Below are 56,796 nucleotides of genomic sequence, written 5' to 3'. Positions count from 1 at the left end.
TTCCCGCGCTGGAAGGTGGGGTCGGTCGACATGCGGTGCATCTCGAGCAGGTCGGTGCCGGCGCTGAAGGCGCGCCCGGCACCGGTGAGCAGGACGACGGCGACGTCGGGGTCGTCCGCCGCCGCCCGCAGCGCCTCGGTCGTGGCGTCGTAGAGCGCCTCGTCGAAGGCGTTGAGCGCCTCGGGTCGGTCGAGCACCAGGGTGCGCACGCGGGCGTGGTCGCTGATCGTCACGGTCACCGGGGGAGCGTAGGCCAGCCGCCGGCAGAATGAGAACACGTTCTAGGTGGCCGTGGGGTCGCGGCGGTGCCACGCTGGGCACATGGAGAGCAACCGACCGCACCCGCTCGTCGTCGTCCTCGCCCTGGCGGTGGCCGCCGTCGGCGGCGTCGGTGTGCTGATCGCCGGCGTCGGACTGTTCTTCGCCGGCCTGCTCGCGATCGGCCTGCTGGTCACGGTCGTCCTCACCGCACTCGTCGCCGTCCCGCTGGTGCACGCCTACCGCAAGGACCGCGCAGCCGCGTGAGCGAGCGGCGGCCCTCTCGGGGCGTCCTGGCCGTCGCCGCTCTCCTGCTGCTGCTCCTTGTCGCGACCTCGGGCCGCTACGGCTATCACCGCGACGAGCTCTACTTCCTCGCCGCGGGGCACCACCTCGCCTGGGGGTACCCCGACCTGCCGCCGCTCGTGCCGCTTCTGGCGCGCCTCGCCGACGAGATCGCACCGGGTTCCCTGGTCGTGCTGCGCCTGCCGTCGGCCCTCGCGATGACGGCGCTCGTGCTCGTGACCGACCAGACGGCGCGGGTGCTCGGCGCCGACCGTCGAGGCCGGCTGCTGGCGTCCGCCTTCATCGCTGTCGCCGGCTTCCCGTTGGCTCTCGGGCACCTGCTCTCGACCGCGACCTTCGGGCTGCTGGGGTGGGCGGTGGCCCTGTTGCTCATGGCCTCCCTGCTGATGGACGGCGGCGTCGGACGGCGTCGCTGGATCGCGCTCGGCCTCGTCGTAGGGCTGACGGCACAGGCGAACGTGCTGGTCGGCGTCCTGCCGTTGGTGGTCGCGGCGGGCGTGCTCGCGGTCGGACCACGTCGCCTGCTGCTGCGGTGGGAGGCCGCAGGGGCGGCCGCGATCGCGGTGGCCTGCGTGGCGCCGTACCTCGTCTGGCAGGCGCATCACGGGTGGCCGCAACTGGAGGTGGCACGCGGTATCTCAGCCGGGTCGTCGGGCACCAGCGAGCCGCGATGGCTCGTGCTCCCGTTGTTCGTCCTCCAGTCGGGCCCGTGGCTCCTGCCCGTCGTCCTCGCCGGATGTCGGGTGCTCGCCCGACGGCCGGAGATCCGCGCGCTGGCGGCCGGAGCTGCGCTCCTCGTCGCGCTCGTCCTGGTCGGCGGCGGGAAGCCCTACTACCTGGCCGGATTCCTGCCGCTCCTGCTCGCCGCCGGAGCCACGGTCGCCTGGAAGCCATGGGCAGGTCGCGCGATGGTGGCGCTCAGCCTGCCCGCCCTCCTGTTCGTCCTGCCGGTACTGCCGGTCGAGGACGCCGGCACGGCGATCGCCGTGAATGCCGACGCCGGCGAGACCATCGGCTGGCCCGCCTACGTCGACCAGATCGCGGCCGCCTACCAGGTCGCGTCGCCGGGCACGCAGATCCTCACCGGGAACTACGGGGAGGCGGGTGCGATCGACCGGTTCGGCCCCTCCCGCGGGCTTCCGCGCGCGTTCAGCGGTCACCTCGGCTACGCGGCGTGGGGGCATCCCTCCTCCTCGACCGTGCTGACCGTGGGTCTCACCCGCGCCGACCTCCTCGAGTCCTTCGCCCGGGTCGAGTCGCTGGGATCGCTGGCCACACCGCACGGCATCGACAACGACGAGGACGGCGCGCCGCTGTTCCTCTGCTCCGAGCCCCTGGCCCCCTGGCCGGTGCTCTGGCCGCGGTTCGAACGCGACCGCTGATCTGTCGGCGGCGCCGCGTAGCGTCGTCCCTGTGACGACGCAGGCGCGGGGCGGGCAGCAGCGGGTGTGGCGACCCGCGTGGCCGTGTCCCACGCGCGGGGTGCTCGGCATCCATCGCGTCGGCACCGGAGACCCCACCTACAAGGTCGACGACGCCGGTCGGGTCTGGCGCGGCATCCGCACGCCCGAGGGCCCGACGACGCTGGTCGTCGAGGCGCGCACCGATCTCGGCGAGATCACCGGCCACGCGTGGGGCCCGGGGGCGGAGTGGGTGCTCGACGGCCTCCCCGCCCTGCTCGGCGCCGACGACGACGTCTCCGACTTCGAGCCGCGCCACCCGGTGCTCACCGAGCTGTGGCGGCGCTACCAGCACCTCCGCGTCGGGCGCAGCGCCCGGGTGTGGGAGGCGCTCGTGCCGGCGGTGCTCGGCCAACTGGTCACCGGCCAGGAGGCCCATGCCGGCTTCCGCATGCTCGTGTTCCGCTACGGCGAGCGGGCGCCGGGTCCGGGTGAGTCGCGCAAGCTCTGGATCCAGCCCGACGCACGCGCGGTGGCCGGCGTCCCGTCGTGGGAGTGGCTGCGCATGCACGTCGACCCGGCGCGTTCGCGCACGCTGGTCGCCGCGGCCCGGGTCGCCGACGCCCTCGAGCGCACCGTCGGGCTCGAGCATGCCGAGGCCGAGCGGCGGCTGCGCACCCTGCCCGGCATCGGGGAGTGGACCGCCGCCGAGATCCGGCAGCGGGCGCATGGCGACCCCGACGCCGTCTCCTTCGGCGACTACCACGTCGCCAAGGACGTCGGGTGGGCGCTGACGGGCACCCCGTTCGACGACGAGCAGATGCGCGCCTACCTCGAGCCGTGGCGGCCGCACCGCGGCCGCATCCCGACGATGATCGCGCTCGGCGGGCTGCAGCGCCCCCGACGTGGTGCCCGGATGGCGCCACGCACGCATCTTCCGGCGAAAGTCACGCGGTATCCGTAACCCGCGTTTTACAGTGACACTGTGACGCAGATAACCCTCGAGCCGCTCCGCACCGCCGACGCACGGGAGACCCGGGCCTTCCTGGCCGACCTGCCCGCGGAGCTGCTGGTCGAGGCGGTCCGCGCGACGAGCGACGCCGACCTGCGCGCGATCATCGACCGCGACGAGATCCGCGGCACCGCCGTCGAGGGCGTGCTCTCGCGGCTGCACGAGTACGCGCTGCTGGAGAAGCTCACCGAGCTCGTCGGCACCGTCCGCTTCGACCTCGTCAGCGGCGGACGCGTGGGGGAGCGGCACGGCCTCGTGCTCGACCACGGAGCCCTCAAGGTGCTGCCCGACCTACCGGCGTCCGAGCCGGTCGACGTCGTCCTGCGCACCACGATCCTCGGCTTCGTGCGGCTGATCAGCGGTGAGGCCAACGCCGGTCTCGACTACCTCGCCGGCCGTCTGGAGATCGAGGGTGACGCGATGCTCGCGCTCGCGCTCGGCGGCATCTTCAAGGTGCCCGGCACCGATCTCGTCGCCGTCGACCCCACCGCGCTCGACCCCGTCGACGTCGCCACCTGCCTCAAGGGGGTGCCGATCGAGCACCTGCGCGGCGTCATGGCCGGCGGCTTCCGCCCGGTCGTGCTCGACGAGATCTTCCGGCGCCTGCCGGACTTCGTGAGCTACCGCCGCGCGTCCCGGGTCGACCTGACCATCGGGTTCCGGTTGCTCGGCGCCGGCAGCGGCGAGATCGAGCGGTTCGTCGTCCGCGTGTGGCGCGGCGAGTGCGTCGTCCTGGCCGGAGCCGAGGCCGAGGCCGTCGAGCGGCGCGACGCCACCATCACCTGCGAGGGCTACGAGTTCCTGCGGCTGGCCACCGGCCACCTCAGCGCCATCACCGGCGTGCTGCGAGGCCAGCTGAAGGTCAAGGGCGACCGGGCCAAGGCGCTGCAGTTCGCCTCGGTGCTCGACATCCCCTCGGCTCGTTGAGCGCTCCCGGCCGGCGCATGGGAGACGGACGGGACGTCCGATATCCGGAGTCACTTCTCAGGGGAAACTGTCACCTATCGGCCGAAATTTCCCCTGAGAAGTGACAAATTCACCGGTGCACCGGTGAATTTGTCACGCCGCGGTCGCCCTCACAGCAACGGCCGCAACGGCGCGAGCACGAACTCGGTGAACTTCCGGTGCAGGTCGCGGGCCTCCCACTCGCCGCTGGTGAGCTCGAGGCAGTGGCCCTCGTCGACGGCGAAGATCTCCTCGAGGGCGGCGGCGAAGGTCGGGTCGATGGCCTCGAGGTTGATCTCGTAGTTGCCCGAGAGGCTGAGGCGGTCGATGTTGGCGGTGCCGACCGTGGCCCAGGTGCCGTCGACGGTCGCGGTCTTGGCGTGCACCATCGCGTCGCGGTAGCGCAGGATCCGCACGCCGGCGTCGAGCAGCTGGGAGAAGTACCCGCGCGAGATCCAGTCGGCCACGATGTGGTTCGACTTCAGCGGCACGAGGATGCGGACGTCGACGCCGCGCATCGCCGCGAGCTTGAGGGCGTCTACGAAGTCCTGGTCGGGCAGGAAGTAGGCGGTGGTGATCCAGATGTTGCGGCTCGCCCGGTTGATCGCCTCGAGGTACATCGAGCGGATGGGGAACATCCACAACCGCGGGATGTTGCGCTGCAGGCGGATGCGCGGCTCCCAGGTCGAGGCGGTCTCGACCAGGATCGGGCGGAGGTCGGCGCCGAACCGCTTGCGGCGGTGCAGGTTCCAGAAGTCCGCGAACGCCCGCTGGAGGTCGTGGGCCGCCGGGCCGGTGACGCGCACGTGGGTGTCGCGCCACTCGGTGGCGTAGGCGTCGCCGATGTTGTAGCCGCCGACGAAGCCGACGGTGCCGTCGACCACGAGGATCTTGCGGTGGTCGCGCCCGTAGAGGCGCAGGTCGAAGAAGCGCAGGCCCGCGCTGTTGACCGGGAAGCGCAGCACCTTGATGGTGCGCGGGAAGCGCAGGAACCGGGGCGGGACGACGAGGTTGGCGAACCCGTCGTAGATGACGTGCACCTCGACGCCGCGCGCCGCCGCGTCGGCCAGCGCCTGCTTGAACCGCTCGCCGGTGGTGTCGCCCTTCCAGATGTAGGTCTCGAAGAGGATCTGGCGCTGGGCCCCCTCGATGGCGGCCAGCATGTCGTCGTACAGGTCGCTGCCGTAGGTGTAGGTGGTGATGGTGCCGTCGCCGAGGGCGACCTCGCGGGGGGAGACGGTCGGGAACGGCTTGGGCTTCTTCCCGCGGCGCCGGTAGGAGTCGACGACCGACATGCTCACCGCGAGCGTCACCTGGAGGCCGAGGAAGGAGAGCAGCAGCCGCCGCAGCAGGCGCACCACGCGGGCGCCGGTGCTGGCGGGTCGCTGGGGGTCGGGCACGACGACAACCTAGCCGTCGTACCGGCGCGGGTCCGGCACGTCCCCCGCGTCGGGGCGCGGGTCGCCGTCCGGGTCGTGGTCACCCGGTGTCAGCAGATGGGCGGAGTGTGACCCCAGCCACATCCGTGTGGTATCTGTTACGCCGTGACACGGACACCGTCCGACGCGCCGGGCAGGCAGGCGGACGGCGTCCGGACGACGTACCGTCTCCCCGGCGTCCACGACGCCCGCCACCCCGTCCGTCCAGTACCGGGAGTCCATCGTGACCGGAACCCGCGCATGAGCACCCGCGCGAACCTCGCATGAGCGCGATCGCCGTCGCGGCCCGTAGCGGCGTCGACAACCTCTCGGGACGCTTCCGGGCCGGCGTGGTCACGACCGGCAAGCTCGTCATGCTCGCGGTCGAGGCCTCCACGACCGCGGCGTCCGACATCGTGCGCCGCCGGTTCTCGTGGTCGGAGTTCCTGCTCCAGGCCTGGTTCATGACGCGGGTCTCGCTGCTGCCCACGATCCTGGTCGCCATCCCGTTCGGCGTCATCATCTCGGTGCAGATCGGCGCCGTCGCGGCCCAGGTCGGCGCCACCAGCTTCAGCGGCGCGGTCAACGGCATCGGCATCCTGCGGCAGGGCGCACCGCTGGTCACCTCGCTCATGATCGCCGGCGCCGTCGGGTCGGCCATCTGCTCCGACCTCGGCGCCCGCACGGTGCGTGAGGAGATCGACGCCCTGAAGGTCATGGGCATCTCCCCGGTGCAGCGCCTCGTCGCCCCCCGGGTCGTCGCGGCGCTGGTGGTGGCCCTGCTGCTCACCGTCATCGTGGCGATGACCGCGATGATCACCGCCTACGTGCTCAACGTCGGCCGCGGCACGATCTCGCAGGGCGCCTACATCGACTCCTTCGTCTCCTTCAGCCAGCCCACCGACTTCCTGCTCGCGGAGTTCAAGGCCCTGGTCTTCGGCTTCATCGCCACCATCGTCGCCGCCCACAAGGGCCTGAGCGCCTCGGGCGGCCCCAAGGGCGTCGCGGACGCCGTCAACCAGTCCGTCGTGCTGAGCGTGATCCTGCTGGCGGTGGTCAACGTCGGCATCACCCAGGCCTACGTGATGCTCGTGCCGCAGGGGATCGCCTGATGGCCGCCGGCACCGGCACCCGCGTGCGCGCGGGCATCGGCACGCGGATGTGGAACGCGTTCGTCGAGGCGTTCGTCGGCCTCGTCGAGGGCCTGCTCGAGGCCCTGGCCAAGCTCGGCGACTTCTCCACCTTCGGCGTCCGCACGCTCGCGGCCGCCCCCGTCACGCTGCGGCTCTACCTCAAGGAGACCCTGCGCCAGCTCAAGGACATCGCCTGGGGAAGCGGCGCGCTCATCGTCGGCGGCGGCACGATCGGCGTCATGGTGCTGCTCTCGATCGCGGCCGGCACCTCGCTGGGCATCGAGGGCTTCAACGGCCTGGAGATCGTGGGCCTCGCGCCGCTCACCGGCTTCATCAGCGCGAGCGCCAACACCCGCGAGCTCGCGCCGCTCATCGCCGCCCTCGCGCTCGCGGCGCAGGTCGGCTGCCGCTTCACCGCCCAACTCGGCTCGATGCGCATCCACGAGGAGGTCGACGCCCTGGAGGTGATGGCCGTCAGCCCGATGCGCTACCTCGTCACCACCCGGGTCATCGCCTGCATGACCGCGATCCTGCCGCTCTACCTCATCGGCCTGATCGGCTCCTACCTCGCCTCCGCGGCGTCGGTGACCTTCCTCTTCGGCCAGTCGCCGGGCCAGTACGACCACTACTTCTCGACCTTCATCAACGGCCGCGACATCGCGCTGTCGATCGTGAAGATCCTCGTCTTCGCCCTCGTCGTCACCCTCATCCACTGCTGGTACGGCATGCGGGTCTCGGGCGGTCCGCAGGCGGTCGGCGAGGCCACCGGCGCCGCGATCCGCGCCAGCATCGTCGTGGTCGTCGTCCTCGACATGGTCATGACGCTCCTCTTCTACGGCGGCGACGCCGGCTTCCGGATCTCGGGCTGACGGCGATGGCACGCAGACGACGCATCGACGACGCCGGCCGCGGCGCGCTCACCCTCCTCGTGGTGGCCCTCCTGCTCGGGGCCGCCTACCTGCGCTCCAGCGGGGCGATCGGCGGCGACCCGGAGGTCTCCGCGCTCGTGCGCAACGCCGGCGGCGCGTTGGGGCCCGGCTCGGATGTGAAGCTGCGCGGGGTCATCATCGGCCGGGTCACCTCGGTCGAGCGCGCCTCCGGCAGCGCCGCCGAGGTCGATCCCGACGCCCAGGTGCAGGTGCGCATGACCATCGACCCCGCCGACCTCGGCGGCGTGCCCTCCGACGTCGTCGCCCGGGTGCTGCCGGCGAGCGTCTTCGGCACCACCTACGTCGACCTCGTCACCCACGGGACGCCGTCCGGCACCGCCCTGCGCTCCGGTGCGGTCATCCCGCCCGACAGCACCCAGGGCACCCTCGAGCTCCAGCAGGCCCTCGACGACATCGACCGTCTCGTCAAGGCGCTCGGCCCGGCCCAGCTCGCCTCCGCGATCGGTGCGGCGGCCACGGCGCTCGACGGACGCGGCGCGGAGCTCGGGCGCACGATCGACCAGCTCGACTCCTACCTCGGCAAGCTCGAGCCGCGGCTGCCCACCCTGCGCGACGACGTCCGCGAACTCGCCGACAGCCTCGACATCGTCCGGCGCATCGCCCCCGACGTCCTCGACGCCACCGACGACTCCCTCGTCGCGCTGCGCACGATCGCCACCCACGAGGCCGAACTCGTCGCCGTCATCACTCGCGGCACGAAGCTCAGCGTCGACACCGGCGACCTGCTCCAGGCCAACGGCGCCCAGCTCGCGCGCTTCTTCGACGACGTCGCGCGCATCCTCGACGCCGTCGACGACAACCGCGAGAGCGCGATCACCGGCGCCATCGCGACCAACATCTCGCTGGGCAGCCTGCTGCCGCCGATCGTGCGCGACGGGTTCGCCGACGTCGACGCCGTGCTGCGCTTCTCGGCCCCGCCGTACTACACGGCGGCCGACCGCCCGACCTACGGAGGTGGCCGATGACCGGGCTGCGCGGCATCGCCGTGCGGTTCACCGTGTTCGCGCTCGTGGCGGTGCTCCTCGGCGTCGTCCTCATCAACACGATGGTCGACGGACTCGGCGGCTCGCACCGCTCCTACAGCGCGATCTTCACCGACGTCAGCGGCCTGCGGGTCGGGGACGACGTCCGGGTGGCCGGTGTCCGCGTCGGGCGCGTGCAGTCGATCGCGGTCGACGGCCGCGACGGTGCGAAGGTCGACTTCGACCTCGACGCCGACCAGCGGATCCTCACCACCACCGACGTGGTGATGCGCTACCAGAACCTCGTCGGCCAGCGGTACCTCGCTCTCGTGCAGGGCCCGAAGCGCGGTGCGGAACTGCCCGACGGGGCGACGATCACGACCGACCGCACCAGCCCGGGCTTCGACCTCACCGAGCTGCTCAACGGGTTCCGCCCGCTGTTCGAGGTGCTCCAGCCCGGCGACGTCAACGCGCTCGCCACCTCGATCGTGAAGGTGCTGCAGGGGGAGGGCGGCACCGTGGAGTCGCTGCTCCAGCAGACCACCCAGCTCACGAACTTCGTGGCCGACCGCGACGCCGTCATCGGCGCCGTCCTCACCCATCTCACCCCGGTGCTGATGAACCTCGACGACAAGGGCGACGAGCTGACCGCCACCATCGCCGAGCTGCGCGACCTGATGACCGGTCTGGCGCGCGATCGGCGCTCGATCGGCGATTCGATCGAGGGGGTCAGCACCCTCGTCGGCGCGACCTCCGACCTCCTCGAGCAGGCGCGTCAGCCCACCGTCGGCGTCGCTCGGGAGCTGCGTGCGGCAGCGCGGCTGCTGGCCGACAACCGCCCGCAGCTGGCGGCGGCCATCAAGAGCTTCGCCGTCACGATGAGCGGGCTGGGGCGCCCCACCTCCTACGAGAACGCCCTCAACGTCTACGTCTGCACCCTCGGCATCGGGCTCGGCTCCCTCGTGCTCAACCCGGCCGGTGGCAACGGCCCGTTCTCGGAGGCGTGCCGATGAAGCCCCTGATGAAGCCCCTGAACACCCGCGACCCGTTCCGCGTCGGCCTCGTCGCGCTGCTCGCGCTGGTGCTGCTCGGCGTCGGCGTCGTGGTGCTGAGCCGGGTCCAGTTCGGCGCCACGACCTACACCGCGATCCTCCAGCACACGGCCGGTCTGCGGGTGGGGGAGTCGGTGGAGGTGGCCGGCGTCCCGGTCGGCAAGGTCACCGGCATCGAGCTGCGCGAGGACGACGTCGAGGTCACCTTCACCCTCGACGACGCGATCGACCTCGGCACCACCACCACCGCGGCGGTCAAGGTCGCGACCCTGCTCGGCACGCACTACCTCGAGGTGCACCCGCGCGGCAGCGGTTCGCTCGCCGACGATCAGATCCCGCTGGCCCAGACCTCGGTGCCCTACAACCTCCAGGACGTGCTCGATCAGGGCACGCAGACGTTGGAGGACCTCGACCCGGTCAAGCTCGCCGATGCGCTCACGGCGGTCAGCAACACCCTCGAGCGCTCCGGCGACGACGTCGGCCCGGCCCTGGAGGGCATCGGCCGCCTCTCCCAGGTCGTCGCCAAGCGCTCCGACCAGACCGCCCAGCTGCTCCAGGCCGCGGAGGGCGTCTCGAAGCTGCTGGCCGACGACTCCGACGACATCGTCGAGCTGATGAAGCAGACCACGCTGGTGCTCTCCGAGATCACCCAGCGGCGCGAGGCGATCCACAACCTCCTGGTGCGCACCCGCACGCTCAGCGAGGCGCTGAGCGGCATCGTCACCGACGCCGAGGGCGACCTCAAGCCGGCGCTGGCCGACCTCGACACCTCCCTCGTCTCGCTGCGCCGGGAGGACGACGAGCTGAAGAACCTGCTCACGGTGATGGCGCCCGCCGTGCGCTACCTGACCAACGCCTCGGGCAACGGGCCCTTCCTCGACCTCTACGTCCAGGGCCCGGTGCTGCCGACGGACGACCAGAAGTGCCGATTGGGGAACTGCTGATGAGCCGCGGCCCGAACCGTCGTCCCCGCCCCCTGCGCCTCTCGGCGCTGGTGGCGCTGCTGTGCGGCGTCCTCGGTCTCACCTCCGCCTGCATCCCCGGCGTCGGCGGCTCGACGATGCACGTCAGCGCCGACCTCACCAGCTCGGCGGGCCTCTTCGTGGGCAACGACGTCGGCATCCTCGGCGTCCCGGTCGGCCGGATCACCGCCATCACGCCCGAGGGCGACCACGTGCGGGTCGACATGGAGATCGACACCGACCACAAGATCCCGAAGGACGTCGGCGCCGTCGTCGTCGCCCGATCGGTGGCCACCGACCGCTACGTCGAGCTCACGCCCGTCTACACCAGCGGCCCGACGCTCGCCGACGGCGCCGTCATCGCCAACGACCGCACCCGCACGCCCGTCGAGTTCGACGAGGTGCTGGCCGCGATCGAGAAGTTCGCCACCGGCATCTCCGGCAGCAAACGCACCACCCGGGCGGTGCAGCGCTTCATCGAGGTCGGGCAGAAGGCGTTCGACGGCCAGGGGTCGGTGCTGAACTCGACGATCGGCTCGCTGGCCGACGCGACCAACAGCGTCTCCTCCCAGCGCAAGGAGATCGTCGCCCTCATCTCCGCGCTCGACGACCTGGTCGCCACCGTCGCCGACAACCGCCGCACGGTCGACCGGTTCATCGGCCAGGTCTCCTCGGCCACCGGCCAGCTCGCCGACGAGCGCGACAACCTGCGCACCGCGCTGACCTCGCTCGACCGTGCCGTCACCCTGGTGGCCCGGTTCGCCGTCGACAACCGCGCGACCCTCACCCGGTCGATGCGCAACGCCACCGGCGTCATCGACAGCGTGCTCTCCCGGCGCGAGCAGCTCGAGGAGATCCTCGACGTCATGCCCGCCGGGCTCCAGAACCTCCAACGGCTGCCGAGCGACGGCCGGCTGCCGGTGCGCATCAGCCCCATCTACCTGCTCCCGCTCAGCGACGAGCTGACCCAGCTGTGCGAGGCGATCTCCAAGCCGCTGTGCGACACGCTCGGCAGCGTCGGCGACGTGCTCGGCGACATCCTCTCCGGCGTCGGCGGTCTGCTCGGCGGCATCGGCGGGCTCTTCGGCAAGGAGGACGACCAGTGAGGCGTCTGCGCGAGAGCGCCCGCGCGATCGGCGTCGTCCTCGCGGCGGTGCTGGCGCTCCTGCTCACCGGGTGCGGCCCCACCTTCACCGATCTGCCGCTGCCCTCGGGCGGTGTCTCGGGGGAGACCATCACGGTCACGGCCGACTTCGACGAAGCGCTCAACCTGGCCCAAGGGGCACTGGTGAAGGTCAACGGCGTCGACAGCGGACGCGTCACGTCGGTCACCGCGAAGGACTTCCGCGCGCGGGTGGTGTTCGTCGTCCAGAAGGCCGCCGGGCTGCGGGAGGGGGCGACCGCCCGGCTGCGCTACACCACCCCGCTCGGCGAGCTGTTCATCGACGTCACCAACCCGACCTCCGGTGCCGCCCTGGCCGACGGCGCCACCCTCACGCGGGACGACACCTCCACCGCGCCCTCGGTCGAGGACGCCCTCGCGCAGGCTTCCCTGCTCGTCAACGGAGGCGGGCTCGCCCAGCTCCAGACCATCACCGACGAGCTCGACAAGGCCATCGGCGGGCGTGAGGGGCGCATCCGCGAACTGCTGGGCCGCACCGACACCTTCCTGACCCAGGCCAACGCCACCACCGCGGAGTTCGACCGGGCCCTGACCTCGCTGGCGGCGACGTCCCAGCTGCTCCAGGAACGCCAGACCACCATCGATGCCGCGTTGCGCGACGTGCGGCCCGCGGCCCGCGTGCTGCGCCGGCTCACCCCCGACCTCACCGAGCTGCTGCGCCAGCTCGACCGGTTCGCGGGCCTCGCCAACCAGACGGTGCTCGCCACCCGCGACAACATCCTCGCCACCCTGCGCTCCGCCGAACCGGTGCTGCGCGAGGCCGCCGCCACCGGCCCGCGCTGGCGCCAGTCGTTGGAGTCCCTGGTCTCGCTGAGCAAGGTGCTCCAGGAGGTCGTGCCGGGCGACTACCTCAACCTCGGCGTCCTGCTGCACGTCGACAAGCTCGCCGACCTCGGCCTCGGCCGGATCTCCGGCGCCGCGACCGGAAGGAGCGCCCCATGAGCCGCCTCTCCGCCGGGCTGCGCACCGCGGTCACCGACCGGCTCTACCTCAGCGCGATCGGCATCCTCGTCGTGCTCGCCCTGACGGTCGCCTACCTCTTCTCCTCGGTGCTCGACCGCCCGCTCACCTCCAGCCCCACCGAGGTCACGGTGACGATGGCCTCGACCGGCGGTCTGTTCGAGGGCTCCTCGGTGACCTACCGGGGCGTCAAGATCGGCCGCGTCACCACCATCCGGCCGACGGCCGACGGCGTCGTCGCCACCGCCGTGATCGACGGCGCGCAGGTGCCCGCCGACTCCCGGGTCGTCGTGCGCTCGCTCTCCCCGGTCGGCGAGCAGTACCTCGACTTCCAGCCCTCCGGCGAAGGCGGCCCGTACCTGCAGGACGGCGCCACGCTCACCGCCCGCACCACCGACCTGCCCACCACCCTCGGCTCGACCGTGGTGGCCGTCAGCAAGCTCCTCGGCCAGATCGACGACGTGAAGCTGAAGTCGCTGCTCGGCGAGCTCTCCACCGGGTTGCGCGGCACCGGCCAGGAGATCGGCCGCCTGCTCGACCAGGCCTCGCTCCTGCTCGGCGACCTCGACAAGGCCTACCCCCAGACCGACCGGCTGCTGCGCAACGCCGGCCCGGCCCTGCGCACCATCACCGACAACCGTGCCGACCTGGAGAGCTTCGGCTCCTCGGCGGTCCGGCTCGCCGCGTTCCTCAAGAGCTACGACCCGCAGTTCCGGCGCCTGCTCGACCGCGCTCCCGGGCAGCTCCAGCAGCTCGACCAGCTCGTCGCCGACGCCGACGCCGTCCTGCCGGACTTCCTGCGGGTCAGCGTGACCCTCGGCGACATCGTCGAGCGGCGCGATCCGGCCTTCCGGGAGCTGCTGCGCCAGTACGCCCCGGGCCTGCGCACGCTCAGCGACGTCGTCCGCGACAAGAAGCTGTTCATCCAGCTCATCGCCTCCAAGGACGACCGCTGCTCCTACGGCACGCCGCGGCGCGGACCGCGCGACCTCGGTGCGCGCAGCTTCGCGACCGACGGCTCGTGCCCCGCCTCCTTCCCGCACCTCCAACGCGGCGCCGCCCACGCTCCGCGCCCCTGAGGACGCCGTCCGCTTCCGGAGGCGGAACGCCCACCCGTTCAGCCAGAGTTCCGCGCACCGCCATCGACGCCGCCCGTCGGGGCGGGCCAGGATGACCGGCGGCCGGGCCACCACTCGGGGTGGCCCACCGACGATCGGAGTACCGACGTGCGTCATCCCTTCCGTCGCCCCGCCCTCGCCCTCACCGCCGGCGTCCTCGCCGCCGGTGGACTCGGCACGGCAGTGCTCGCCCCGGCCCCGGCGCCGGCCGCGACCTCGGCGACCCAGATCAAGGTCCTCTTCGACAACGCCCATGCGGAGACCGCGGGCAACGCCGACTGGATCATCTCGACCTCCCAGCCCAACCCCTTCGCCCAGAACTCCGCGCCGACCAAGGAGACCGACTGGACCGGGGCGATCTCCGCGTGGGGGGTGGCGCTCGCGCAGCACCGCAGCTCCTACTACCTCGACACGAACCCCAGCGGTCGCGCCTTCACCTACGGCAGCACCTCGAACGCCCAGGACCTCGCCAACTACGACGTGCTGGTGATCCCCGAGCCCAACACCGCCTTCACCGCGGCCGAGCGGACGGCGATCATGACCTTCGTCAAGAACGGCGGCGGCCTGTTCCTGGTCATCGACCACGACCAGTCCGATCGCAACAACGACGGCGTCGACTCCGTCGACATCGCCAACCAGCTGTTCTCCAGCAACGGGGTCGACAACACCGACCCGTTCGGCGTCACCGCGGCCTACCAGAACATCAGCAACGAGAACACCTCGAACCTCGGCTCCGGCGCCTCGACCCACCCGGTCGTGAAGGGCGCGTACGGGACGGCGTCGTCCTCGATCCTGCGGGGCGCGACGACGTTCAACCTGAGCACGTCGGCCAACCCGGCCGCGAAGTGCCTGCTCTACCGGGCCGGGGTCTCGAACACCGGCACCTCGGGGTGCTTCATCGCCGTCTCCACCTTCGGCAGCGGCCGCGTGATCCTCTGGGGCGACTCCTCGCCGATCGACGACGGCACCGGACAGTCCGGCAACACCCTCTACGACGGCTGGAACGACCCGGCGGGCACGGACGCCGCCTGGGCGCTCAACGGCACCGATTGGCTCGGCGGCCTCAGCTGATCGGAGGCTGATCGACGCGACGTGACCGGTCCTACACCGACACGGTGTGGGACCGGTGTCGTCACCACCCTCGTCATCCTCTAAAGTGCAGCAACTCGATGGACTTAAAGCACAATGAGGTGACGATGTCTGCTGGATGGTTCCGCTGGGCCCTCGATTCCCCGAGGGTACGTCGCACGCTCGCCGGTGGCCTGGCCGCCGTGGGCGTCGCGTCCGTGACGACCGGACTCGCCGCGAGCGGCACCTCCGCGGGGCTCGCCCCCGCCGGGGTGTCGGACGCCGTGTCGGCGGCATCGCCGTTCGGGTCGGGCAGTCGACCGAACGTCGTGGTGGTGATGGTCGACGACATGCGCGCCGACGACCTGCGCTTCGCGCCGACCATCCGCCACCTCGCCGACACCGAGGGCGTCACGTTCCAGAACTCCTTCAGCCCCTATCCGCTCTGCGCGCCCTCGCGTGCCTCGTTCCTCACCGGCGAGTACGCCCACAACCACGGCGTCCTGTGGCATCACCGGCCCTACGGCTACGCGGCCTTCGACGACTCGCGCACGCTCGCGACGTCCCTGCGCGACGCCGGCTACCACACCGGCCTGGTCGGCAAGTACGAGAACGGCTACGGCGGCATGCCGTCCAAGGTCACCGGCCGGTCGTCGCTGCACTACGTGCCGAACGGCTGGGACGAGTGGCGGGCCTCCCTGACGGCTCCGCCCGGCGCCGGTGTCGACGGCGACACCTACAACTTCATGGACATCGCCCTGAGCCACAACGGACGCATCCAGGACGACCGCGACGGGCAGTACAGCACCGATGTCATCGGCGCGCAGGCGCGCGACGTGGTGGGTGAGTTCTCCCGCTCGCGCAAGCCGTTCTTCCTCGACGTCGCGTTCGTGGCCCCGCATGCGGGAGGACCCCGCGACCCGGAGGACCCCGGCATCACCGCCGACCCCTCGCGCGGGCGCTACCGCATGCCCACGACCTATGTCGCGAAGAAGTACCGCGGACGCTTCGACGCGGAGATCGAGCGGGGCGCCGGCCTCCCCGCCGACGGAGGCCCCGCCGAGGCCGACGTCTCGGACAAGCCCTACTTCTTCCGCGAGCAGGACGAACCCACCACGGCCCAGCGGGCGGCGCTGCGCACCGCCACGGTGCAGCGCGCCAACGCCATCGGCGCGGTCGACCAGCAGGTCGGCCGGCTCGTGAAGCGGCTGCGCGATCTGGGGGAGTGGAAGAACACGGTGCTCGTGTTCACCAGCGACAACGGCTACTTCCTCGGCGAGCACCGCCAGCTCGACGGCAAGGTGCACGGTCACGAGCCGGCGCTGCGGGTGCCGATGGTCATCACCGGCCCGGGGTTCCGGGACGGCGCGCACGGGCGGGAGCGGTTCGACCCGATCAGCACGGTCGACCTCTCGGCCACGGTCCTCGACCTCGCGGGCGCACAGCCGCCGCGCAGGGCCGACGGCACCTCGAAGGTGACCACGCTGCTCGAGGGCGACCAGGGGTGGTCGACCGGCATCGTCACCGAGTCGCTGGTCCACCGGAAGGGGCGCCGGGCGGGCTTCGACAACGCACGGGGCGCCATCGGCGTGCGCACCGCGCGGTACTCGATGATGCTCTACCGCACGGGCGCCTCCGAGCTCTACGACCTCGCGAAGGACCCTCGCGAGCAGACCAACCTCTGGAAGGACCCCGCGTACCGCTCGGTCCGTCGTGATCTCGAGCAGGTCTGGTGGCAGCTCCACGACTGCCGGGGAGCCGAGTGCCGCACGCCGCTGCCGGCGTCCCTCGCCGCCTCGCCGGAGGAGGAGGCCGACCTCGGGCACACCTACTGGCGGCGCATCGAGTCCGACTACTCCTACCGGAACCTGCCGCGCTGATCCCAGGCTGAGCCGCGATCCGGTTCAGCCGGGGTCAGCCGGTCGCGACGGCGGCGTGGATCGCGGCGATCTGCGCCGCGAGGTCGGGGATCTGCTGGAGGAGACCGAGCTGACCGCTCAGCTCCTCCAGCAGGCCCTGGACCTGGCCGAGCAGGTCGCGGGTCTCGGCGAGGGTCGCGTCGACCACCGTCATCCGGTCGTCGACGCCGGCCAGGGTGCGGTCGACGTTGGCGAGCTTCACGTCGACGTCCTCGAGGGCCGTGCCGGCTCCGGCGAGGACCTTGTCGGCCTTCTTCAGGACGTCGCCGACGGGGTTGAGGCCGAGCGCCACGATGGTCTCCTGGGGGGTCGGGGTGCCGGCCGTCGGCCGGGGGAGCGGAACTGTCGGTGGCCCACCGTAGTCTCGCCGTATGCGTCCCGTCACCGATCTCGAACGCCGGGTGGCCCCGTTCCGGGTCATCTCCGACTACTCGCCCTCGGGCGATCAGCCGGCCGCGATCAAGGAGATCACCCGGCGCATCCAGGCGGGCGAGCAGGACGTCGTCCTGCTGGGCGCCACCGGCACCGGCAAGACCGCCACCGTCGCCTGGGTGACCGAGCAGCTCCAGCGTCCGGTGCTGGTCCTCCAGCCGAACAAGACCCTCGCGGCCCAGTTCGCCAACGAGCTGCGCCAACTGTTCCCCGAGAACGCGGTCGAGTACTTCGTCTCCTACTACGACTACTACCAACCCGAGGCCTACGTCCCGCAGACCGACACCTACATCGAGAAGGACTCCTCGATCAACGAGGAGGTCGAGCGGCTGCGGCACTCGGCCACCAACTCGCTGCTCACCCGGCGCGACGTCATCGTGGTCTCCACCGTCTCCTGCATCTACGGCCTCGGCACGCCCCAGGAGTATGTCGACCGGATGATCCGGTTGCGGGTCGGCGAGGAGCACGACCGCGACTCGATCCTGCGGCGGCTGGTCGAGATCCAGTACACGCGCAACGACCTCACCTTCACCCGCGGCACCTTCCGGGTGCGCGGCGACACCCTCGAGATCTTCCCGGTCTACGAGGAGCACGCGGTGCGCATCGAGTTCTTCGGCGACGAGATCGAGCGCCTGATGACCCTGCACGCCGTCACCGGCGAGGTGCTGACCGAGGACGAGGAGCTCTACGTCTTCCCGGCCACCCACTATGTCGCCGGGCCCGAGCGCATGGAGCGCGCGATCGCCGGCATCGAGAAGGAGCTCGAGGAGCAGCTCGCCGTCTTCGAGCGCGAGGGCAAGCTGCTGGAGGCCCAACGGCTGCGCATGCGCACGACCTACGACATCGAGATGATGCGTCAGGTCGGCTCCTGCTCGGGCATCGAGAACTACTCGATGCACATCGACGGTCGCGCGCGCGGCTCGGCCCCGAACTGCCTGCTCGACTACTTCCCCGAGGACTTCGTGCTCGTGGTCGACGAGTCCCATGTGACGGTGCCCCAGATCGGCGGCATGTACGAGGGCGACATGTCGCGCAAGCGCAACCTCGTGGAGTTCGGGTTCCGCCTGCCGAGCGCGATGGACAACCGGCCGCTGCGCTGGGAGGAGTTCCTCGACCGCATCGGCCAGACGATCTACCTCTCGGCCACCCCGGGCGACTACGAGCTCGACAAGGCCGGCGGCAACACGCCCCCGCATGTCGTCGAGCAGATCATCCGGCCCACCGGCCTGGTCGACCCCGAGATCGTGGTCAAGCAGACCAAGGGCCAGATCGACGACCTCATCCACGAGATCCGGCTGCGCACCGAGCGCAACGAGCGCGTCCTGGTCACCACGCTGACCAAGAAGATGTCCGAGGACCTCACCGACTACCTCCTCGACGCCGGCATCCGCACCCGCTACCTGCACTCCGAGGTCGACACCCTCAAGCGCGTCGAGCTGCTGCGCGACCTGCGTCTGGGCGAGTACGACGTCCTGGTGGGCATCAACCTCCTGCGCGAGGGGCTCGACCTGCCCGAGGTGTCGCTCGTCTCCATCCTCGATGCCGACAAGGAGGGCTTCCTGCGCTCGGACAAGTCGCTCATCCAGACGATCGGGCGCGCGGCCCGCAACGTGTCGGGTCAGGTGCACATGTACGCCGACACGATCACGCCCTCGATGGCGGCCGCGATCGAGGAGACCAACCGTCGCCGCGCCAAGCAGATCGCTTACAACACCGAGCGCGGCATCGACCCGCAGCCGCTGCGCAAGAAGATCGCCGACATCACCGAGATGCTCGCCCGCGAGGACGAGTCGACCCAGGCGCTGCTGGAGACCTGGGCCGGCACCGAGGCCAAGGGCAGGGCGGGAAAGGCCGGCAAGGGGAAGTCCCCGACGCCGATGCTGGGCGAGCGCCACGCCGCCGGCGCCGCCGACCTGACCGGTATCCCCAGCAGCGACCTCGCCCAGCTCATCCAGCAGCTGACCGACCAGATGAAGCAGGCCGCCGCCGACCTCCAGTTCGAGGTCGCCGCCCGGCTGCGCGACGAGATCTCCGAGCTCAAGAAGGAGCTCCGTCAGATGATGGAAGCTACGCGATGACCATGGTTCGCGACCTCCAGATCACCGTCGACTGCGCCGCCCCGGCCGCCCAGGCGGCCTTCTGGGCCGAGGTGCTGGGCTACGTCGTCCAGCCGCCGCCCGACGGGTTCGAGACCTGGGACGCCTTCCTCGATCAGTTCGGCGTGCCGGCGGAGCAGCGCAACGACCGCTCGGCGGCCGTCGACCCGACCGGCGCCGGCCCGCGGCTCTTCTTCCAGAAGGTGCCCGAGGGCAAGGTGGCCAAGAACCGACTCCACCTCGACGTCCGCGCCGCGCCCGGGTTGACCGGTGAGGCGCGCATGGCGGCGTTGGAGGAGGTCGCCGACCGCCTCGAGACGCTCGGTGGCCGTCGACTCCGCAGACTCGAGCCGAACGGCATGGACGAGGGGATCATCGTGATGGCCGATCCCGAGGGCAACGAGTTCTGCCTCGACTGATCCGGGTGCAGCCGCCCCGATTCCCGTCCGCGCGCCCCGGCATCGGATGATCGGAGGGTGAGTGCCTCCACCGCCCCCGACCCGGTCGTGACCCGGGCATCGTGGACGGCGTGGGGCCTCGCGCTGAGCCTCTACACCCTGGCGGTCTTCCACCGCTCCGCGCTGGCGGTCGCGGGCCTGGCAGCCGTCGACCGCTTCGACATCTCCGCCTCCCAGCTGGCCACCTTCACCATGCTCCAGCTGGCCGTCTACGCGGGCATGCAGATCCCGGTGGGATTGGCCGTCGACCGGTTCGGGCCGCGCAGCGTCGCCCTGACCGGTGCGGTGGTGCTGGCGATCGGCGAGGGTACCTTCGCGCTGGCGACGTCCTACCCGGCCGCGCTGGCGGCCCGCTTCCTCGTCGGGCTCGGCGATGCGATGACCTTCATCTGCGTGATCCGCCTGCTCGCCTCGTGGTTCCCTCGGCGCCGCATCCCGCTGCTCACCCAGTTCACCGGCACGACCGGTCAGCTGGGGTCCATCGCCGCGGCCGTGCCGATGACTTGGGCGCTCGGCAGCGTCGGGTGGACGCGCGCGTACCTCAGCACCGCGATCCTCAGCGGTGTCGTCGCGCTGATCTCCTTCGCCCTGCTGCACGACGGCCCGGCCGGGCGCACGCTGCGCGGGCCGGCGTTCTCCCTCGACGCCGTCCGGGCGAGCCTGCGCAGCTCCTGGGGCCACCCCGGCACCCGGCTCGCCTTCTGGGTGCACTTCTCGACGCCGTTCAGCTCCGGCGTCCTCGCCCTGCTGTGGGGCTACCCGTTCTTCGTCAAGGGCGAGGGGCGCTCCTCCCACGAGGCCGGGCTGCTGCTGACGGTGATGGTGGTGACGGTGGTGCTGGCGGGTCCGCTGCTCGGCACGCTGATCTCCCGCTTCCCCTGGCACCGCTCGACCATGGTGCTCGGCATCGTGGGCGCGATGGCGCTGATGTGGGGGGTCGTGCTGGCCTGGCCGGGGCAGGCGCCGCTGGGGGTGCTGGTGCTCCTCGTCATCGTCGCGGCCGTCGGCGGTCCGGCCTCGGTGGTCGGCTTCGACATCGCCCGCACTAGCAATCCGGGGTCCCGTCTGGCGAGCGCCACGGGCATCGTCAACGTCGCCGGCTTCGTGGCCACCCTGGTGCTGGTGGTGGTGATCGGCGTGGTGCTCGACGCCCTGACGCCGGGCAGCGGCAACGACTACACGCCGTCCGCGTTCCGCTGGGCGATGGCCACCCAGTACGTGCTGTGGGCGCTCGGCGTCGTCCAGATCCTGCGCTACCGCGTGGCGGCCCGGGCGGTCACCGATCGGGACGCGCTGACAGCAGGCGTGCCAGTAGCGGAGTGAGGGCCAGCACCACCAGCAGCCGGAACAGCTGCACGGCGAGCACGTAGGTGACATCCGACCCGGAGTCGGCGGCGGTGGCCAGGACGGCGAACAGCCCGCCGGGCGTGGTCGCGAGGTAGGCGGTCAACCCGTCGACGGGCGTGAAGGCGGCCAGCGCCGCGGCCATCGCGCCCGAGGCGACCACCATGCCGACGATGATCGCCAGGACAGCGGGCAGCATCCGCACGATCGAGCGCAGGCTGGCCCGGGTGAAGCGCAGGCCGACCTGGGCCCCGACGAGCGCCAGGGCCGGAGCCTGGATCAGGTCGGGCACGGCCAGCGGCCCGAACCAGCCGCCCGCGGCCGCGATAGCGGCGAGCACCAACGGGGCGAGCAGGGTGGCCGTGGGGATCGGGATGCGGCTGGCGATCGCGAGCCCGACGACGACGGCGACCACCGTCACCACCACCGACCCGACCGGATCGGCTGCGACCTCGAGGCGCCCCACGCCGTCCGGCGGATGGAAGATGGTCGAGGTGACGAGCGGCAGGCTCACCAGCACGATCAACACCCGCAGGTACTGCACGACGGTAACCACGCGGTCGTCGGCGCCGAGTTCGCGGGCCACCGTCACGACCCCCGAGGCGCCGCCGGCGATGAGGGCGAAGGCCCCGGTGATGGGGGAGACGTCGTCGCGCAGCGCGAGCAGGCGACCCGCCGCGACACTGACCACGACCGTGCCGAGGGTGACGAGCCCGATGGCGACGGCGTCCTGCCCCATCGCCCGCAGGGCCGGCACGCTCACCACGCAGCCGATGGTGACCCCGATGACGCCCTGTGCGATCCGGTAGACCGGCCGCGGCACCCCCAATTCGGTGGGCGAGGTCAGGGCGTGGGCCATGCCGCCGATGAGTCCCCCGAAGAGCACCGCGGAGGGGAGCCCGGCGATGCTCAGGACGACGCTGCTCACCGCCGTCACCGCGACGACGAGGAGCGCGGCGGCCCGAGCCGACCGGACGTGCGAGCCCTCCTCGGAGGCCCCGCTCACGCGACGCGCAGGCGTTCGTCGAAGAAGGCGAGGACCCGGTCGACGGCCCCCTGGTCACGCTGCTCGGTGACCACGCTGTGTCCCTTGCCGGGCAGGTCGATGCGGATGAACCCCTCGCCGAGCTCGCGGTCGAGGGTGTCGAAACGGGTGCCGGTGAGCGGGTCGGAGGCGTACTGGATGCCGAGCACCGCGCACCCGCCCGCGACGCGGCGCTTGACGGCGTCGAGGTCGGCGGGGGAGAGGTTGACGTCGGCCTTGCGGCGCGCCCCGATCGTGAACGGCACGGACGGCTGGCACAGCACGGGCGCGGCGACGGCTTCATCGACCATCATCGCCAGCGCGAACCCGCCGGTGAAGCACATGCCGAGCGCACCGACGCCCGGGCCGCCGAGCTCGGCGTGCAGGGAGCGCGCGAGGCTGCGCAGCCAGCCGGCCATCGGGGTGGTCTCGCCGGTGGCGAGCTTGGTGAACTCCTTGCTCACGCACACCTGCTTCATGGCGCGCAGCACGTTCGGGCCCGACATCGGCGCCTCGGGGCGGCCGAAGAGGCTCGGCATCACGACGGTGTACCCGGCGGCCACGAGCTCCTCGCCGAAGCCGATCACCGTCGGGGTCAGCCCGGGGATCTCGTGGATGACGATGACGCCGGGGCCCTCGCCCTTGCGGTAGGTTGGGTGGGTCGTGCCCGCCTCGTCGGTGTGATCGCCAGCGGTCCACGACTCCAGGAGTGCCATGGCGGGGAGCCTAGTGGCGTCAGGTGGCGTCGCCACCGGTTCCCAACCGCTCCCTACGCTGATGGCATGGCATCGACGGCGTCCTCGGGGTCTGTGGAGGTGCGTCTCGTCCTGCCGCACCAGTTGTTCGAGCAGCACCTCGACGCGGGCCCGGTCGGGTCGGGCGTCTTCGTGCTGATCGAGCACGACCTGCTCTACCGCCAGTACCGGTTCCACCGTCAGAAGCTGGTGCTCCACCGCGCCTCGATGGAGGCGTTCGCCGCCCGACTCGCCGACATCGGCGCCCGGGTGGAGTGGGTGCGCAGCGACGCCGCCCGCACCAGTGCCGAGCAGCTGGACGCCGTCCTGACCCGCCTGCGCGAAGAGCGGCCCGGCGACGAGCTGCGGGTCAGCTGCTTCGACGTCGTCGATGACTGGCTCGAGCGCGACCTCGCCGGTGCCGTCGACGAGTGGCTGGAGTCGCCGAACTTCCTCACCACCCGCGACGACCTGGCGCGGTACCGCGCGAGCACGAGCGCGAAGTTCGCGCGCATGCAGCACTTCTACACCTGGCAGCGCCGACGCCTCGGCGTCCTGCTCGAGGACGACGGCTCGCCCGTCGGCGGGAAGTGGAGCTTCGACGAGGACAACCGCAAGAAGCTGCCGAAGGGCCATGTCGTGCCCGCGGTGGCGCCCTCGTCGTCCCCGGCCACCGACGCCCTCGTGGCAGCGGCGATCGAGTGGGTGGCAGCGGAGTTCCCCGACAACCCCGGCCGCCTCGACGCCTTCCGCTGGCCGCTCACCCACGAGCAGGCCGAGCAGGCCTTCGTCGCGTTCCTCGACGAGCGGCTCGACCAGTTCGGCCCCTACGAGGACGCGATCTCCCGCGAGCACGCCCACGTCTTCCATGCGCTGCTCACCCCCGCGCTCAACATCGGACTCATCTCGCCGGCCCGCGTGCTGGAGCTGACCCTCGAGCGCGCCGACGACGTGCCGCTGGCCTCGCTGGAGGGTTTCGTGCGCCAGCTCATCGGCTGGCGCGAGTACATGCGCGCCACCTACGTGTGGTTCGGACGCCGGCTGCGTAGCGGCAACCACCTCGAGCACGGCCGCAAGCTCGCCGACGGCTGGTGGACGGCGTCCACAGGCCTCGACCCCGTCGACCTGTGCCTCGACCGCGTGCTCGACACCGGATACGCCCACCACATCGAACGGCTCATGGTCTTCGGCAACGCCCTCTGCCTGCTGCGGGCCGATCCGGACGCCGCCTACGAGTGGTTCATGGAGATGTTCATCGACGCCTACGACTGGGTGATGGTCACCAACGTCTACGCGATGAGCCAGTTCGCCGCCGGCCCGGCGATCACCACCAAGCCCTACGTCTCGGGCAGCAACTACCTGCGCAAGATGAGCGACCTGCCGCGCGGCGACTGGGAGGCCGACTGGGACGCGCTCTACTGGACCTTCGTGCGCGACCACCACGACGTCTTCGCCGGCAATCCGCGCTCGCAGATGATCGCCACCCTCTACGACCGGCTCGACCCGGCGAAGAAGGCGGCGCACACGCGTCGCGCCCAGCCCTGGCTCGAAGGCTGATCGTGCACGCCGACGACCACCCGGTCACCGCCGACCAGGTGGCGCGCCTGCTCGCCCAGCAGTTCCCCGAGCACACCGGCGCACCGGTGAGACCGGTCGAGGAGTTCGGCACCGACCACTGCCTGTTCCGGGTCGGCGAGCATCTGGTCGCCCGGATGCCGCGGGTCTCGTGGGCCGCCGAGCAGGCGCAGCGGGACGCCACCTGGTTGCCGCTGATCGCGCGCCACCTCGACGTCGCGGTGCCGGTGCCGCTCGCCCTCGGAGAGCCCGACGCCGAGTACCCGTTCGCGTGGTCGCTCGTGCCGTGGATGCCTGGCAGCACGCCCGACCGGGTCTCCGATCTCGACGCCGTCCGGTTCGCCCAGGACCTGGGGCGGACCGTGGTCGCGCTGCGCGACGTCCCGACCGACGGCGGGCCCGCGAAGCAGCCGGGGGAGCGTGGCTCCTCCCTGGCCCACTGGGACGACGACGTCGAGGCCGCGATCACGGCCGCCGGCGACCGCATCGACGGCGCTCGCGCGCGGCGTGCGTGGGCGCACTGCCGCGAGGCCGACGAGCACACCGGGCCGCCGTCCTGGCTGCACGCCGATCTCATGCTCGGCAACCTCCTCGTCGACGACGGTCGGCTCTCGGCCGTCATCGACTGGGGTGGGCTCGGTGTCGGCGAGCTGGCGCCCGACCTGCTGCCCTACTGGACCAGCCTGCCGTGGGAAGAGCCGCGCGCCCGCGCGGCGTTCCGCGAGGTCGTCGGCGGCGACGAGGCGATGTGGCGTCGCGGGCGCGGCTGGGCGCTCGGACCGGCACTGACCGGCATCCCGTACTACTGGGAGAGCGTCCCGGCCTTCGCCGAGCGGGGTCGGCGGACGCTGGCCCGGGTGCTCGAGGATCTGGGGCTGTAGGCGGTCGCTACTGTCGGGCTCGTGATCGAACTCGACCCGGTGGAGCAGCGGATCCTCGGCAGTCTTCTCGAGAAGCAGGTGACGGTGCCGGCCACCTACCCGCTCACCCTCAACGCGTTGCGCTCGGCCTGCAACCAGACCAGCAGCCGCGAGCCGGTGATGGATCTCGACGAGCGCACGCTGGAGGAGACCGCGAAGCGGCTCAAGGACCGCGAGCTGCTGCGCATCGTCTGGTCGGACTCGGGGCGCCGCACGCTGAAGTACCACCAGACCCTCGAGGAACGGCTCGGTATCGACGAGGCCGAGCGCGCCGTCCTGACGGTACTGCTGCTGCGCGGCGCGCAGTCGCCCGGCGAGCTGCGCACGCGCACCGAGCGGCTGCACCCCTTCGCCGACCGGGACGCCGTCGAGGCCACGCTGCAGGAGCTGGCGGCGCGTCCGGAGCCGCTCGTGCGGCGCCTCGACCGGCGTCCGCGCGAGCAGGACCACCGCTGGGTGCACCTGCTCGGCGAGACGGCAGGCGCCGACGCCGTCGCCGTCGTCCCCGCCGCGGCCGCCGGCACCGAGGAGGTGCTGCGCGAGGGCGCTGCCGCGCGCGACGCCCGGGTGGTGGCCACCTACGACGCGATCGCCGAGCCGTACGCCGCCACGCTGGTGCCGGAACTGGAGCAGCTGCCGTTCGAGCGCTGGCTGCTGGGCCGCATCGCCGAGGAGGCGCTCGCGCATGGCGGGCCGGTGGTCGAGGTGGGCTCCGGGCCCGGGCACATCACCGCCCATCTGGCCGGGCTGGGGCTGGAGGCCCGCGGCGTCGATCTCTCACCGGGCATGGTGGCCGAGGCGCGCCGCCGGTTCCCCGACGGCGACTACCGGGTCGGCGACCTGCGCCAGCTCATGCGGCCCGAGCGGGCGGCTGGCTGGTCGGCGGTGCTCGCCTGGTACTCCCTCATCCACCTCGCCGGCAGCGAACTCCCCGACGCGGTTGCCGCGCTCGCGCGACCGCTCGCGCCCGGCGGGGTGCTGGTGCTCGCGCTGCACGCCGGCGCCGGTGTGAAGCATCAGCCGGTGTGGTTCGAGCACCAGGTCGACGTCGACATCGCCTTGCACGACCAGGCCGAGGTCGCCGCCGTCCTGACCGCGGCCGGACTGGTCGATCTCGAGTGGTACCGGCGCGGACCGATCGCGGCGCGCAACGAGGCCACGGAGCGGTTGTACGTGCTGGCCCGGCGGGCTGCCGGCTGAGGCGGCGACGCAAGTTTCTTCGGTCGACCGAAGAAACTTGCACTGGGACGGCGAAGTTTCGTCGTCCCAGTGAACGGTTCGTCGGCTGACCGAAGAAACTTCTCGAGGCCTCGAGGCCTCAGCCCACCCCCACCACCACATCGGCGAGCACGGGGGAGCCGTCGCGCTCCCCGCCGGCGATGGACGCCGAGCCGATGATGCGCTCGCCCTCGCGCCAGCCCTGGATCCGGATCGTCTCCCCGGGGAAGACGACGCCGGCGAAGCGGGCGGTGAAGCTGCGCACCGCGGCGGCGTCGGAGCCGAGGAGCTCGTCGGTGAGCGTGCGCAGCACGATGCCGTAGGAGCACAGCCCGTGCAGGATCGGCGCCGGGAAGCCGGCGGCCTTGGCGAAGTCGGGGTCGGCGTGCAGCGGGTTGCGGTCGCCGCAGAGCCGGTAGAGCAGCGCCTGCTGCGGCGTCACGGCGTAGGTGGCCTCGGCGTCGGGCGCTCGCTCGGGCAGCGCGACGGCGTCGTTGGTGCCGCGGTCGCCGCCCCAGCCGCCCTCGCCGCGCACGAAGATCGACGAGCGCACCCGCCACAGCTCCTCGCCGGACGGCGCCACCGCGGTGCCCTCCTGCCAGATGACGGCGGCCTTGCCCTTGTCCCAGATGTCGGTGATGCGGGTGGTGAGCGTGGCCGAGCCGGACGTCGGCACCGCACCGCCGCTCAGCGTGATGCTCTGCGCGCCGTGGACGACCTGGGCGAGGTTGATGTCGCAGCCGGGCAGGTCGAGCGGCGGCGGGTCGGTGGCGTGGAAGGTCGGCGCGACGACCGCGAACGACGGCAGCACCTGCAGCGCGGCGTCGTCGAGGGTGTAGCGCAGCGCGGCGGGGGAGACGAAGTCGCCCGGCTTGGCACCCGCCCCGATGGCCAGGTGGTAGAGCAGGACGTCGCTCTCGGCCCACGAGAAGGTGGTGGTGCCGGTGGTCGCGCCGATCGCGACCGCGGGGTCGATGGGCATCAGGCGTTCTCCTCGACAGGCGCGGTGGCGTCGGCGGCAGAGCCGGAGGCGGGGGCAGCGACATCGGCCGGACGCGCGGCGATGTCGTCGGCGGCCAGGTAGCCGAAGACCAGCGCAGGGCCGATGGTGCCGCCGGGGCCGGGGTAGGTGTTGCCCATGACGGCGGCCGACACGTTGCCGGCGGCGTAGAGCCCGGCGATGGCGGTGCCGTCGGCGCGCAGCACCCGTGCGTGCTCGTCGGTCACCAGACCGCCCTTGGTGCCGAGGTCCCCCGGCACGATCTTGACGGCGTAGAACGGCGCCTCGTCGATCACGTGCAGCGACGGGTTCGGCTTCACGGTGTGGTCGGAGTAGTACTTGTCGTAGGCCGATTCGCCGCGGTGGAAGTCCTCGTCGATGCCGCTACGGGCGAAGCCGTTGAACCGCTCGAGGGTGGCCTCCAGGTTCGCTGCCGGGACGCCGATCTCCTCGGCCAGCGCGGCGATCGTCGAGGCCTTCTTGATCGTGCCGTACTTGTACCAACGCCCCGGGAAGGGCTGGCGCGGGAAGAGCCCGGCGAAGAGGTAGCGGTTGCGGTAGCGCTGGTCGATGATCATCCAGGCCGGCACGTGCGGGACGCCGGTGGCCTCGCCCTCGTAGATCGCGTGCGTGGCCTCCACGTAGGGCAGCGCCTCGTTCATGAAGCGCCGACCCTCGCCGTTGACGATGATCGAGCCGGGCAGGTTGCGCTCGGCCAGACAGAACCACGGACCGCTCGGCAGCGGGATCGTCGGCCCCCACCACGCGTCGTCCATGAGGGCGACGTCGGCACCGATCGCCAGGCCGGCGAGCTGACCGGCGCCGTCGTTGAACTGCGAGCCGGTGGTCCACTCGGTCGAGGTGGGCTTGGGCTGGTACTTCTCGCGCATCTCCAGGTTGCGCTCGAACCCGCCACTGCCCAGGACGACGCCGCGGCGCGCGCGCACCTCGTGCCGCACGCCGTCCCGCTCGACGACGACGCCGACCACGCGGCCGCCTTCGAGCAGCAGTTCGCTGAGCGGGGCGTTGTAGTGCACCGGCACGCCGGCGTCCATGAGGCCCTTGCGCAGGCCGATCGCGATGGCGTTGCCCATGGCGTACATGCGGCGGCGCAGGGCGAGGCTGACGATGCGGCGCAGCAGCACCATCACCATCGTGATCGGGCCGCGGATCGTGCGCAGGCCGAGGCTGATCTTCCGGAAGTCGGCCTGGGTGACGATCATGTTCGCCGGTGCCTTCGTGTACTGCGGGTGCAGGCGCTCGAGCTCGTCGCCGAGGAAGCGCGCGTCCATCGGCACCGGCTCGGCCGAGCGGCCGGCAGCTCGGCCACCGGGCGCCTCGGGGTGGTAGTCGGCGTACTGCGGCACCCAGCGGAAGCGCAGCGGGGTGCGGGCCTTGATGAAGTCCATGACCTCCGGGCCGCGGTGCAGGTAGGTCTCGCGGCGCTCGGCCGGGACGACGTCGCCGACGATCGACTCCAGGTAGAGGGAGGACTGCTCCATGTCGTCGGGGGCGACCTGGCCGGCGGCCTTCAGCGCGTAGTTGCCGGGGATCCACACCCCGCCGCCGCTGCGCGCGGTCGAGCCGCCGAAGTACTCGCTCTTCTCCAGCAGCACCGTCTCCAGGCCATGGTCGGCGGCCCGCAGCGCGGCGGACATCCCGGCCGCTCCCGCCCCGACCACGACGACATCGACCTCGGTGGGCAGCGCGCCCGTCGTACGACCCGTCATAGCGCGAAACTGTAACAGGTTCTAGTATGAGGACGTGACCTCCGACGACGCCGTGCGCGCCGCCGTCGCCCGCCTCGCCGAGGCCCAGGCGACCCGTGTCCCGTGCGCCCCTGTCCGCGACCTCATCGGCACCGACGACCTCCCCGCCGCCTACGCCGTCCAACAGGGACTCGTGCAGGGACGCATCGCCGCCGGCGCCGCCGTCGTCGGCCGCAAGATCGGCGCGACGTCCCAGGCCGTGCAGCAGCAGCTCGGGGTCGACCAGCCCGACTTCGGCTACCTGCTCGACGAGATGGACGTCAGCGCCCACGACGGCGCACCCATCTCGATGCAGACCCTCCTCCAGCCCCGCGTCGAGGCCGAGGTCGCATTCCTGCTGGCGCGCGACGTCGCACCGCAGACCGAGGAGGAGATCACGCTGGCCTACGTCCGCGACGCCGTCGAGGTGGCGCTGCCGGCGCTGGAGATCGTCGACTCCCGCATCGAGGGCTGGAACATCGGCTTCACCGACACCGTCGCCGACAACGCCTCCAGCGGCCTCTACGTGGTCGCCGACCGTGCCGCCGGCCGACCGCTCACCGAGGTCGAGCCGGTCGAGGTGGAGATGTCGCTGTCGATCAACGGCGAGGTGCGCTCCACCGGCACCGGCGCCGCCTGCCTCGGCGACCCGCTGGAGGCGCTGCGCTGGCTCGCCGTCCAGGCCTATCGCTTCGGCGACCCGCTGCGGGCCGGCCACCTGATCCTCTCCGGCGCCCTCGGCCCGTTCGTGCCGTTCGCGCCCGGCGACCGGGTCGTCGCCTCCATCAGCGGATTCGCGCCGCTGGTCGCCGACTTCACCGACTGACCCCACGACCCCCACGACGCCCCACGACCCCCGACGACCCGTCACGACCCGCTCGACCGCCACCCACAGAAGAGAGAAGAGACGTGGCCCAGAAGCTCACCGCCGCCATCGTCGGCCCCGGCAACATCGGCACGGACCTGCTGTTCAAGCTGCTGCGCTCCGACGTCATCGAGCCGCGCTGGATGATCGGCGTCGACCCGTCGTCCGAGGGTCTCAAGATCGCCGCGTCGAAGGGCCTCGAGGCCAGCCACGAGGGCGTCGACTGGCTGCTCAAGCAGGACCAGCTGCCCGACCTGCTCTTCGAGGCCACCTCGGCCTACGTGCACCGCGAGTACGCGCCGCGCTACCAGGAGGCCGGCATCCGCGCCATCGACCTGACGCCGGCCGCGGTCGGTCCGGCGGTCATCCCGCCGGTCAACGGCGAGGAGCACGTGGGTGCGTGGAACGTCAACATGATCACCTGCGGCGGGCAGGCCACGATTCCCATGGTGGCCGCGGTCTCGCGGGCGACGCCGGTGTCGTACGCCGAGATCGTCGCCTCGGTCTCCAGCGTCTCGGCCGGCCCCGGCACCCGGGCGAACATCGACGAGTTCACGCGGACGACGAGCCGCGGCGTCACCGAGATCGGGGGAGCCGCCGAGGGCAAGGCGATCATCATCCTCAACCCGGCCGAGCCGCCGATGATCATGCGCGACACGATCTTCTGCGCGATCTCCCCGGACGCCGACCGCGACGCCGTCGTCGCCTCGATCGTGGCGATGGAGAAGGCCGTGCAGGAGTACGTGCCCGGCTACCGGCTGCTCCAGGAGCCGCAGATCGACGAGCCGTCGGCCGCCACCCGCGGCCAGGTGAAGGTCTCGATCTTCGTCGAGGTCGAGGGCGCGGGCGACTTCCTGCCCCCGTACGCCGGCAACCTCGACATCATGACCGCCGCGGCCACCCAGGTCGGTCAGAACATCGCCCGCTCGATCCTCGCAGGAGCCTGACATGACCGACCTCAACACCCTGTCCCGCACCTGGTCGGCCACGCACGGCACCGAGCCGTGGGGCGAGCTCGACCTGCGGCTCACCGACACCTGCCTGCGCGACGGATCGCACCACAAGCGCCACCAGTTCACCGGCCAGGAGGTCGAGGACATCGTCCGCGCCCTCGACGAGTCGGGCATCCCGGTCATCGAGGTCACCCACGGCGACGGCCTGGGCGGCTCGTCGTTCAACTACGGCTTCTCGCGCACCCCCGAGCAGGAGCTCATCAAGATCGCGGCCGAGACCGCGAAGAGGGCGAAGATCGCCTTCCTCATGCTGCCCGGCGTCGGCACCAAGGACGACATCCGCGCCGCCCAGGACAACGGCGGCCAGATCTGCCGCATCGCCACGCACTGCACCGAGGCCGACGTCTCGATCCAGCACTTCGGGCTGGCCCGCGAGCTGGGCCTGGAGACCGTCGGCTTCCTGATGATGAGTCACACCCAGAGCCCCGAGGTGCTGGCCAAGCAGGCACGCATCATGGTCGACGCCGGGTGCCAGTGCGTCTACGTCGTCGACTCCGCCGGCGCGCTGGTGATGGAGCAGACCGCCGACCGCGTCTCGGCCGTCGTCGCCGAGATCGGCCACCAGGCCGACGTCGGCTTCCACGGCCACGAGAACCTCGGCCTGGGCGTGGCCAACACCGTCATCGCCGCCCGCGCGGGCGCGACCCAGATCGACGGTTCGGTGCGTCGCTTCGGCGCCGGCGCGGGCAACACCCCGCTCGAGGCGTTCATCGGCGTCTGCGACAAGCTCGGCTGGCGCACCGGCGTCGACTTCCTCCAGATCGTCGACGCCGCCGAGGACGTCATCGCCCCCGCGATGCCCGAGGAGTGCCGCCTGGACCGGATGACCCTGATGATGGGCTACGCCGGCGTCTACTCCTCCTTCCTCAAGCACGCCGGCAACGCCGCCGAGCGCTACGGCGTCTCGGGCGCGAAGATCCTCCTCGAGGCCGGTCGCCGCAAGCTCATCGGCGGCCAGGAGGACCAACTCATCGACATCGCGTTGATGCTGAAGGCCGAGGCGGAGAAGGAAGCCGCGAACGCCTGAGGGATGTGAAAGTTTCAGCGGGTGACCACTGAAGATTCGGCGGGTACCCGCTGAATCTTTCGGTCCGTTGCCGAAGCTTCAGCCGCGAGCCGAAAGTTCTGGCGGGTACCCGCTGATTCTTTCGGTCCGTTGCCGAAGCTTCAGCCGCGAGCCGAAAGTTTTGGCGGGTACCCGCTGAAACTTTCGGGCCGCCAGCCGCGCCGGACGCCGCACCCACCCGAAATCCGGTGGTGAACAGGGCGCCGTACCGGCACGCTGCGCCCCATGGCCTCCCGACTCGCGAACGTCTGCCTCGACGCCCACGACACCTTCGCCCAGGCGAAGTGGTGGAGCGAGGTACTCGACGACTTCACCTTCGACCCCGCCGACACCGAGCCGGGGTGGAACCATCCCGGCGCTGAGGAGTCCGGGCTGGTCAGTGCCGAGGGACGCCACCTGCTCTTCCTGAAGGTGCCCGAGGACAAGCAGGTCAAGAACCGCGTCCACCCCTGCCTGCGCCCCACCGACCGCACCCGCGACGAGGAGGTCGAGCGGCTGCTGGCCCACGGCGCCACCCTCGTCCACGATCTCCGGGACGGCGAGAAGGGCTGGGCTGTGCTGGCCGACCCCGAGGGCAACGAGTTCTGCGTCCTCACCCGCCGCGACTGACGGTCCCCCCACCCCCCGACCCACCCTCCGACCCACCCGAAGAGGACCAAAGACCCCGATCGACACACCCCGTCCCACGAGACTGGACCCAAAACGAGAACGTGTTCTAGTCTGGGGCCAGGTCAAGAGATCAGGAGTGTGCCGATGTCCCAGGCGGTTCTGGACGGCGTCCGCGACCTGCTCCCCGGAATCCGGGAGCGGGCCGACGAGGCGGAACGTCTGCGCGTCGTGCCCGAGGCCAGCATGAAGGAGTTGGAGGAGACCGGGTTCTTCCGCCTGCTCCAGCCCACGCGCTACGGCGGCCTGGAGTCCGACCCGGTCGACTTCTACACCGCGGTCCGCGACATCGCCTCCGCCTGCGGCTCCACCGGATGGGTCGCCAGCGTCGTCGGCGTCCACCCCTGGCAGGTCGCCCTCTTCGACGACGCGGCCCAGCAGGCCGTGTGGGGTGAGGACCCGAACACCCGGCTCAGCTCCTCCTACGCGCCCACCGGCCGGGCCACCGTCGCCGACGGCGGCTTCGTGCTCTCGGGCAAGTGGAGCTTCAGCTCGGGCTCCGACCACTGCCAGTGGGTGCTGCTCGGCGGCCTGGTGCACAACGTGGACGGCGCGATCGTCGACTTCCGCACCTTCCTGGTGCCGCGCGAGAAGTACACGATCGTCGACGTCTGGCACACCATGGGCCTGCGCGGCACGGGCTCGAACGACATCGTCGTCGACGACGTCTTCGTGCCGGAGGCCTTCACGCTCTCGATGAGCGAGACCGGCCAGTGCAAGGGTCCGGGCCAGGCCGTCAACACCTCCGACCTCTACAAGCTGCCCTTCCACTCCATCTTCACCGGCACCATCACCACCCCGATGATCGGCATGGCCCGCGGGGCCTACGCCGAGCACGTGCAGATGCAGAAGGAGCGCGTGCGCGCGGCGTACCTGGGGGAGCGGGCGAGCCTCGACCCCTTCGCCGCCGTCCGCATCGCGAAGGCCTCCAGCGACATCGACGCCGCCTGGGCGCTGCTGGTCAACAACATCCGCGAGGAGCAGGCGTACGTCGCCCGGGGCGAGCAGATCCCGCTCGGCACCCGGCTGAAGGTGCGCCGCGACCAGGTGCTCGGCAGCCAGCGCGCCCTCGACGCCATCGACACCCTCTTCGAGGCCTCGGGTGGCCGCGCCCTCGGCGAGGGCACCTACCTCCAGCGCGCCTGGCGTGACGCCCACGCCGGGCGGGTCCATGCCGCCAACGACCAGGAACGCGCGCTCCAGATGTACGGGGCGCACGAGTTCGGCCACAAGATCGATCCGGGGATGTACTGAGTGACGCTCACACGAGATGACCTGCGCCGCACCGCCGCCGTCACCACCGAGGCCGCGGGCGATCTCACCCTCACCTACTACGAGCTCGGCGACCCCACCGAGCTCGGGGCCGGTCTGCCGCTGCTCATGCTGCACGGCGGCGGCCCGGGCGCTTCGGCGTGGAGCAACTTTGGGACGGCGCTGCCGCTGTTCGCGCAGTCGTTCCGCACGATCCTGGTCGACCAGCCCGGCTTCGGCGGCTCCGACAAGCCGCCCGTCGTGGGCAACTACTACCGCTTCTCCGCCGACGCCGTCGTCGCGCTGCTCGACCGCTTGGGCATCGAGAAGGTGCACCTGCTGGGCAACAGCCTCGGCGGCGGGACGGCGATGCGCCTGGCCCTCACCTACCCCGAACGCGTCGGCCGGTTGATCCTCATGGGCCCCGGCGGCCTGAGCCTCAACCTCTTCCACGCCGACCCCACCGAGGGCGTCCAGCGCCTCATGGCGTTCGGCAAGGAGCCGACGCGCGAGAACCTGCGCGCCTTCATCTCCTGCATGGTCGTCGACCAGTCGCTGGTCACCGACGAGCTGGTCGAGGAGCGTTTCGCCGACGCGACGGCACCCGGCGCGCAGGCCGCGATGGCGAGCATGGGCTGGTCGTTCTACAACCCCGAGACCGCAGAGGACGGCATGCTCTGGCGCGAGGCCCACCGGCTGCGCAAGCACACGCTGCTCACCTGGGGCCGCGAAGACCGGGTCAACCCGCTCGACGGCGCGATGGTCGCTCTCAAGCTCATCCCCAAGGCCAGCCTCCACGTCTTCCCGAACTGCGGCCACTGGGCGCAGATCGAGGCCGCCGAGGAGTTCCGCGAGGTCGCGACCGCGTTCCTCGCCCGTCACGTCGAGCGTCCGGCTCGCGTCGCCGAGCAGGCGGGAGCCACCGCATGACCATCGACATCCGCTCCCTGGGCTACGTCCGGGTCGCCAGCACCGACCTGGAGCAGTGGCGCACGTTCGCCGGCAAGGTCCTCGGGCTGGCGGAGGTGCGCGGTCCGAACCCCGAGCACCTCTACTACCGCATCGACGAGGTCAGCCACCGGCTCGTCGTCGAGCCCTCGGACGTCGACCAGCTGATCTGCGCCGGATGGGAGCTCGCCGACCACCGCGCCCTGCAGGAGGCCCGCGAGCACCTGCAGAAGGCCGGGGTGGAGTTCGAGGAGGGCACCGTTGCGGAGATCGACGATCGCCGCGTGCAGGAGCTCATCCGCTTCCGCGACCCCTTCGACAACGTCTTCGAGCTCTACCACGGCATCACCTACGAGGCTCGCCCGCTCGTCACGCCCTACGCCGCCACCTTCGTCACCGGCGACCAGGGCATGGGCCACATCGTCGTCCCGGTCAGCGACGACGTGGAGGCGCTGCGCTTCTACGCCGACGTGCTCGGCTTCCGGTTGCGCGACTCGATGAGCATGCCGGGCGAGTTCGTCGGCAAGGAGCCCGGCAGCAAGGTCTGGCTGCGGTTCCTCGGCGTCAACCCGCGCCACCACTCCCTGGCGTTCCTGCCGATGCCCAACCCGAGCAAGTGCGTGCACATCATGCTCGAGGTCGACGAGCTCGACCACGTGGGCCGTGCGCTGGAGCGGGTCCGCAAGCACCAGGCGCCGCTCTCGGCCACCCTGGGCCGGCACATGAACGACGAGATGATCTCGTTCTACGTGAAGTCGCCGGCCGGCTTCGACGTCGAGTTCGGCACCGACGGCCTCACCGTCGACGACTCCCGCTGGGTCGCGCGCGAGTCGACCGCCGTCTCCTACTGGGGACACGACTTCGGCGGCGGGCGCTGAGCGCGCCCGATAGCCTGACCCGCATGTCCGCGCTCCCCGGCCCCGAACCGACGCCGTCCATCCCCGAGGGGATGCGGGCCGACGCCAAGGAGACCTGGCCGAGCCCCGAGCTGATCGAGTCCTGGCTCGGCGACGGCCTCTACGACTTCCAGTGGCGTCCGGGCGAGGCGATGGACGTCGGCGACGACGCCGCCTCGGTCGCCGCCGCGCGCCGGTTCCGCGACGTGCTCAGCCGCTTCGCCTCCGGCGTCACGGTCGTGACGGCGGTGAGCAACGGCGAGCCGGTGGGCCTGACCTGCCAGTCGTTCTCCAGCGTCTCCCTCGAACCGCCGCTGGTGCTGTTCATCCCCGCGAAGTCCTCCCGCGCCTGGCCCGCGATCCAGCGCTCGGGCAAGTTCTGCGTGAACTTCCTGGCCGCCGACCAGGCCGACGTCTCCAACCAGATGGCCAGCCGCGGAGCCGACAAGTACGCCGGCATCGAGTGGACGCCGGCACCGGTCACCGGCTCCCCGGTGCTGCCCGGCACGGTCGGCTTCGTCGACTGCACGATCCACGCCGTCCACGAGGCGGGCGACCACTACCTCGTCATCGGCCGGGCCCAGCACCTCGAGGTGGGCGAGGCCGAGGAGCCGCTGCTGTTCTACCGCGGGAAGTACGGCACCGTCGGCTGAACCCGGCACGCGGATGGACGCCGCGCATGTGATGTGCTGGCCCGATGATCGGGCAGGAGATCCGCTACCCCGCACCACTGCGTCCCGGTGACCGCATCGGCGTCACGTCCCCCTCGGCCGGCGCCTCGGGCGCGGCGCGCGAGCGCATCGACTTCTGCATCGAGCAGCTGCGCGCCGACGGGTACGACGTCGTCGTCGGCGAGCTGATGGACGCCGTCGGCATCACCTCCGGCCCGGCGCAGGCGCGGGCCGACGAGCTGACGGAGATGCTCTGCGACCCGACCATCGCCTGCGTCGTGCCGCCCTGGGGCGGGGAGACCGCGATCGACCTCGTCGACCTCCTCGACTGGGAGGCGCTCGCGGCGGCCGAGCCGACCTGGCTCGTGGGCTACTCCGACCTCTCCACGGTCCTGCTGCCGATCACCACCCGGCTGGGGTGGGCGACCCTGCACGGCGACAACCTCGCCGACACCCCCTACGTCGTCCCCGACGGGCTGCTGGGCTGGCGCGAGGTCGCCGCCGGCACGGGCCCGCACGTGCAGCGCGACTCCGGCCTGTTCGCCACCTGGGTGCGCTTCGAGGAGGATCCGCGAGCGACCGCCTGGCGCGAGGTCGGCCGCGGCTCCTGGGGCCTGCACGGTGCGGCGTCCCTCGATGTCACCGGCCGCCTGATCGGCGGCTGTGTGGAGACGCTGGCCAACCTCGCCGGGACGCCGTACGGCGATGTCGCCGCCTTCGGTCGCACCCACGCCGAGGAGAGGCTGATCGTCTACCTCGAGGCGGGCGGGGACGACGCCCCGACGATCTGCCGCAACCTCCACGGCCTGCGCCTGGCCGGGTGGTTCGAGCATGCGCGGGCGATCCTGATCGGTCGCACGAACGCACCTGACTCGGCGCAGCTGACCCAGCGCGACGCCGTCCTCGACGCCCTCGGCCGCCTCGACCTGCCGATCGTCTTCGACCTCGAGATCGGGCACGTGCCGCCGCACCTGCCGTTGGTCAACGGCGCGCTGGCGCGGGTCGTGGTCGACGGCCAGCGGCGTGAGATCACCCAGCACCTGACGTGACGAGACCCCCGGCCGCGTGGGAGCCGGGGGTCTCGACAGGTCAGGACGGGGAGGGGTGGGAAGCGTCAGATGCGGGTGCGCCGGGGGTTGGCGACCATCTCGCTGACGATCTCGGAGGCCTCGTCGCCCGTCTCGGTCTCCATCTGGGGGGTGGTGTCGAGGGTGTCCATGCGGGGATCCTAGGCAGCCCTCGTGAACCGCGCGTGACGTCGCGCTGTGAGCTGGAACACGTGCCCTCTGTCCCGATCTCCCCGCCCCGCCCGCGTGCTCACAGGGCGAGCGCGGCGCGGTGCTCGCGGGGAGTGCCGAAGAGCTGTCCGAGCGCGTGCGCGCGCTTGAAGACCAGCTGCGCGTCGTGCTCCCAGGTGATCGCGATGCCGCCGTGCAGCTGCACGGTCTCGGCCGCCACATGCGTGGCCGCCTCGATCGCGTAGGCGGCGGCGACCCGCGTCGACATCGCGGCGTCCGGGCTGTGGGTCGCGACGCCGAAGGACGCCGACCACGAGGCCGAGCGGGCCATCTCGACGAGCACGAGCATGTCGGCCATGCGGTGCTTGAGCGCCTGGAAGGAGCCGATCGGACGGCCGAACTGCACCCGCGTGCGGCTGTACTCGACCGTCATCTCCAACCCGCGCGCCGCGCATCCGACCGCCAGCGCGGCGGTCGCCGCGGCACCCACGAGGGCCACCCGCTCGCGGGCCGGGGCAGCCGCCCCGATCGGGCGGAGGGTCGCGGGGTCGACCTCGACACGACCGAAGCGCAGGGTCTGGTCCATAGACGGCGTCCAGGTGATGCGGGCGCCGTCGGCAGCGGGGTCGACCACGCCGAGCGTGTCGCCCGCGACGACGACCAGCAGGCTCGCCCGGTCGGCGTCGAGCACCGGCTCGGCGGTGTCGAGATCGACGAACGCGGCGGTCTCGCCGGCGGCGAGCCGGGGGAGCAGCTCGGCGCGGGCCTCCTGGCTCGCCCCGGCCAGCAGGGCCTCGACGACGAGCACCGTGGAGAGCAGCGGGGACGGCGTGAGGGTGCGGCCGAGCTCCTCGAGCACCAGCAGCGACTCGAAGAGCGTGGCGCCGGCGCCGTCGTGCTCCTCGGGCACGCCGAGCGCCGCGACGCCGATCTGCTCGCACAGCAGCTGCCACAGCTCGACGTCGTAGCCCTGCTCCTGGGCGAGCGCCGCCCGCACGGCGGCCGGGTCGGAGCGCTTGGCCAGCACGGCCCGCACGGTGGCGAGCAGCTCCTCCTGGTCCTGGGAGAGCGCGAACTCCATCAGGCCGCCCCCTCCGCGACGAGCAGGTCGAGCAGGGTCGCCCGGTGGCGGGCCGGCGTGCCCCAGGCGCCCACCAGTGCACGGATCTTGGTGATCCACACGCTGAGGTCGAACTCCTGGGTGTAGCCGATCGCGCCGTGCAGTTGCAGCCCGGTGCGCGAGGCGAGGTAGGCGGCGTCGGAGCAGGCGATCTTCGCGGCGGCGACGTCGCGCTCGGTCGGCTCCAGCGCGGCGCCGTCGAGCAGCGGCCGGGCGAAGTCCAGCGCGATGCGCACGTCGGCCAGGGCGTGCTTCACGGCCTGGTAGCTGCCGATCTCGCGCCCGAACTGCCGGCGCTGCTTGACGTAGCCGACAGTGTCGGCGAGCACGCGCTCGCCGGCTCCGAGCAGTTGCGCGGAGGTGGCGAGGACGGCGAGGCGCCGCGCCGCGGCCAGGTCGCCGGCGGCGTCCGCGGGCGCATCCGGCGTCACCTCGTACAGGCCGCGGGTCAGGTCGACCGAGCCGAGCCGCGCGCCCGGCGTGGCGGTGTGCAGGACGCCGTCGACGACCGCGTACACCGCGTCGGCGGCATGCGCGTCGAGCGCGTAGGGCACCTCCGGCGGGACGGCGACCGTGGCCACCCCCTCGACCTCGGCGCCCAGGGCGAGCGGCAGGTAGGCAGCGGACTCCACCCACGGGCCGGGGACGGCGTGCCTCCCGAGCGCCTCGAAGGCGATGACGACCTCGACCGGGGTGGCCTCGGTGGCCAGCATCGTCAGCCCCTGCTCGGCCAGCCGACCCCACAGCGCCAGGCCCGGTGCGGTGTCGGCGGCGGCCCACGCGCGGGCGGCGCTCACGGTGTCGGCGCCGGAGAGCAGCGCGTCGAGGGAGGCCGCGAAGTCGCGCTGGTCGGTGGTGTGCTCGAACCTCATGCTCAGGCCCCCTTCGCCTCGCGCGGCAGACCGAGGATGCGCTCGGCGACGATGTTGCGCTGCACCTCGTTGGTGCCTGCGTAGATGGGTCCCGAGAGCGAGAAGGTGTAACCGTCGAGCCAACGCGACTCGACCTCGCCGTGGGCGTCGAGCAGATCGAGGGCGGTCTCGTGCAGCGCGACGTCGAGCTCGCTCCACCAGACCTTGTTGACCGATCCGGCCGCGCCGATGTCGCCGCCGTCGGCCAGCCGGGTGACGGTGCCCCACGTGTAGAGCCGGTAGGCCTGCGCCTTGATCCAGGCGTCGACCACCGCGTCGCCCGCGGCCGCCGGTGGTGCGGGGGTGGCGCGGTAGAGGTCGAGGAGTCGGTCGACGGCCGCACAGAACCGGCCCGGCGAGCGCAGCGAGAGGCCGCGTTCGTTGCCGGCGGTCGACATCGCCACCCGCCAGCCGTCGCCGGGGGCGCCGAGCACGTCGGCGTCCGGCACGAAGACCTCGTCGAAGAAGATCTCGGCGAACCCGGCCTCGCCGTCCAGCTGGGCGATCGGGCGCACGGTCACGCCTTCGGCGTCGAGGGGGAAGAGGAAGTAGGTGAGGCCGCGGTGCTTCTGTGCCTGCGGGTCGGAGCGGAAGAGCCCGAAGCCCCAGTGCGCCAGCGCCGCCCGCGACGACCAGGTCTTCTGCCCGTTGAGCACCCAGCCGCCGCGCTCGTCGTCGCGGCGCGCGGTCGAGCGCAGCGAGGCGAGGTCGGAGCCGGCCTCGGGCTCGCTCCAGCACTGCGCCCAGATGCGCTCGCCGGTGGCCATCGAGGGCAGGAAACGCGCCTGCTGCTCCGGCGTCCCGTGCTCGAAGATGATGGGCGCGAGCAGGAAGATGCCGTTCTGGGAGACCCGGCCGGGGGCGCCCGCGCGGTAGTACTCCTCCTCGAAGATCACCCACTCCACGAGCGAGGCCTCGCGGCCGCCGAACTCGCGGGGCCAGGAGACGACCGACCAGCGGTCGGCGGCCAGCTTCGCCTCCCACTCCTGGTGCAGCGCCCAGCCCTCCGGGGTGTCCATGGAGGGCAGGGGGGTGGTCGGCACGTGCGCCGCCAGCCAGGCCCGGGCCTCGGCCTGGAAGGCCAGCTCGGACTCGGACAGGGTCAGATCCATCTCTACCTCGGGGTCTTCCGGAGCTCGGTCTTGAGCACCTTGCCGGACAGGTTGCGGGGGAGGGCCTCGACGAAGACGACCTCGCGCGGGGCCTTGAAGTTGGCGAGTCGCTCGCGGGCGAACGCGACGACGGCATCGGCTGCCAGGGCGGCGCCGGCCGGGTCGGCCGAGCGGACCACGAAGGCCGCGCCGACCTCCCCCAGCCGCTCGTCGGGGATGCCGACGACGGCGACGTCGGCCACGCCGTCGAGGCGGGCCAGGGTCTGCTCGACCTCGGCGGGGTACACGTTGAACCCGCCGGAGATGTACATGTCCTTGAGCCGGTCAGTGATGCGCAGGTTGCCGGCCTCGTCGAGCACGCCGACGTCGCCGGTGTGCAGCCAGCCCTCGGCGTCGATGGCGGCGGCGGTGGCCTCGGGGTCGTCGAGGTAGCCGAGCATCACCCACGGCCCGCGCACCAGCAGCTCGCCGTCGTCGGCGATGCGGGTCTCCATGCCGGGCACCGCGCGCCCGCAGGTGGTGGCGACGAGGTCGGCGGGGTCGCCCTCGCGGCACATCGTGACGACCACGGCCTCGGTCATGCCGAAGGCGGTGACGACCTGCTCGATGCCCAGACCGGACGGCGCGGCCTCCCGCATGCGCTCGATGAGCACGACCGGCACCACCGCGGCACCGGTGACGGCCAGCCGCAGCGAGGAGAGGTCGCGACCCTCGCGACCGGGCGCGGCCAGCAGGGACTGGTAGATCGTCGGTGCCCCGGGCAGCACGGTGATGCGCTCGCGCTCGATGAGGTCGAGGGTGCGCTCGAGGTCGAAGGTCGCCAGCGGGTAGAGGGTCGCGCCGGTGAGCAGGCCGGTGACGATGCCGACCTTGTAGCCGAAGGAGTGGAAGAAGGGGTTGACCACCAGGTAGCGGTCGTCGGGGCCGACGCCGCCGAGGTCGCCCCACACCTGCGCGACGCCGACGGTCTGCCGGTGGGCCGACATCGCGCCCTTCGGGCGCCCGGTGGTGCCGGAGGTGAAGAGGATGTCGGCGACGTCGTCGGGGGAGACGGCCTCGGCGCGGGCCACGACGGCGGCGAGCGCGGCGTCGTCCAGAGCGGATGCCTCGTCGAGCAGGCGCGCGATGTCGAGCACCCGCACACCCTCGAGGGACGTCGTGGCGTGCAGGTCGGCGATCTGGGTGCGGCCCAGGAAGCCGTCGGCGACGACGACGATCGCGGCGTCCGTGCGCTCGACGAGGTCGGCGACCTCGTGGGCGGTGTAACGGGAGTTCGCGGGCACCAGGGTGCCGCCGGCGTAGGTGACCGCGAGCGCCGCGACGACCCACTCGATGCTGTTGGGCGCCCACACGACGGCACGGAAGCCGGGCTCGGCCCCGAGGCTCGCGTAGTGCCCGGCGACCCGCTGCACCAGGACGTGGAGCGCGGCGAAGGAGACGGTGCGGTCGTCCTCGACGTAGGCAGGGGCGTCGCCGTACCGCGCCGCCGCCGCGCGCAGTGCGCCGGGGATCGTGGTGCTCGACATCTCCACCTCACTCGCCCAACCAAACAGTTGCTTGGTAGCGTAGCACTCGTGGACCTGACCTACTCGGCGACCGACGAGGCCTTCCGGGCCGAGGTGCGTGCCTTCCTCGAGGACCACCTCGCCGGCGACTTCCGCGGACTCAAGGGCCTCGGCGGCCCCGGCCGCGACCACGAGGCCCTGCCCGAACGGCTGGCCTGGAACCAGCATCTGGCCCGCGAGGGCTGGACCTGCGTGGGCTGGCCGACCGAGCACGGCGGCCGCGGCCTGAGCCTGTGGCAGCAGGTGATCTTCCACGAGGAGTACGCCCGCGCCGACGCACCCGGGCGGGTCAACCACCTCGGCGAGGAGCTCATGGGCCCGACCCTGATGGCCTTCGGCACGCCCGAGCAGTGCGCACGCTTCCTCCCGCCCATCGTGGCGGTCGAGGAGTTGTGGGCGCAGGGCTACTCCGAACCGGGCGCGGGCTCCGACCTCGCCAACGTGCAGACCAAGGCGCGGCTCTCCGACGACGGCACCGAGTGGATCCTCGACGGGCAGAAGGTGTGGACCTCCAACGCCCACTTCTCCCAGTGGCTCTTCGTCGTCGCCCGCTCCGAGCCCGGCTCGCAGCGCCACCAGGGCCTCTCGTTCCTGCTGGTGCCGATCGACCAGCCCGGCGTGGAGGTGCGCCCCATCGAGCAGCTCACCGGCGGCTCGGAGTTCAACGAGGTCTTCTTCACCGGCGCCCGCACCGCCGCCGACCTCATCGTCGGCGAGCCCGGCAAGGGCTGGGGGGTGGCGATGGGCCTGCTCGGCTTCGAGCGCGGCGTCTCGACCCTCGGCCAGGTCGTCGGGTTCGCGCGGGAGCTGGACGGCGTCATCGCGCTCGCCAAGGCCAACGGCGCCATCGACGACCCCGTGCTGCGCGACCGCCTCGCCGCCTCCAAGGTCGAGCTGGAGGTCATGCGCGCCAACGCCCTGCGCGTGCTCTCGCTCGTCACCGGGGGAGAGGACTCCGCGGCCGGCGGCGGCGCCGGCTCGATCTTCAAGCTGGTGTGGGCCAACTGGCATCGGCGCCTCGGCGAGCTGGCCATGGACGTACTGGGCACCGGCGGCCTGCTCGCGGAGTCCGCGCCCTACGAGCTGTCGGCCTGGCAGCGCATCTTCCTGTTCTCCCGCGCCGACACGATCTACGGCGGCAGCGACGAGGTCCAGCGCAACATCCTGGCCGAGCGCGTGCTCGGCCTTCCCCGCGAGCCCCGAGGTTGACACCGATGACCCTCCGCCCCGTCCAGCCCACCCCCGACTACGTCCCGGGCCACGACCTCCTGCGCGACCGCACCGTGGTCGTCACCGCCGCGGCCGGCGCCGGGATCGGCGCCTCCGTCGTCCGTCGTGCCCTGGAGGAGGGCGCCCGCGCCGTCGTCTTCAGCGACACCCACGAGCGTCGGCTCGCCGAGGCCGAGGAGGCGCTGGCCGCCGAGTTCGGCGCCGACCGGGTGCGGCAGGTCGTCTGCGACGTCACCGACGAGGCCCAGGTGCAGCGGCTCCTCGACGTCGCCGAGGAGTTCGGCGGCATCGACGTGATGATCAACAACGCCGGGCTCGGCGGGACGGCGTCCGTGCTGGAGATGACCGACGAGCAGTGGACCCGGGTCCTCGACATCACGCTCACCGGCACCTTCCGCTGCGTGCGGGCCGTCGGCCAGCGGATGGTCGCCTCGGGCACCCGCGGCGTCATCGTCAACAACGCCTCCGTCATCGGCTGGCGCGCCCAGGAGGGCCAGGCCCACTACGCCGCGGCCAAGGCCGGCGTCATGGCGCTCACCCGCTGCGCCGCCCTCGACCTCGCGCCCCACGGCATCCGGGTCAACGCGGTGAGCCCGAGCCTGGCGATGCACCCGTTCCTGGCGAAGGTGACCTCCGACGAGCTGCTCCACGAGCTCACCCAGCGCGAGGCCTTCGGGCGGGCCGCCGAACCGTGGGAGGTGGCCAACGTGATGGTGTTCCTCGCCTCCGACTACTCCTCCTACCTCACCGGCGAGGTCGTCTCCGTCAGCAGCCAGCGGGCCTGAGAGGCTTCACTCCATGGCCGCCACGCCCGCCACGCCGAAGCCCGAGCCCGATGCGCCGTCCCGGCGCGAGGAGCTGTTGCGCATCGCCGCCCGGCTCTTCGCCGAGAAGGGCTTCAAGAACACCACCGTGCGCGACATCGCCGACGCCGCCGGCATCCTCTCCGGGAGCCTCTACCACCACTTCGACTCCAAGGAGTCGATGGTCGATGAGATCCTGCGCAGCTTCCAGGACGAGCTGTTCGCGGCCTACGACGAGATCCTCGCCAGCCCCGACGACGCCCGTACCAAGCTCGAGCGCGCCGTCCGGCTCTCCTTCGACGCCATCCACGAGCACGGGCCCGAGGTGGCGATCTTCCAGAACGACGCCGACCACCTCGGCGCCCTCGAGCGCTTCGGCTACCTGGCCGAGCGCAACGCCCAGTCGCGTGCGGTGTGGTTGACGCTGCTCCAGGAGGGCGTCGACACCGGCGTCCTGCGGGCCGACCTCGACCTCACCCTGACCTACCGCTTCATCCGCGACACCGTGTGGGTGGCCGTGCGCTGGTACCGCCCCGGCGGCCAGCACGCCCACACCGAGATCGCCGACCAGTACCTGACCATCCTGCTCGACGGCATCTCGGCCCCGGCCTGAGCCGCCCGCACCCCCGGAAGGAACCCCCATGCCCGAGGCCTACATCGTCGACGCCGTCCGTACCCCGGTCGGCAAGCGCGGCGGCGCGCTCGCCGGCGTCCACTCCGCCGACCTCGCCGCCCACACGCTCGCCGCCCTCGTCCAGCGCACCGGCATCGACCCCGGTGCGGTCGACGACGTCATCCTCGGCTGCTGCGACACCATCGGCTCCCAGGCCGGCGACATCGCCCGCACGGCGTGGCTGGTGGCCGGGCTGCCCGACCACGTGCCCGGCGTGACCATCGACCGCCAGTGCGGCTCCTCCCAGCAGGCCGTGCACTTCGCCGCGCAGGGCGTCATGTCCGGCACCCAGGACCTCGTCATCGCCGGCGGCGTCCAGAACATGTCGGCCATCCCGATCTCCGCGGCCATGCTGGTCGGCCAGCAGTACGGCTTCAGCACGCCCTTCGCCGAGTCGCCCGGCTGGACGGCGCGCTACGGCGAGGTCGAGGTCAGCCAGTTCAACTCCGCCGAGATGATCGCCGAGAAGTGGGACATCTCGCGTGAGGACATGGAGGCCTACGCGCTCGCCTCCCACCAGCGGGCGCTCGCCGCCATCGCCGAGGGCCGCTTCGCCGGTGAGATCGCGCCGGTCGAGCTGGCCGAGGGCACCTTCGCCGTCGACCAGTGCCCGCGGGAGACCTCGCTGGAGAAGATGGCCGGCCTGCAGACCCTCGCCCCCGGCGGCCGGATCACCGCCGCCGTCGCCTCCCAGATCTGCGACGGCTCCTCGGCCCTGCTCGTCGCCTCCGAGCGCGCGGTCGCCGAGCACGGCCTCACCCCCCGCGCCCGGGTGCACCACCTCTCGGTGCGCGGCGACGACCCCGTCTGGATGCTCACCGGCCCGATCGGCGCCACCCGCCACGCGCTGGAGCGCACCGGACTCACGGTCGAGGACATCGACCTGTTCGAATGCAACGAGGCCTTCGCCTCCGTCGTCCTGGCCTGGATGAAGGAGCTCGACATCCCGCACGAGAAGGTCAACGTCAACGGCGGCGGCATCGCCCTCGGCCACCCCATCGGCGCCACCGGCACCCGGATCATGGCCACCATGCTGAACGAGCTCGAGCGCACCGGCGGCCGCTACGCCCTGCAGACCATGTGCGAGGGCGGCGGTCAGGCGAACGTGACGATTCTCGAGCGGTTGTAGGGCCGGGCCGGCGGTCTGAGTCACCGGGCGCCCGGTGACTCCTGCCATCGGTCAGGCAAGACTGCCGTCACGAACCGACAGTCTGAGCTGACCGGTGGGGCTCCTGTGGTGGGCGCGGGCGGGGGCCAGTTTCCCCGGCCGGCCGGTGAAACTGGCCGTTTCGGGCCTGGAATCAGCCCGATCCGGGCAGTTTCGCCTGTCCGACCACCCCCTCAGGACGACGGCGCCTCCTGCCGGTGGCCGTGCAGCAGGCTGATCACCAGTCCGATCCACGCGACCACCGCCACCACGGCACCACCGAAGCTGAGGGAGTAGCTGAGGTTCATCAGGCTGTCGGAGTAGCCGAACGCCTGCGTGAGCGCGGAGCGGTAGCTCTCCTCGGTGTCGCCGAAGTCGGGCAGGAACGTGCCGAGCGCGAGGAGACCGGCCCACGTCGACCACTGCCAGAACACCTCGGCCCGGCTCAGGCTGCGCGGCCGGCGCTTCTGGGTGAAGGCCAGGATCGTGGTGAAGGTCATCGCGACCGCCACGATCAGCGCGACCGGCAGCATGAAGTAGGCGAACCACCCGAAGACGCCGAAGACCAGGCGGCCGATCCACACCCACGGCACGAGCAGCAGGTTCAGCGGGATCATCAGCAGCAGCGTGGCGCGGCCGGTCGCGACGGGGGCGGCGGCTCGGTCGATGGTGGTCACGTCCGGAGGGTAGGCCAGCAGGCCCTGTCCGGTCCGCCGATCTCGGGGGTCCGGGTCACGCGGACGCCGGCTCGAGCCACCACGGACTCGTGTAGGCGATCGCCAGGTCGTTGCACGGGTGTCCCTCGGGTCCCGGCGTCGCGTTCGGCTGGCTCGGGTCGCTGACGCGCAGCAGCACCCAGTCGCCGTCCGCGACATCGAGGCGCACGGGGAACTCGACGACGGGTCCGACGCGGAACTCCTCGACGTGAGCCACCTCCGGCACCTCGGTGCCCGGCCGCAGCACCTGCACGTGCAGCGGGCGGCCCCGCCAGGAGGCGTCGCGCGCGAGGTCGAGGCGGAAGCGGACGACGCCGCTGGTCATCGGCAGCGTCGAGCCCATCCGACGGCGCACCCCGCGCGGCGTCGCGGCGACGGCGTCGACCCGCAGCCCCGAGGTGCGGGTCGCGAAGAACCGGCGCGCGCTCATGGCCCGGCGGACGCCGTCCCGGTCGTGCTGGCGCACCCACAGCCCGGTGCGACCCTTGCCCTCCGGGAAGCCCCAGTCGGTGCCGTGCTCGTCGGTGACGCCGGAGATGCCGGTGCGCCAGCCCGCGTTGAGGCAGGCGCACAGCGGCGAGGACTTCCCGTCGGCGTAGCCGGAGAACAGGTAGTCGTCGGTGCGGTTGAACATCTCCAGCGAGACGACGCGATCGCGCACGCGCTCGTCGTAGACGAACTCCTGGAAGCGTCCGGGCTCGCGGCCGGGATGGTTGAAGCCGGCCAGGCCGTCGGCGCCGCCGTCGAGCACCAGGCCGGGTTCGCGGGCCAGCCAGTCCAGCAGGGGCTGCATGACGCCGGCCTGCAGCACGTCGATGTAGTTCTCGGTGAACCACACGTTGACGTGGCCCAGCAGCGGCTCGGACCACTCGAATCCGCGGATCGCGGTGAACGCGCCGGGCCGGTCGGCGGCGTCGGCGTAGGCCCGGGTGGTCTGCCAGTCGGCCTGGGTGATCCCGGCGACCGCCTTGTACTCCTGCGGCAGGATCCCGGCCAGCACCTCGCCGAGCACGTTGTCGGAGAGCGACGCGTGGTCGGTCAGCGCGGCGACGTCCAGGCCGGCTCGACGCATCGAGGAGAACGCGCCGGCCGCGTCGCCGTCTCCGTCCGAGAGCAGCGTGTGGTTGTGCAGGTCGGCGTGCAGCAGCTGCGTGCCGCGGCTGATCCGGGACGCGCGGGAGGCACCGCGGGACGGCGCCGCGTCCGCGGCGAGGGCCGTCCCGGTGGTCGGGCCGAGGCCGGTCGCGCCGGCCAGCAGCAGGCCCGCGCCGGCGGCGGTGACGGTACGGCGGCTCACGGCCGCGAGGGCGGACGGCGTCGGCGCGGGCCGCGCTCCGGCGACGCTCGCGGAGTGGGGGGAGTGGTGCTCGCACATGACCGGTCCAACGAGCACCGGCCGCTGACGGCGGTGACGCGCGGGTGAACCCGACACGTCGGGTTCGGTGCGGTGGCGCGCCGCGGCGCCCCTTCTGCTGAAGTTCCGTGTGTCGCACGCACGTTCTCGCACTGCGTCTTCCTGCAGATCTGATCCGTTGACGCAGATCCTCCGGTGCCGCGAGATTCAGCGCGCCCCCGGACGCCGTCGCGACGATGCCCCGGCCGTCCGGGGCGTCCCTCTCGGATCGGGCTCGACGCCCGACTTCACACCCTAGGAGAAATGGGTGAAGCGACTCCTCGCGGGCGCGCTCGGCGCTGCCCTCGTCCCGGCCCTGGCGGCCACCGCGGTGGGCGGTTCCGCTGCGGCCATCCCCTCCGGCGGCACCTCGGCCATCGGCGCGGCGTCCTCCGCGTCCAGCGCCCCGGCTGCCCAGCCGTCGCGGCCCGGCGCCGACCGTCCGCAGGCCCGTGCGGCCTCGGCGGCCGGCGCGCTGGTGGCCCGGCGACCGGCGGTCCTGAAGGCCAGCTCCTTCGACCGGTTCCACGCCCAGAGCGTGCTCACCTCGCACGACCTGCAGTACGTGCCCTACGAGCGCACGTACCGCGGCCTGCCGGTCGTCGGCGGCGACTTCGTGATCACCACCGACGCCGAGGGCCACGTGCTCGGCACCTCGGTCGCCCAGACCCGCCCGGTCGACCTTGCGAGCGTGACGCCGACGATCGCCCGCGGCACCGCCCGTGCCAAGGCCCGCCGCCAGGTGCAGCAGGGCACCTACGACTCCCTCACCCGCCTCGTCGTCGTCCAAGGTAAGCGCTCGGCGCTCGCCTGGGAGACCACCGTGCGCGGCGTCCGCGACGGCGAGGCCTCCCGGCTCACCGTCGACGTCGACGCCCTCACCGGTCGCGTGCTGCGCACCCGCGAGCACGTGGTCGAGGGCAGCGGATCCTCGGCCTACGCCGGCACCGTCACCATCCCGACCACGCTCAGCGGCTCGACCTACTCGATGAAGGACTCCAACGCCGCGACCCTGGTCTGCCAGGACGCCGCCACCAACACCACCTTCGCCAAGGCGACCGACAGCTGGGGCACCGGCGTGGCCACCTCGAAGGAGACCGGCTGCGTCGATGCGTTCTACGCCGCCGAGCAGGAGCGCAAGATGCTCTCGGCGTGGCTGGGCCGCAGCGGCATGGACGGCTCAGGCGGCTGGGTGCCGATCCGCGTCGGCCTCAACGATGTCAACGCCTACTACGACGGCACCCAGGTGCAGGTCGGCCACACCCAGACCGGCGGCAAGTGGATCGGCTCCATCGACGTCGTCGCGCACGAGTTCGGCCACGGGGTCGACGACCACACGCCCGGCGGCATCTCGGGCGGCAACACCCAGGAGTTCGTCGCCGACACCTTCGGCGCCTCCACCGAGTGGTACGCCAACAACCCGGTCGACAAGCCCGACTTCACCGTCGGTGAGCAGGTGAACCTCGTCGGCAGCGGCCCCATCCGCTACATGTACGACCCGTCGCTGGCCGGCGACGACAACTGCTACTCCAGCTCGACGCCGACCCAGGAGGTGCACGCGGCCGCCGGACCCGGCAACCACTGGTTCTACCTGCTGGCCGAGGGCACGAACCCGACCGGCGGCCAGCCGACCAGCCCCACCTGCAACAGCTCGACGGTCACCGGCATCGGCATCCAGAAGGCCATGACGATCATGTACAACGCGATGCTGCAGAAGACCTCGTCGTCCTCCTACCTCAAGTACCGCACCTGGACCCTCACCGCGGCCAAGAACCTCTACCCGAACAGCTGCACGGAGTTCAACGCGGTCAAGGCGGCGTGGAACGCCGTCAACGTGCCCGCGCAGTCCAGCGACCCGACCTGCACGGCCGGCGGCGGCACGGGCGGCGGCACGGGCGGCACCACCACCTGCACCTCGACGGGCAACAAGCTGCTCAACCCCGGCTTCGAGTCCGGTGCCACCTCGTGGACGGCGAGCACGGGCGTCATCACCTCCGACGCCGGCCAGGCCGCCCGCACCGGCAGCTGGAAGGCGTGGCTGAACGGCTACGGCCAGGCCGCCACCGACACGCTCTCGCAGTCGGTGACGATCCCCAGCGGCTGCAAGGCGACGCTGAGCTTCTACGTCCACATCGACACCGCCGAGACCACGACGACCACCGCGTACGACAAGCTCGTGGTCAAGGCCGGCTCGACCACCCTGGCGACGTACTCGAACCTCAACGCGGCCAGCGGCTACGTGCTCAAGAGCTTCGACGTCTCCTCGCTCGCCGGGCAGACGGTGAGCATCGGGTTCACCGGCACCGAGGACTCCTCGGCGCAGACCAGCTTCGTGCTCGACGACACGGCGCTCACGCTCAGCTGAGCACTCCCGGCTGAACCTCTCTCCACCCCTCCTAGCCGCGGCCGCTCGTCCTCACCCGAGGACGGGCGGCCGCGGTGCGTCGGCGCGCTAGAGCAGCCCCTCGACCACGTAGCCGCGGGCACGGGTGAGCTCGGCGGCAGCACGGGTGACCACGCGGTCGATGAGCTCCTCGCAGCTGGGCAGGTCGTCGATGAGCCCGACCACCTGGCCGCTGGCGAGCACGCCCGCGGAGGTGTCGCCCTCGACGAGACCCGCCTTGAGCATGGTCGGGGTGTTCGCGGCCAGCGCCATCTGGCCCAGCGTGCGGCCCTGGGTCTTCTTCATCGCGCGGCCGTCGCTGAGCAGGCGACCCCAGCTCATGCCGCTGTCGCGCTTGAACTCCAACGTGCGCTTCATGGTGGGACCCAGACGCTTCACGGCGCTGGTCTCCTCGATCTCGGAGACCAGATCGGTGCGCAGCATCCGGTGCGGCATGCCGTCGACCTTCGCCGTGACGACCGTGCCGGTGAGGTCGTATCCGAGGTAGAGCTCCTTGACCGCCTGCGGGACGGCGGAGTCGGAGGTGAGCAGGAACCGGGTGCCCATGCCCACCCCCGCGGCGCCGTAGGACAGCGCGGCGGCCAGGCCGCGTCCGTCGAAGAACCCGCCGGCCGCGATCACCGGGATGTCGACGGCGTCGAGCACCGTGGGCAGCAGCAGGGTGGTGGGCACGGGGCCGGTGTGGCCGCCACCCTCGCCTCCCTGCACCATCACGGCGTCCGCGCCCCACGAGGCGACCTTCTTGGCGTGCTTGGCCGCGCCGATCGAGGGCATCACGACGATGCCGTGCTCCTTGAGCTGCGCGATCAGCTCCGGCTTGGGTGCCAGGGCGAAGGAGGCGACCTTGACGCCGTAGTCGATGAGCAGACGGCACCGGTCGACCGCGTCGCCGGCGTCCGCGCGCAGGTTGACGCCGAACGGCGTCCCCTCGGGGATGCGCCCCTTGACCTCGACGATCGCCTTCTCCAGCTCCTCGAAGGTCATCGTGGCGCTGGCCAGGATGCCCAGACCGCCGGCCTTCGCGGTGGCGCTGACCAGACGCGGACCCGAGACCCAGCCCATGCCGGTCTGCACGACCGGGTGCGGGACGCCGACGAGGTCGGTGAAGGGCGTGCGGATGAGCTGCTCGATCATTCAGGACTCCTGGGCGGGGGTCGGCTCGGGGACCTCCTTGAAGCGCAGGCCCTTCGGGTCGAGCACCTCGCGGATGATGAGGAGCTCCTCGAGCGAGGGCTCCCGGGTGGTCGCGACGTCGTCCGCGATCGCGAGTTCGAAGCCGGTGGCGGCGACGACGTCCTCGACGCTGACGCCGGGGTGCACCGAGAGCAGCCGCACGGTGTCGTCGGGGCCCTTTACGTCGAAGACGCCGAGGTTGCTGACGATGCGGTGGATGTCGTTGAACCGGGACGCCGCGGGGCCGGCCTCGCGGGCGCGCTTCGGGCCGACGCCGGAGACGATGTCGACCTGCTCGACGAAGACCCGGGGCCCGTGCTTGGGCACCCAGTACGACGTCCGGTTGTTGACGGTGTTGCCCGGGGCGCCGCGCGAGCCGAGCAGTTGGCGCTTCGGCTGGGCGAACGGGCCGATCGCGGAGATGTTCTGGTTGCCGTGCTGGTCGACCTGGGTGGCGCCCATCATCACGTGGCGCTTGCCGTAGGCCACGACATCGAAGACGCGGCGGAAGGGGATCCAGCCCTCGACGACGTCGCCCTTGGCGAACAGCGGGGGCACGCCGGCGAGGAACAGCGACTCGCCGTCGGAGATCACCAGGTCGGGATTGCTGGTCAGCTTCGCCAGCCGCACCCCGAGCATCGGCAGCATGCCCATGGGGCTGGCGAAGATCTCGCCGTCGTCGCGGAAGGCGTCGGCGATCGCCGCGGCGCAGACGTCGGCGCGGGTGACGGTGGAGGTGCCGGTCTCGGTCACGACTGCTGCTCCTCGGTGAAGGCGCGGACGGCGTCCTGGTAGGCCTGTTCGTCGCCGGCGAGGAAGCGCTGCTCGAAGGCGGCCCACTCCTCGTCGGTGCCGCCGGCCGCGGCGGCGTACGCGCGCTGGAAGCGCTCGTCGCGCTCGTAATCGGGCGTGCACGTGGTGAAGTGCGCGCCGTTCGGGGTCTCGACGACGCCGCTGACCATCATCCGGTTGAGCAGCAGCCGCTGCACCGGCGTGTCGATCGTCAGGCCTGCGGTGTCGACGATCTGCTCGCAGCTGACGAAGGTGCGCTCCGCCGCCATCGCGAAGAGATCGTCGAAGTAGGGGTCGGGGCCGAGGTAGGTGGCGTTGCCGTGCTGGTCGGCCCGGTTCATGTGCACCAACGCGACGTCGAGGTTCAACGCGGGGACGGCGACGAGCTCCTCGAAGCCGAAGCCCTCGTCGTAGGGGCTGGTGACGGTGCGGATCGTCGGGTTGTTGACCAGCACGTCGGAGCCCAGGCCCGCGCGCATCGGCAGGAACGGCAGCCGCTCGGCTGCGGCCTTGAGGCCGGTCTGGAACATGCCCTCGTCGAGCTCGACGACCTCGGGGATCGTGCCGAGCTGGCGGGCGCGCTGGAAGTTCGGCTCGAGGGGGATCGAGTCGAGGCTGACGAAGGCGTAGACGAGCTTGCGCACCTTGCCGGCCCGGGTGAGCAGGCCGACGTCCGCGCCGCCCCAGCTGACGAGAGTGAGGTCCTTCAGGTCGGAGCGGAGGATCGCGCGGACCAGGGCCATCGGCTTGCGTCGCGGCCCCCAGCCGCCGATGCCGATGGTCATGCCGTCGCTGAGTTCGGCGACGACGTCCTCGATGCTCATCCGCTTGTCGCGGGGTCCCTTGCCCATCTCAGTGGCCCTTCTTCTCGGCCTTGGCGGTGCCGGCGAACTCGTCGCGCAGCTCGTCGGAGACGCCGGCGAGGTTGAGCTCGAAGGTGAAGCCCTGTTCGAAGCGGTAGCTCTTGTTGACGTCGATGGGGTCGATGCCGTTGAGGGCGGCCTTGGCGGCGCGGATGACGCGGGTGTCCTTGGCGGCGATCTCGCCGGCGACCTTCAGCGCGGCGTCGTCCAACTGGTCGCGGGGGACGGTCTCGAGCACCGAGCCGAACTGCACGAGGTCGACCGCCTTGATGGTGCGGGCGGTGAAGTAGAGGGTGCGCATCATGTGCTGCGGCACGAGCCGTGCCATGTGGGTGGCGGCGCCGAGGGCGCCCTGGTTGACCTCGGGGACGCCGAAGTAGGCGTCGTCGCTGGCCACGATCACGTCGGCGTTGCCGACCAGGCCGACGCCGCCGCCGACGCAGAAGCCGTTGACGGCCGCGACCACCGGGACGGCGCACTCGTAGACGGCCTTGAACGCGGCGTAGCAGCCGCGGTTGGCGCCGAGGAGGGCTTCGAAGCCGCTGGTGTGCTGCATCTCCTTGATGTCGACGCCGGCATTGAAGCCCTTGCCCTCGGCGCGCAGGACGACGACCTTCGTGGCCAGGTCGCCCGCGGCCTCGTCGAGGGCGGCGGCGACGTCGTACCAGCCCTGGACGGGCAGGGCGTTGACCGGCGGATGGGCCATCGTCACGACCCGGATGCCGTCGGGTCGGAGCTCGGAGGTGATCGGCATGGGTGCCAACCTAACATTTGCTTGGTAGGGTCGTCAGCATGTCGCTCGCCCTCGATCTGACCGGCCGCGTCGTCCTCGTGACCGGCGGCCAGCGCGGTATCGGCCGCGGCATCTCCCGGGCCTTCCTCGACGCCGGCGCGACCGTCGTCACCTGCTCGCGCTCGGAGGTCGCCGACCCGCTGCTCGGCACGACGCACCACCTGTGCGACGTGCGGGACGCCGATGCGGTGGGCGCGCTGGTGGCCGACGTCGTGGCTGCGCACGGGCGACTCGACGTCCTGGTCAACAACGCCGGGGGAGCGCCCGCGGCCGACGCCGCGACGGCGTCCCCGCGCTTCCACGAGAAGATCGTGGGCCTCAACCTGCTCAGCCCGCTGGTCTGCGCGCAGGCGGCGAACGCCGTCATGCAGCGGCAGGGGAGCGGCGTCATCGTCAACATCTCCTCGATCTCGGCTGCGCGACCCGCGCCGACGATCGCCGCCTATGCCGCCGCCAAGGCGGGCGTCGACTCGCTCACCCGCTCGCTGGCGATGGAGTGGGGGCCCGCAGTGCGGGTGAACGCCATCGACGTCGGGCTGTGCCGCACCGAGCAGACCGACGACCACTACGGCGACGACGCCCAGGTGGCGGCCGTCGAGTCGACCATCCCGCTGGGTCGGATGGCGCGGCCCGATGAGGTCGGCGCTGTGGCGGTGTTCCTCGCCAGCGACCTCGCCTCCTACGTCTCCGGTGCTCGCGTGGCCTGCGACGGCGGCGGCGAACCACCCGTCTTCCTGCACATCGGGCGGCAGTTCGCCGCCTCCGCATCGACCACCCAGGAGAACTGATCATGCTGCTCGAAGGTCGCGTCGCGATCGTCACCGGCGCCGGCCGCGGCATCGGCCGTGCCCACGCGCTGGAGCTCGCCCGCCACGGCGCCGCCGTCGTCGTCAACGACTTCGGTGTCACGCTCGCCGGCGAATCGGCGGGGGAGACCCCGGCCGAATCGGTGGTCGCCGAGATCGAGGCCCTGGGTGGGCGGGCGGTGGCGAACGGTGCCGACGTCGCCGACTTCGAGCAGGCCGCCGCGATGGTGCAGCAGGCCATCGACACCTTCGGCGGCCTCGACATCCTGGTCAACAACGCCGGCTTCGTGCGCGACCGGATGCTGGTGAACACCTCCGAGGAGGAGTGGGACGCCGTCATCCGCGTGCACCTCAAGGGCCACTTCGCCCCGCTGCGCCACGCCGGCGCCTACTGGCGCGCGGAGGCCAAGGAGGGCCGCCAGCGCGCGGCCCGCGTCATCAACACCTCCTCGGGCGCCGGCCTCCAAGGCTCCATCGGCCAGGCCACCTACTCCGCCGCCAAGGGCGGCATCGCCGCGCTCACCCTCGTCGCCGCCGCCGAGATGGGCCGCTACGGCGTCACCGTCAACGCCATCGCGCCCGTCGCCAAGACCCGCATGACCGAGGGCGCCTTCGACACCTCCGCCATGGCCCTGCCCGAGGACAACTCCCCGATCGTCGCCTGGCTCGCCTCGGAGGAAGCCGGCGACGTCACCGGCCGCGTCATCGAGATCGACGGCTCCACCATCACCGTCGAATCGGGCTGGCGTCACGACGCCTCCCACGACCTCGGACGCCGTTGGACCGCCCCCGAGGTCGGCCCGGCGCTGCGGGATCTGCTGGCTGCTTCCGTCGTGCCGGAGGGGGTGTACGGGGCGTAGGGGTTCGGAAAGTTTTGGCGGGTACCCGCCGAAGATTCAGCGGGTACCCGCCGAATCTTTCGGCTGCCGTCAGAAGGTTCGGCCGCGAACCGAAAGATTCGTACAGGGAGTGTTCAGGCCGCTCGGCGGATCCGGCGTACGCGACGTTCCAGTTCGGTCGGGCGGTCGAGGTCGGGCCAGATGGCGCGGAGCATGGGCTTGTTCTCCGCTTCACGGACGTGGTCCTCGCGCACCTTCTCCCGAATCACAGTCTGCTCGATCGTTTCGCCCGGTCGGCGGAGCCGCAGGTACTTGCCGAGCCCGTCGAACTCAGCGAGAAGGCCCAGTTCCTCCACCAGCATGTCGACGAGGGCGAAGACGCGACCGTCGGCGTTCTGCACCGGATGTTGAAGGCGGATGTCTCGGTAGCCGAGATCGTGGAAGAACAATCGCAGCCGGGTCTCGCCCGGACTTTCCGCGCCCTCTCGTGCCAGATCGATCGCCAGCGCGGCCTGGGCATGTTGGGGCCAGTCTCCGCGTAGCGCCAGGGCCCGCTTCAACTCAGCCACCGTCGTCAGTCGGTTCACGATGAAGTGATCGGCGACGCAGACGGCCGCGTCGCGTGGAACCAGACCGGCGACGTCGAG

Annotated in this window: 54 protein-coding genes (2 of these 54 only partly in view); 36 read left to right on the top strand and 18 right to left on the bottom strand. The window is 71.7% G+C overall.

Translation table 11 applies throughout. The features are described from left to right. Positions 1-239 carry the start of an enoyl-CoA hydratase/isomerase family protein gene (locus ABD671_RS20130; RefSeq protein ID WP_344735270.1) on the bottom strand. It extends 535 nt beyond the left edge of the window, so only the first 239 of its 774 coding nucleotides appear in the window; it begins with the start codon at positions 237-239; its stop codon lies beyond the left edge, outside the window. Positions 240-321: 82 nt separating this feature from the next. On the opposite strand from ABD671_RS20130, the gene ABD671_RS20125 reads away from it, so the two are divergent. The 4 genes from ABD671_RS20125 to ABD671_RS20110 are packed head-to-tail and all read left to right on the top strand — an operon-like array spanning position 322 to position 3,903. Then, entirely contained in the window at positions 322-525 is a 204-nt protein-coding gene (locus ABD671_RS20125) for a hypothetical protein (protein WP_344735269.1), read from the top strand. Then, entirely contained in the window at positions 522-1,946 is a 1,425-nt protein-coding gene (locus tag ABD671_RS20120; protein WP_344735268.1) for a glycosyltransferase family 39 protein, read from the top strand. The genes ABD671_RS20125 and ABD671_RS20120 overlap by 4 nt, the downstream gene beginning before the upstream one ends. Positions 1,947-1,977: 31 nt before the next feature. Then, positions 1,978-2,928: a DNA-3-methyladenine glycosylase family protein gene (locus ABD671_RS20115; protein ID WP_344735267.1), complete on the top strand. Its 951-nt coding sequence runs from the start codon at positions 1,978-1,980 to the stop codon at positions 2,926-2,928. Positions 2,929-2,949: 21 nt separating this feature from the next. Continuing rightward, positions 2,950-3,903, top strand: coding sequence for an SCP2 sterol-binding domain-containing protein (locus ABD671_RS20110; protein ID WP_344735266.1), 954 nt, complete (start codon positions 2,950-2,952; stop codon positions 3,901-3,903). A gap of 149 nt (positions 3,904-4,052) precedes the next feature. Here the strand turns inward: ABD671_RS20110 and ABD671_RS20105 are convergent, their stop codons facing one another. After that, positions 4,053-5,321 carry a phospholipase D-like domain-containing protein gene (locus ABD671_RS20105; protein WP_344735265.1) on the bottom strand — a complete coding sequence of 423 codons (1,269 nt, stop codon included), beginning with the start codon at positions 5,319-5,321 and terminating at the stop codon, positions 4,053-4,055. A 302-nt stretch (positions 5,322-5,623) separates the two neighbouring features. On the opposite strand from ABD671_RS20105, the gene ABD671_RS20100 reads away from it, so the two are divergent. From ABD671_RS20100 to ABD671_RS20055, 10 genes are all read left to right on the top strand, one after another. Further along, a complete protein-coding gene (locus tag ABD671_RS20100; protein WP_344735264.1) occupies positions 5,624-6,451 on the top strand; it encodes an MlaE family ABC transporter permease in 828 nt (275 codons plus the stop codon). Beyond that, positions 6,451-7,341, top strand: coding sequence for an MlaE family ABC transporter permease (locus ABD671_RS20095; protein WP_344735263.1), 891 nt, complete (start codon positions 6,451-6,453; stop codon positions 7,339-7,341). The genes ABD671_RS20100 and ABD671_RS20095 overlap by 1 nt, the downstream gene beginning before the upstream one ends. A gap of 5 nt (positions 7,342-7,346) precedes the next feature. Beyond that, complete coding sequence (locus ABD671_RS20090; RefSeq protein ID WP_344735262.1) at positions 7,347-8,387, top strand: MCE family protein; 1,041 nt, start codon at positions 7,347-7,349, stop codon at positions 8,385-8,387. Beyond that, positions 8,384-9,397, top strand: coding sequence for an MCE family protein (locus tag ABD671_RS20085; protein ID WP_344735261.1), 1,014 nt, complete (start codon positions 8,384-8,386; stop codon positions 9,395-9,397). Before ABD671_RS20090 ends, ABD671_RS20085 begins: the two co-directional genes overlap by 4 nt. Positions 9,398-9,405: 8 nt before the next feature. Next, positions 9,406-10,380, top strand: a complete 975-nt coding sequence (locus ABD671_RS20080; RefSeq protein WP_344735260.1) for an MCE family protein — start codon at positions 9,406-9,408, stop codon at positions 10,378-10,380. After that, positions 10,380-11,504, top strand: a complete 1,125-nt coding sequence (locus ABD671_RS20075; RefSeq protein ID WP_344735259.1) for an MCE family protein — start codon at positions 10,380-10,382, stop codon at positions 11,502-11,504. The genes ABD671_RS20080 and ABD671_RS20075 overlap by 1 nt, the downstream gene beginning before the upstream one ends. Next, a complete protein-coding gene (locus ABD671_RS20070; protein WP_344735258.1) occupies positions 11,501-12,523 on the top strand; it encodes an MCE family protein in 1,023 nt (340 codons plus the stop codon). The genes ABD671_RS20075 and ABD671_RS20070 overlap by 4 nt, the downstream gene beginning before the upstream one ends. Further along, entirely contained in the window at positions 12,520-13,620 is a 1,101-nt protein-coding gene (locus tag ABD671_RS20065; RefSeq protein ID WP_344735257.1) for an MCE family protein, read from the top strand. The genes ABD671_RS20070 and ABD671_RS20065 overlap by 4 nt, the downstream gene beginning before the upstream one ends. Before the next feature lie 147 nt (positions 13,621-13,767). Continuing rightward, positions 13,768-14,730: a hypothetical protein gene (locus ABD671_RS20060; RefSeq protein ID WP_344735256.1), complete on the top strand. Its 963-nt coding sequence runs from the start codon at positions 13,768-13,770 to the stop codon at positions 14,728-14,730. Positions 14,731-14,855: 125 nt separating this feature from the next. After that, a complete protein-coding gene (locus ABD671_RS20055; RefSeq protein WP_344735255.1) occupies positions 14,856-16,607 on the top strand; it encodes a sulfatase-like hydrolase/transferase in 1,752 nt (583 codons plus the stop codon). A 34-nt stretch (positions 16,608-16,641) separates the two neighbouring features. Here the strand turns inward: ABD671_RS20055 and ABD671_RS20050 are convergent, their stop codons facing one another. Continuing rightward, positions 16,642-16,938 carry a hypothetical protein gene (locus tag ABD671_RS20050; RefSeq protein ID WP_344735254.1) on the bottom strand — a complete coding sequence of 99 codons (297 nt, stop codon included), beginning with the start codon at positions 16,936-16,938 and terminating at the stop codon, positions 16,642-16,644. A gap of 79 nt (positions 16,939-17,017) precedes the next feature. Between ABD671_RS20050 and uvrB the strand changes: the two genes are divergently transcribed. Genes uvrB through ABD671_RS20035 form a run of 3 tightly spaced genes read left to right on the top strand, consistent with a single transcriptional unit; the run spans position 17,018 to position 20,955 of the window. After that, positions 17,018-19,156, top strand: coding sequence for an excinuclease ABC subunit UvrB (uvrB, locus tag ABD671_RS20045; protein ID WP_344735253.1), 2,139 nt, complete (start codon positions 17,018-17,020; stop codon positions 19,154-19,156). A gap of 2 nt (positions 19,157-19,158) precedes the next feature. Next, positions 19,159-19,593 (top strand): VOC family protein, encoded by a 435-nt coding sequence (locus ABD671_RS20040; protein WP_344735314.1) that lies wholly within the window; start codon positions 19,159-19,161, stop codon positions 19,591-19,593. A gap of 57 nt (positions 19,594-19,650) precedes the next feature. Then, complete coding sequence (locus tag ABD671_RS20035) at positions 19,651-20,955, top strand: MFS transporter (protein ID WP_344735252.1); 1,305 nt, start codon at positions 19,651-19,653, stop codon at positions 20,953-20,955. Here ABD671_RS20035 and ABD671_RS20030 read toward each other — a convergent pair. Both ABD671_RS20030 and ABD671_RS20025 read right to left on the bottom strand, forming a co-directional pair. Beyond that, the gene (locus tag ABD671_RS20030; protein WP_344735251.1) at positions 20,909-21,982 is read right to left on the bottom strand and encodes an AbrB family transcriptional regulator; all 1,074 of its coding nucleotides are present in this window, start codon (positions 21,980-21,982) and stop codon (positions 20,909-20,911) included. The two genes, ABD671_RS20035 and ABD671_RS20030, sit on opposite strands and share 47 nt — an antisense overlap. After that, entirely contained in the window at positions 21,979-22,716 is a 738-nt protein-coding gene (locus ABD671_RS20025) for a dienelactone hydrolase family protein (RefSeq protein ID WP_344735250.1), read from the bottom strand. The genes ABD671_RS20030 and ABD671_RS20025 overlap by 4 nt, the downstream gene beginning before the upstream one ends. A 66-nt stretch (positions 22,717-22,782) precedes the next feature. On the opposite strand from ABD671_RS20025, the gene ABD671_RS20020 reads away from it, so the two are divergent. From ABD671_RS20020 to ABD671_RS20010, 3 genes are read left to right on the top strand one after another with little or no spacing between them, the layout of a single operon-like run. Continuing rightward, positions 22,783-24,291 carry a cryptochrome/photolyase family protein gene (locus ABD671_RS20020; protein ID WP_344735249.1) on the top strand — a complete coding sequence of 503 codons (1,509 nt, stop codon included), beginning with the start codon at positions 22,783-22,785 and terminating at the stop codon, positions 24,289-24,291. Positions 24,292-24,293: 2 nt separating this feature from the next. Then, positions 24,294-25,190 carry an aminoglycoside phosphotransferase family protein gene (locus ABD671_RS20015; RefSeq protein WP_344735248.1) on the top strand — a complete coding sequence of 299 codons (897 nt, stop codon included), beginning with the start codon at positions 24,294-24,296 and terminating at the stop codon, positions 25,188-25,190. A 21-nt stretch (positions 25,191-25,211) separates the two neighbouring features. Continuing rightward, positions 25,212-26,429, top strand: a complete 1,218-nt coding sequence (locus ABD671_RS20010; protein ID WP_344735247.1) for a DUF480 domain-containing protein — start codon at positions 25,212-25,214, stop codon at positions 26,427-26,429. A 118-nt stretch (positions 26,430-26,547) separates the two neighbouring features. On the opposite strand, the gene ABD671_RS20005 is transcribed toward ABD671_RS20010, so the two are convergent. Both ABD671_RS20005 and kstD read right to left on the bottom strand, forming a co-directional pair. Next, positions 26,548-27,429: a MaoC family dehydratase gene (locus ABD671_RS20005; protein WP_344735246.1), complete on the bottom strand. Its 882-nt coding sequence runs from the start codon at positions 27,427-27,429 to the stop codon at positions 26,548-26,550. Then, a complete protein-coding gene (gene kstD / locus ABD671_RS20000) occupies positions 27,429-29,177 on the bottom strand; it encodes a 3-oxosteroid 1-dehydrogenase (RefSeq protein ID WP_344735245.1) in 1,749 nt (582 codons plus the stop codon). The genes ABD671_RS20005 and kstD overlap by 1 nt, the downstream gene beginning before the upstream one ends. A gap of 34 nt (positions 29,178-29,211) precedes the next feature. Here kstD and ABD671_RS19995 point away from each other — a divergent pair, with 34 nt between their 5' ends. From ABD671_RS19995 to ABD671_RS19955, 9 genes are all read left to right on the top strand, one after another. Then, the gene (locus ABD671_RS19995) at positions 29,212-30,021 is read left to right on the top strand and encodes a 2-keto-4-pentenoate hydratase (RefSeq protein WP_344735244.1); all 810 of its coding nucleotides are present in this window, start codon (positions 29,212-29,214) and stop codon (positions 30,019-30,021) included. Between the two features lie 83 nt (positions 30,022-30,104). Continuing rightward, the gene (locus ABD671_RS19990) at positions 30,105-31,007 is read left to right on the top strand and encodes an acetaldehyde dehydrogenase (acetylating) (protein ID WP_344735243.1); all 903 of its coding nucleotides are present in this window, start codon (positions 30,105-30,107) and stop codon (positions 31,005-31,007) included. Between the two features lies 1 nt (position 31,008). Then, positions 31,009-32,100, top strand: a complete 1,092-nt coding sequence (gene dmpG / locus ABD671_RS19985) for a 4-hydroxy-2-oxovalerate aldolase (RefSeq protein WP_344735242.1) — start codon at positions 31,009-31,011, stop codon at positions 32,098-32,100. 264 nt (positions 32,101-32,364) lie between these two features. After that, the gene (locus ABD671_RS19980) at positions 32,365-32,748 is read left to right on the top strand and encodes a VOC family protein (protein WP_344735241.1); all 384 of its coding nucleotides are present in this window, start codon (positions 32,365-32,367) and stop codon (positions 32,746-32,748) included. A gap of 144 nt (positions 32,749-32,892) precedes the next feature. After that, positions 32,893-34,059: a 3-hydroxy-9,10-secoandrosta-1,3,5(10)-triene-9,17-dione monooxygenase oxygenase subunit gene (gene hsaA, locus ABD671_RS19975; protein WP_344735240.1), complete on the top strand. Its 1,167-nt coding sequence runs from the start codon at positions 32,893-32,895 to the stop codon at positions 34,057-34,059. Then, positions 34,060-34,986, top strand: coding sequence for a 4,5:9,10-diseco-3-hydroxy-5,9,17-trioxoandrosta-1(10),2-diene-4-oate hydrolase (hsaD, locus tag ABD671_RS19970; protein WP_344735239.1), 927 nt, complete (start codon positions 34,060-34,062; stop codon positions 34,984-34,986). It begins immediately after the preceding gene. Then, positions 34,983-35,882, top strand: a complete 900-nt coding sequence (gene hsaC / locus ABD671_RS19965) for an iron-dependent extradiol dioxygenase HsaC (RefSeq protein WP_344735238.1) — start codon at positions 34,983-34,985, stop codon at positions 35,880-35,882. The genes hsaD and hsaC overlap by 4 nt, the downstream gene beginning before the upstream one ends. Positions 35,883-35,905: 23 nt before the next feature. Next, positions 35,906-36,553 carry a flavin reductase family protein gene (locus tag ABD671_RS19960; protein WP_344735237.1) on the top strand — a complete coding sequence of 216 codons (648 nt, stop codon included), beginning with the start codon at positions 35,906-35,908 and terminating at the stop codon, positions 36,551-36,553. 44 nt (positions 36,554-36,597) lie between these two features. Further along, on the top strand, positions 36,598-37,620 hold the full coding sequence (locus ABD671_RS19955) for a S66 family peptidase (protein ID WP_344735236.1): 1,023 nt from the start codon (positions 36,598-36,600) through the stop codon (positions 37,618-37,620). Between the two features lie 268 nt (positions 37,621-37,888). On the opposite strand, the gene ABD671_RS19950 is transcribed toward ABD671_RS19955, so the two are convergent. Genes ABD671_RS19950 through ABD671_RS19935 form a run of 4 tightly spaced genes read right to left on the bottom strand, consistent with a single transcriptional unit; the run spans position 37,889 to position 42,478 of the window. Then, on the bottom strand, positions 37,889-38,890 hold the full coding sequence (locus ABD671_RS19950; protein WP_344735235.1) for an acyl-CoA dehydrogenase family protein: 1,002 nt from the start codon (positions 38,888-38,890) through the stop codon (positions 37,889-37,891). Next, positions 38,890-39,801 (bottom strand): acyl-CoA dehydrogenase family protein, encoded by a 912-nt coding sequence (locus tag ABD671_RS19945; RefSeq protein WP_344735234.1) that lies wholly within the window; start codon positions 39,799-39,801, stop codon positions 38,890-38,892. Before ABD671_RS19945 ends, ABD671_RS19950 begins: the two co-directional genes overlap by 1 nt. Before the next feature lie 2 nt (positions 39,802-39,803). After that, entirely contained in the window at positions 39,804-40,952 is a 1,149-nt protein-coding gene (locus ABD671_RS19940) for an acyl-CoA dehydrogenase family protein (protein ID WP_344735233.1), read from the bottom strand. Between the two features lie 2 nt (positions 40,953-40,954). Then, on the bottom strand, positions 40,955-42,478 hold the full coding sequence (locus tag ABD671_RS19935) for a FadD3 family acyl-CoA ligase (RefSeq protein WP_344735232.1): 1,524 nt from the start codon (positions 42,476-42,478) through the stop codon (positions 40,955-40,957). 48 nt (positions 42,479-42,526) lie between these two features. Here ABD671_RS19935 and ABD671_RS19930 point away from each other — a divergent pair, with 48 nt between their 5' ends. The 4 genes from ABD671_RS19930 to ABD671_RS19915 are packed head-to-tail and all read left to right on the top strand — an operon-like array spanning position 42,527 to position 46,352. Continuing rightward, positions 42,527-43,726, top strand: a complete 1,200-nt coding sequence (locus ABD671_RS19930) for an acyl-CoA dehydrogenase family protein (RefSeq protein ID WP_344735231.1) — start codon at positions 42,527-42,529, stop codon at positions 43,724-43,726. Between the two features lie 5 nt (positions 43,727-43,731). Continuing rightward, complete coding sequence (locus ABD671_RS19925; RefSeq protein ID WP_344735230.1) at positions 43,732-44,532, top strand: SDR family oxidoreductase; 801 nt, start codon at positions 43,732-43,734, stop codon at positions 44,530-44,532. Positions 44,533-44,545: 13 nt separating this feature from the next. Continuing rightward, the gene (locus ABD671_RS19920; RefSeq protein WP_344735229.1) at positions 44,546-45,163 is read left to right on the top strand and encodes a TetR/AcrR family transcriptional regulator; all 618 of its coding nucleotides are present in this window, start codon (positions 44,546-44,548) and stop codon (positions 45,161-45,163) included. A 28-nt stretch (positions 45,164-45,191) separates the two neighbouring features. Further along, positions 45,192-46,352 (top strand): acetyl-CoA C-acetyltransferase, encoded by a 1,161-nt coding sequence (locus tag ABD671_RS19915; RefSeq protein ID WP_344735228.1) that lies wholly within the window; start codon positions 45,192-45,194, stop codon positions 46,350-46,352. Positions 46,353-46,564: 212 nt separating this feature from the next. On the opposite strand, the gene ABD671_RS19910 is transcribed toward ABD671_RS19915, so the two are convergent. Together ABD671_RS19910 and ABD671_RS19905 are read right to left on the bottom strand one after the other, a co-directional pair. After that, on the bottom strand, positions 46,565-47,047 hold the full coding sequence (locus ABD671_RS19910) for a hypothetical protein (RefSeq protein ID WP_344735227.1): 483 nt from the start codon (positions 47,045-47,047) through the stop codon (positions 46,565-46,567). Positions 47,048-47,102: 55 nt separating this feature from the next. Then, on the bottom strand, positions 47,103-48,383 hold the full coding sequence (locus ABD671_RS19905; protein ID WP_344735226.1) for a CehA/McbA family metallohydrolase: 1,281 nt from the start codon (positions 48,381-48,383) through the stop codon (positions 47,103-47,105). A 364-nt stretch (positions 48,384-48,747) separates the two neighbouring features. Between ABD671_RS19905 and ABD671_RS19900 the strand changes: the two genes are divergently transcribed. After that, positions 48,748-50,844 (top strand): M4 family metallopeptidase, encoded by a 2,097-nt coding sequence (locus ABD671_RS19900; protein ID WP_344735225.1) that lies wholly within the window; start codon positions 48,748-48,750, stop codon positions 50,842-50,844. An 87-nt stretch (positions 50,845-50,931) separates the two neighbouring features. On the opposite strand, the gene ABD671_RS19895 is transcribed toward ABD671_RS19900, so the two are convergent. From ABD671_RS19895 to ABD671_RS19880, 4 genes are read right to left on the bottom strand one after another with little or no spacing between them, the layout of a single operon-like run. Next, positions 50,932-52,017 carry an NAD(P)H-dependent flavin oxidoreductase gene (locus tag ABD671_RS19895; RefSeq protein ID WP_344735224.1) on the bottom strand — a complete coding sequence of 362 codons (1,086 nt, stop codon included), beginning with the start codon at positions 52,015-52,017 and terminating at the stop codon, positions 50,932-50,934. Further along, positions 52,018-52,809 carry a CoA-transferase subunit beta gene (locus tag ABD671_RS19890; protein WP_344735223.1) on the bottom strand — a complete coding sequence of 264 codons (792 nt, stop codon included), beginning with the start codon at positions 52,807-52,809 and terminating at the stop codon, positions 52,018-52,020. Beyond that, positions 52,806-53,699 (bottom strand): CoA transferase subunit A, encoded by an 894-nt coding sequence (locus ABD671_RS19885; RefSeq protein WP_344735222.1) that lies wholly within the window; start codon positions 53,697-53,699, stop codon positions 52,806-52,808. Before ABD671_RS19885 ends, ABD671_RS19890 begins: the two co-directional genes overlap by 4 nt. A gap of 1 nt (position 53,700) precedes the next feature. Next, positions 53,701-54,465, bottom strand: a complete 765-nt coding sequence (locus ABD671_RS19880) for an enoyl-CoA hydratase family protein (protein WP_344735221.1) — start codon at positions 54,463-54,465, stop codon at positions 53,701-53,703. Between the two features lie 38 nt (positions 54,466-54,503). On the opposite strand from ABD671_RS19880, the gene ABD671_RS19875 reads away from it, so the two are divergent. Beyond that, positions 54,504-55,292, top strand: coding sequence for an SDR family oxidoreductase (locus tag ABD671_RS19875; protein ID WP_344735220.1), 789 nt, complete (start codon positions 54,504-54,506; stop codon positions 55,290-55,292). A 2-nt stretch (positions 55,293-55,294) separates the two neighbouring features. After that, on the top strand, positions 55,295-56,170 hold the full coding sequence (locus tag ABD671_RS19870) for an SDR family oxidoreductase (RefSeq protein WP_344735219.1): 876 nt from the start codon (positions 55,295-55,297) through the stop codon (positions 56,168-56,170). Positions 56,171-56,283: 113 nt separating this feature from the next. On the opposite strand, the gene ABD671_RS19865 is transcribed toward ABD671_RS19870, so the two are convergent. Next, a protein-coding gene (locus ABD671_RS19865; RefSeq protein WP_344735218.1) for a type IV toxin-antitoxin system AbiEi family antitoxin domain-containing protein crosses the window boundary here: on the bottom strand, positions 56,284-56,796 show its 3' portion. The gene runs 420 nt beyond the window's last position; 513 of the gene's 933 nt are visible here — the last part of the coding sequence; its start codon lies beyond the right edge, outside the window; its stop codon occupies positions 56,284-56,286.

Source organism: Nocardioides fonticola, from assembly GCF_039536805.1.
Classification (GTDB): Bacteria; Actinomycetota; Actinomycetes; order Propionibacteriales; family Nocardioidaceae; genus Nocardioides; species Nocardioides fonticola.
This window is presented reverse-complemented; position numbering and strand designations above follow the sequence as displayed.

Coding starts and splice junctions, on each gene's coding strand:
- dmpG (WP_344735242.1), top strand. CDS start 31,009: ATGACCGACCTCAACACCCTGTCCCGCACCTGGTCGGCCACGCACGGC.
- ABD671_RS19870 (WP_344735219.1), top strand. CDS start 55,295: ATGCTGCTCGAAGGTCGCGTCGCGATCGTCACCGGCGCCGGCCGCGGC.
- ABD671_RS20055 (WP_344735255.1), top strand. CDS start 14,856: ATGTCTGCTGGATGGTTCCGCTGGGCCCTCGATTCCCCGAGGGTACGT.
- ABD671_RS19935 (WP_344735232.1), bottom strand. CDS start 42,478: ATGTCGAGCACCACGATCCCCGGCGCACTGCGCGCGGCGGCGGCGCGG.
- kstD (WP_344735245.1), bottom strand. CDS start 29,177: ATGACGGGTCGTACGACGGGCGCGCTGCCCACCGAGGTCGATGTCGTC.
- ABD671_RS20095 (WP_344735263.1), top strand. CDS start 6,451: ATGGCCGCCGGCACCGGCACCCGCGTGCGCGCGGGCATCGGCACGCGG.
- ABD671_RS20005 (WP_344735246.1), bottom strand. CDS start 27,429: ATGCCCATCGACCCCGCGGTCGCGATCGGCGCGACCACCGGCACCACC.
- ABD671_RS20100 (WP_344735264.1), top strand. CDS start 5,624: ATGAGCGCGATCGCCGTCGCGGCCCGTAGCGGCGTCGACAACCTCTCG.
- uvrB (WP_344735253.1), top strand. CDS start 17,018: ATGCGTCCCGTCACCGATCTCGAACGCCGGGTGGCCCCGTTCCGGGTC.
- ABD671_RS20090 (WP_344735262.1), top strand. CDS start 7,347: ATGGCACGCAGACGACGCATCGACGACGCCGGCCGCGGCGCGCTCACC.
- ABD671_RS20085 (WP_344735261.1), top strand. CDS start 8,384: ATGACCGGGCTGCGCGGCATCGCCGTGCGGTTCACCGTGTTCGCGCTC.
- ABD671_RS19895 (WP_344735224.1), bottom strand. CDS start 52,017: ATGATCGAGCAGCTCATCCGCACGCCCTTCACCGACCTCGTCGGCGTC.
- ABD671_RS20075 (WP_344735259.1), top strand. CDS start 10,380: ATGAGCCGCGGCCCGAACCGTCGTCCCCGCCCCCTGCGCCTCTCGGCG.
- ABD671_RS20025 (WP_344735250.1), bottom strand. CDS start 22,716: ATGGCACTCCTGGAGTCGTGGACCGCTGGCGATCACACCGACGAGGCG.
- hsaA (WP_344735240.1), top strand. CDS start 32,893: ATGTCCCAGGCGGTTCTGGACGGCGTCCGCGACCTGCTCCCCGGAATC.
- ABD671_RS19960 (WP_344735237.1), top strand. CDS start 35,906: ATGTCCGCGCTCCCCGGCCCCGAACCGACGCCGTCCATCCCCGAGGGG.
- ABD671_RS19915 (WP_344735228.1), top strand. CDS start 45,192: ATGCCCGAGGCCTACATCGTCGACGCCGTCCGTACCCCGGTCGGCAAG.
- ABD671_RS20020 (WP_344735249.1), top strand. CDS start 22,783: ATGGCATCGACGGCGTCCTCGGGGTCTGTGGAGGTGCGTCTCGTCCTG.
- ABD671_RS19980 (WP_344735241.1), top strand. CDS start 32,365: ATGGCCTCCCGACTCGCGAACGTCTGCCTCGACGCCCACGACACCTTC.
- ABD671_RS19885 (WP_344735222.1), bottom strand. CDS start 53,699: ATGGGCAAGGGACCCCGCGACAAGCGGATGAGCATCGAGGACGTCGTC.
- ABD671_RS19925 (WP_344735230.1), top strand. CDS start 43,732: ATGACCCTCCGCCCCGTCCAGCCCACCCCCGACTACGTCCCGGGCCAC.
- ABD671_RS19940 (WP_344735233.1), bottom strand. CDS start 40,952: ATGGATCTGACCCTGTCCGAGTCCGAGCTGGCCTTCCAGGCCGAGGCC.
- ABD671_RS19920 (WP_344735229.1), top strand. CDS start 44,546: ATGGCCGCCACGCCCGCCACGCCGAAGCCCGAGCCCGATGCGCCGTCC.
- ABD671_RS20040 (WP_344735314.1), top strand. CDS start 19,159: ATGGTTCGCGACCTCCAGATCACCGTCGACTGCGCCGCCCCGGCCGCC.
- ABD671_RS19880 (WP_344735221.1), bottom strand. CDS start 54,465: ATGCCGATCACCTCCGAGCTCCGACCCGACGGCATCCGGGTCGTGACG.
- ABD671_RS19945 (WP_344735234.1), bottom strand. CDS start 39,801: ATGAGGTTCGAGCACACCACCGACCAGCGCGACTTCGCGGCCTCCCTC.
- ABD671_RS19950 (WP_344735235.1), bottom strand. CDS start 38,890: ATGGAGTTCGCGCTCTCCCAGGACCAGGAGGAGCTGCTCGCCACCGTG.
- ABD671_RS20080 (WP_344735260.1), top strand. CDS start 9,406: ATGAAGCCCCTGAACACCCGCGACCCGTTCCGCGTCGGCCTCGTCGCG.
- ABD671_RS19875 (WP_344735220.1), top strand. CDS start 54,504: ATGTCGCTCGCCCTCGATCTGACCGGCCGCGTCGTCCTCGTGACCGGC.
- ABD671_RS20065 (WP_344735257.1), top strand. CDS start 12,520: ATGAGCCGCCTCTCCGCCGGGCTGCGCACCGCGGTCACCGACCGGCTC.
- ABD671_RS19955 (WP_344735236.1), top strand. CDS start 36,598: ATGATCGGGCAGGAGATCCGCTACCCCGCACCACTGCGTCCCGGTGAC.
- hsaC (WP_344735238.1), top strand. CDS start 34,983: ATGACCATCGACATCCGCTCCCTGGGCTACGTCCGGGTCGCCAGCACC.
- ABD671_RS20125 (WP_344735269.1), top strand. CDS start 322: ATGGAGAGCAACCGACCGCACCCGCTCGTCGTCGTCCTCGCCCTGGCG.